The organism is Siphonobacter sp. BAB-5385, from assembly GCF_002261125.1.
Lineage (GTDB): Bacteria > Bacteroidota > Bacteroidia > Cytophagales > Spirosomataceae > Siphonobacter.
On record NZ_NMPS01000252.1, the window covers coordinates 57672 to 101173 of the forward strand.

Genomic DNA, 43502 nt, shown 5'->3' on the forward strand with positions numbered 1-43502 from the left:
TCTTTTTCATGGGAGCAATCACCAGAATATCATCTTTAACTCCCGTGAAAAACAGGATAATAATACCGGCAATGGCTAAGTGATGCAGATGTGTCTCACCGTCGGGCTGCCAGAGAAAGTAGCCGATCATGGTACCGGCAAAAATGGCAATACCACCCAGCGTGGGCGTTCTGTTGGAGTGAGCACTCCGGGCTTCGGGTTCCTTCATCAGGTTACGGAGCCGGGAAATGTTTATAATGACTGGAATTGCTTCAACCGTAAGCCAACATGCGGCAAGGAGGGAAATGATGACCTGAACAAATGCTTCGTTCAGGAATTGACGTAACGCTGTTATCATACCGTTTGACTCAATACAGTTGGTTCGATCAAGTATGGCGGGTGGGCTCTGCCAGGTACTTCTACTAGGGACTTCACCAAAAATCTGTTAAAACTACTAATCAAAACGTAGCCTTTCACCATTTGTCTAGATTTATAACGTATAAAGTTGATAAAAGCTGACAAAGGGCTGCCCATCGGTAACAAACCTACCAAAGATATACCGAGCGGCAATACATACGTCTGGACACTTACTCAATGACCCGGGTGCGTACTTTTGCGGCTGGATTTCCCCGATAAATCCCATACGCTTCCAGATTAGTCGTTGCTACCGAGCCTACCGCTAACATGGCATGGGAAAAACAGGTGACTCCCGGGCATACAATCGACTTGGCACCAATCCACACGCCAGCTTCGAGGGTGATGGGGGCGGTCATCAGGTCAAAGCGGGAGGATTTGTAATTATGATTGCCACAAAGTAACATGGCTCCCTGCGACAGACAGGCATTGGAACCGATGCGAACCTGTACCAGATTGTCGATCCATACTTCTTCGCCAATCCAGACGTAATCGCCTACTTCCAAAAGCCAGGGGAACTTAATATTCACACTGGGTTTGATCATAACCCCGGTACCAATCGTTGCACCAAACTTACGTAAGATCCAGATTTTCAGACTTACCGGTATGGGCCAGTTACTGGCGAATAGCAAGGCATTGATTACAAACCAGAGACGATTCCGCCAGCTTTTGCTGGAATACTGCGGCAGTTGCTGGTAACGGGACAGATCAACGCTTCCCGAGTACGTCTTTTCCATATTCGGTTAGAAAAAATTGAGCGATGCCTTCCTTCGAGGTCCCCGCCCGGTGATATACTTCAAAAATTTTGGCGTCGACCAGAAATCGGTACCAGAAGCCCTGTAAAAAGTGCCAGACGATTCCACGTTTGCCGTCCAGAAATCCCATCTTGAAGAAGTACCGAAACAGGAAGTACAGGAAGGGTCGTGTAAACAGGGGCAGACTGGCGTATTTGATCTTCAGGTAACGTTTCCGCTGTTCCTGCGTACCAAAGAGTTTAGGAGTGACGATTTCGACGTTTCCGAAATCATACTTTACATTGAGCAGATCAATGGCTTCCCGAATGGCGTACAGGTTATGTTTCTGCGTCCACCAGGTCAGGTTATTCAGGTTATGATCGACGAGGTCGTGATCCATCCGGGCCGTTTCTCCTTCGGAAAGCTTAATGTGTTCGTCCATCCATAGTTCTTCGCAGTGACCTTTTCCACTCCGCCAGATTCGCAGGAGCCAGGTTGGATAATAGCCGCCGTAACGAATCCACTGATCCATAAACATGACCCGCCTTTTGATGTACAGACCCGAAACCGAGGCGGGAAGCGTCGGCAGGGTTTGCCGGATTTCCTGAGCAAGTTCGGGCAAAATGTATTCGTCGGCATCCATCCGCATCAGCCACTGCGTCTGATATGGGCAGTGCTGAATACCAAAGTTGAACTGGTTGGCATAATTAACCCAGGGATTCTGAATCACCCGTGCACCCAGCGAAGTCGCCAGAGCAACGGTACGATCCGTCGATCCGGAGTCGACGATGAAAATTTTATCCGTGACGAGCAACAGGCTTTTCAAACAACGTTCAATGTGTTTTTCTTCATTGAATGTCAGTAATATGACCGTCAGATCCGGAACGGTAGGAGACAGGGGTGACGGAGTAGGGGTCATGGAAAAAAGGATACAACTACAGAATAGATTCGAAGGCCCGATATAACCGGGTAGCAACCTTTTTAATGTCGGCTACGTCACGGGCAAAAGTCTGACCTTTAGCGGCCAGTTGCAAACGATACACCGGATCGTCGATCAGGCGTCGCAGGCCGCGTTCTACATCGCTTACGTCGTGCGTGACCAGCTCAGCAGCGTGGTTTTGTTTGAGTAAATGACCAAAGCCAATCCGGTCGGTAGTCAGTACTGCCGTGCCGCAAACCATTGCTTCCAGAGCCGCCAGTGAAAAACTTTCCGAATACGTGGGCAGAGCAAAAACGTCAGCGTCTACAATAGCTTCGAGTTTATCGGTACCCGTCAGCATGCCGGTCAGAATGATTTGCTGGCTCAGTTGATGTTTTTGAATAAAATCAGTAACGTAGGACAGGTAGCCATCATCCGGACCCGTAATGCACAAACGGGCTTCGGGATAGGTTTTAAGCAGATTTTGGAAGGCCGGTAGTAGTAGATTCAGTCCCTTCTTGACATTGATGCGGCTCAGAAAAAGTATGAGCGGTGCCTGCTCGGCAATGCCAAATTTCTTCCGAAAAATACCTTTTGCCGGTAACTGATCATAATCGGAAAGAAGCATCCCGTTGTTAATCATCACCACATGCGGGTGCGTATGCCCAAGGTAACGCTTCAGATCTTCCTCTTCATCGGGATTATGTACCTGAATCAGATCGCACTGAGCCACGTATTTTCGCTGAAAAAGAGCGGAAATGAGCTGTTTCTTCCAGCCCGATTTTTGCATCGCCCAGCGGTCAAGCGTACCGTGGACGGTGAATACTTTCTTCGCTTTCGACCGTACCCAGAAAGGCACCCAACCCGCAAAGTGAAAGGGGCCGTGGATGTGAACAATGTCGTATTCGTGGGCATGTTGCCGGTAGTAGCGGTACAATTCAGGCGAAAACTCGGGAATAAACCGGGCCAGCCAATGCCGTTTGGTTGTAACGACTTTCGCTCCTTCGGGAATGATATAGAGCCGTTCTCCTTCCGACAAAGGCGTAAGAATGGTGACTTCGGCTCCCAACTGAATCTGTACGTTGGTATGATCATAAATCACTTTCGCCGGTCCACCAATTTCCCAGGAATACCCACACAGATTTAATATTTTCATGAATTCGCTGCTGATAAAATTCGTTGGTAACCCTGCCAGATTTCCTTGGCTACCCGCGTGATGTTAAACGGTGCAATCAGTTGCAGGGAGTGTTGACCCATGCGGGTCCGGTCGGCATCGTTTTGCTGAACGAAAGACTGCATCAGAGAGGCTAGTTCGCGTTCGTTGCGGGGGTCAAACGTATAACCGTTTTTCCCTTCCTGCACCAGATCATTCACACAACCGCATTGGGACGAAACCAGAACGGGAAGCCCGCAAACCATTGCTTCGTTCACAACCAGTCCCCAGGGTTCAAAGTAACTGGGTAAAATCAGGGCATCCGCTAAAGCCAGGTACGCTGGAATCCGGTCCCACGGTTGTCCACCCATCCAGCGAACGCCCGCCTGATTTTCTACCTCAGATCGCATTGGGCCATCACCCACAATGAGTAATTCCCACTCGTGAGCCTGCGGTTCATTCGCCTTCAGCCACGCAAAGGCCTTCAGCAAGGTGGGAAGATTTTTCTCCTCGGCCAACCGGCCTACGAAAACAAACTGATGCGGGGCCAGTCCCTGCGTTTGACGTAAGTCTTCCCGCTGGGCGTAGGCCTGCGTATAAACCGATTGAATCACCGCCTCGTTTACTACGGCTGCGTGTTGCGTTAGCAGTTGCCGGGGCTGAGCTCCCAGACGCATTACGTACTGAGCGGAAGAAGAGCCAAAATTGATGAAGCCGTCGAACTGACGAATGATGTACTCCTTGATTTGTTCTTTGATACCCGCCCGGGAGCCATCTTTTTCGCTGGATTCATTGCTTAAAACCAGAGCAATTCCCCGTAGTCGGCAGTACATCATGACAACCCAGTACGCAGGGTCGTAATAGCCGGATAAATTGACCACATCAGGTTTGAAACGGCGAATGGACCGTACTAACCCCTGCACTTTTTTAGCCAGGGTGAGCGTATGCAAGGGACCTTCGTGGAGCAATTCGTAGGGGTAGTCATGGATAATGGCACCGGCTTTACCCAGCTGCTGGTATTTGCTTTCCGACTCGGCCAGTTGCACGACCAGAAACGCCGATTGGGACGGGCACTGACGAGCCAATTCTGAAAACAAAGCTGCCTTGTAATGAGACCACAAAATGTTATGAACTACAAGTACTCGCATACGTTAAGCAACAGGAGCCAGTTTCTGGGCTTTGGGTACGGGCTTCGCGTCCGCGACATCTTTTTCAAAGTTCATGAAGCGGGCCATTAATAAGAATGGATAAATGAAAGTAGTATCATTCGGTTGTCCCTGTGAGAATACCGAAACCGTAATGGGAATGAATACAAAGCCTAAGAAAGTCGAAAAAGGACTGATAACCGATCGTATACTTTTGTAACACTCCTTGACAATTTCGATGACAGATTTACCGAAGAAATAAATACCGGCGAGTCCGTAATTGTACATCGATTCAAGAATGGGGAAGTCCATATAAATAGCCCGGTAGCCATTGCCCAGAATTAATGAAAGCGGATTATAGAATAACGTATTCTTGAATGTATTAAACGAAATAACCCGTTGTAAAGCGGAATAATCGGCTACTTCATCCGCATCCGCACCCTGCACACTGGTTTCAAAAACGTCCAGAAATTTCTGGAAAAACGTTTCCGATATACCAATCAGCAGGTTTATAAAATCCATCCGGCTGATTTTGTAAATGACGTAATAAACGACAACCAGCAGGATGATCAGGTTGCCGGGCTTAAAGACAGTACTGGCAATTCGCTTTAAATTACTGAGCTTGAAGTGAAAAAAAAGCAGTACGCCCAGCGACAATAGAACGGAGAGTAGCGTAGAACGACTTTGCGTCAAGATTACCGTTACCAGCGAAGCGAAAAAGTTAACCAGAGCCAGTAATTTGTAAAGAATATTCTCTTTCGTAAGGAATAATAAGATGGCCGAGCCAATAACGCCAAAGAACCCATTACGGGCAAACACGTGCGGATTGCCGCCGTATTCATCATCAAAATAAATGGAAGCCCGGGCTCCCACAACGTAAAAGGGGTTGGTAAGCAGGGAATAAAAGAGCCCTAGGTTTCCCAGAAATATAAATAAAATAAAGACGGGCAAGGCGTGATCTTTTACTTCATCCGGCGTACTAATGAGCAGGAAACAAAAAGCAAAAGACATCGCGTAGTTAATCAACTCGCGGGAGAGCGAACTACCACCCGGGTTGATGATAAACAGATAAAAAATACAAAGACCAATCCAGCCCAGAACGGGTACCGCAATCTTTTGATTAAGACTATAATACTTTCTGAAAAGGGTCTTGGGAATCATCAGCAACAGGCCCAACGCCAGACAGATGGCCGTAAAAACGGACGACTGGGGAGCTAATTTGAGTCCATCCCGTAGGAAGAAAATGATGGGATAGCCCATGGAGAATAAGGCAATCCCCAAAGCCATCCTCTTGTATTGGAAACCTTCAAACAGGCTTTTAAACATTGCTTCTTACGCTTTAGGGGTAAACCGGAGTCTATAAAAGAAATAGCCTAAATCACCACTGGTCAGAAATAAAAAGAATTTACGGAATCGGATGACTTTTTGTAGCATACGCTCGGGAAACGAAGGCCGTATCGTCTGGGAATATTTATGTTTGATTTGCTCGTGTTCGGATAAGCCAACCGTAAAAATGGTTGAACTTTTAGCTAATTCATGTTGACGAAAACAGCCCCAGAAATCATTAACCAAACGGAATTTAATTTCCGAATGCGTACCCCAGCGGGTACAAATTTCGTAATCAAAAGCAAAGCGGTAATTTTCGTCAAAGTAGCCGTACTTCGTTAATAAGTCCCGCTTGAAAATCATGCACTGGTTAAAGACCTGCATCCCCTCGTACACCTGAGCCTGCATCCAGAAGGGAATCTGCTTTTTGTGTTCAAAAACCCGGTCTTCGCCATCAATCATCAACAGATGACCATAGAATACTGAATCTTCGGGATGATTTCGGATCGCTTTGGCTACGTTCAATAACGCATTGGGAGCAAAAACGTCATCGGAATTCTGGAAAGTAACCCAATCGCCGGTTGCTTTTTTAAAGCCGGCGTTAATGGCTGCGGTTTGTCCGCCATCCTTTGCACTAACCCAATGGGCAATGTACTTTTCGTATTTCTTGATTACTTCAACACTGCCATCCGTGGAACCACCATCCATGATGATGAATTCCAGATTGGGATAGTTCTGATTGAGTATACTTAAAATGGTTTTTTCCAGGAACTCCGCCTGATTATACGAAGGCGTAATGACACTTATTTTCGGATAATTCTGATCTTTATTCAGGAGAACCTGCTCATCAAAGGAAGCTTTGCTGACAAATTCTTTTATAGCATTCTCTTTAAAAAATCCCATATACTCGGTTGATCATAAGGTTAAATCGTATACCCTTCCTGCTGAAAAAACGGCCGCCAGAAGTTGAGATCGTATTTCTCCCAGGCATGGCAGCCAAAGGGTAACTGTGATTGAGTTAATTCGTACCCGTAGTCCGGAAATTGCTCGAAAGCAAAGGAGATGGCCTGTCGGGGTGTGGGTAAATGCATGAGTGGTCTGAAAACAACTAGGCGAGTCGAATGCAGCGAAAAAAGCATGTCTTCATTGCCGGGCCACTGACCGTACAGACGTTGGTACGCCTTGATTAATTGTATCGAAGCCTGCACCTTCCGTAAGGAAAGCCCTCCGTTCAACAAGGGCTTCTTCAGGTCCGTCAGCGAACGCGGAGCGGCATGCGGTGCCAGCAAGGGAGCTCCTACGTAATCGTAACCTTTCTGACACCAGCTGGCCAGTTCATCACTGAATACGAAGGCATCGAGCTGATAGATGAGTATGTATTCGTAGGCGGCGAAAGCCTGATAAAAATCCGTTTGGGTCAATAGTAAATTATAAGCGTCAATTCCTTTGAAATAAGCGTCCGCAAACGACACAAAATGAAAGTCCGAATACCACTCGTTCAGGTACGTCAAATCCAGCGATTCGGGCTTTACAATAACGATGGGATACTGACTTAATTTCCTCAGGCATTGTTGTAAAGCTATTTTTTCGTATGCGTTCAGGTCAGAACGATACATGGGAATAACAACGGCTACCGATGCGGACATACCTACCAATTAGATTACTCAAACAGGTCGCCTAAAAAGGGCAACCACCAATCTTTACTACTGTACCGATACCGGCCCTGAATACACTCGCCAAGCACCCTAGGCAGGCGTTTCAGCCGCGACTGGGGCAGGGTAGCCCGTACCTTAAAATGTTTTTGCCGTTCAATCAGCTGAGCCAGCTTTTCGCGGGGGATGTCGTTTCGGGCCTGTAGCAAGCCATACAGCGTCTGATAGTTGGCTGCTTTTTCCCGGAGTGGAGCCAGTTTAAGGGTACGGTCTCTGGAAAAACGGCTTTTCAAGGTGACTTTCTTCTTCTTTTGCCCGAAGCCAACCTGTTGGGTGGAATGTTTTCGGTAGAAGAGCAGTTCGTCGGCAATGAAGCCGATTTTATCCTGCAGCGACAGCACCAGAGCGATCCAGGCATCGTGGATTAATTCCTTGTACGCCACCGGGAACGGTGAAACCCGGGCCAGGATGGAACGGCGAATCGCTAGGGTCGCTCCGGTCACCACATAACCTCCAAACAAAATATCATAAGCCTGACCCGTGGACCAGCGTTGCTGAGCGTCGGCATCAAATTCAATCTCAGCCCAGATGGTTCTATCGACGGGCTGTGAATCATCGTCGATAATCTGGGCATTCGTAAATACGGCGTCCATTTCCGGATGCTGCTCCAGATACGCTACCTGCCGGGCTACTTTGGTTTCGTGCCAAAGGTCATCCTGATCACAACAGAAAATGACGTCGCCCGTGCATAAATTCATACACTTTTCGAAATTCTTCGTTGACCCTAAATTGCTGGGATTAACGTGAATATGTACGGGAAAAGAAACGGTAGCCGCAAAGGTTTCCAGCAGTTGAATAGTAGTATCCTGCGACCGATCATCGCACACTACCAGTTCATGAATGGGAAGTGTCTGACGCCGGATACTTTCCAATTGTTCGGGTAAATACCGGGAACCATTGTAAGTACACATCGCCACTGAAACTTTCATACAGACAAATAAGGGCCTTTACAGGAATTCGGTATACAGATACATCCTTCCCAGGGGTTGAACTCAAAGAAAAAGTATTCAAAGTTAGCCGTTTCTTGGGGAACTACGAAGGAGTACTCCAGGAACTTACTGCGGCTGCGATTGACGGAACATGAAATCGGGTTGGTAGGTATTAATGGTTTTGATCCATTTCTGTACCCAGGCCGCCCAGTGTTGGCGTTGCAGACTGACGGGTTCCGGCGGGTCGGGAAGACCGAAGGCCGGTTGCCGGGACTGCGTTTGCGTATATACGGGTTGCCTGGTCACCAGGGTTTTATATCGCTTACTGGCTTCCTTGAAATAAACAGGCATGGGTCGGTTGGTTAGATAAGATGCATACTGACCGCTTGGGTAGGAAAGTCCCCCGTGGTGTAAGGTAACCGGTTCAGCAATCGTACGCTCAAACGCGTTACCGGCGTGAATACCGTAGGCCGCGTTTCGTAAGGGAAGCACCCCTTCAAACAGGGCCGGAGCCATGTCCAGCCAGAGTTGGTCGGAACCCTGACCTTCGCACAAACGATAACCGCCCCGGGTTTCCAGATTCTGGCACCACCACGCCAGAAACGAATCCGTTATCGCATCCGGACGAATGGCCCAGATGCCGGAAAAATACGTTCCGTAGTTCAGAAAATATTTACTATCCGGAAATTGCGTATCCGGATGGGGCTGGAGCCATTGCGAAAACAGCACGGCTGGTCGTTGCTCAAGAGCTATGACTAGTTCGGTTAGCGGGCGGAGTACCTGCGTTTCGGGTTCCAGAAAAATCAGGGCATCCTGGTGTAAGAGATGCCGTCCCAGCCAGACCCGACTGATATGCAGAAATTCGGTTTTCGTATAGCGTTGAGCCAGGGGTAATAAACCGGGAATATCTCCGACCTGAATCATCCGTACATTAGCCGGAGCCGCTACGTCGAAGGGCTGATCCATCCATCCCACCCACAATAGAGAATCGGGATGATGCTGGGCCAGTTGATCGGCTAAGAAAAAGACCTGGGCTAGCTGCCGACTCCAGCACGCGGTAAAAAAATGAACAGACATACGTTTAGACAATCCGTTTGGTAAAGAGTTCCGTCATGCGGCGACCCGCCAGGTATTCCTGAATGGGCTGCCAGACCTCTTCAAAGGAGAGGGATGACGCCGGACCTTTCCGCTTCCAGATCACCCGGGCGTTGGTACCTTCTCCGTAACCTCCCGTGTACAAATTGAAATCTTCAAAATGGCCTAATTGGCCAATGAGCAGAAACCCGTACGTTCCTACCGCATTCGCCAGGTGAGCCGGGCCACTATCAACGCCCACAAAAAACTAGCCCGACGAATCACTTCGGCCGTTTCCAGGATACTCAGCTGGCCGCATAAATCGCGGAATTCGGGCGAGGAACTTTGAATTTGTCCCTTTAGCCCTACTTCCACAACGGGGCCAAAATCCTCCAGCACGCGAGCCGTTAACTGATTCCAGTGTTGGGGTTGCCAGTCTTTGACGGGCTGATGGGAGAACGTATGGAAAACAGCGAAACGGGTCGGAAGTTTGAGCGAGTCGATTTTCGTCCGTACCGTATCGGGAATGTACAGGCGAGGAGCTTCTGTACGGTCTGGTAGTGGCAATCCACCCGCCGCCGCAAACACTTCGGCCAGTCGGCCAAAATGCAGGTAATTGTGAATGGTTAGATTTTGCTGATCTGCGTGGGTATTGACCAGTCTTCTGTTGAGGGGAAAATACACCCGGTTTGATAAGTGCAGATTGTACAGTTGATCAAAGGGATTTTTCTCCAGCAACAGGCAGGAAAATAACACGTTTGGTTCTTCAATGCGATACGTAATGGCGGGATTATATTCAACCAGCTCCCGGAATGATTTCTTGACAATCCAGAAAATCTGGGCATCCGGATGCCGCTCCCGAATGGTACGTGCCAGCGGCTCACAGGCCACAATGTCGCCCAGGTGCTCGGCCATGAGTACACCAATGGTGGGTTTACCACTGGTGATTTTTACCCACTTAATCCAAACGCAGGCTTTCCAGAATTGAAGATACGTCCGCAGGATCTCGGAGTATTTTCGGTATCGATGTTGCCAGAGGGCAATGAATTTTTCCATACAAGCGAATCGCGTAGCCGCAGTACTTAGGCCTGCGGGTTTAACCAGTGAGCGACTTTTTCAAAAGGCATCCGCAGGGCTTTTCGAACCCGTAGTAATCGAATGAGTTTCTTGGGACGCACGTATACGCAGGGAAAAAGCCGGTAGTACGCGTTAAAATTCGCATTCATCCGTTCCGCGTAGTAGTCAAATAAAGGCCTTACGTCGGGTCGATTTTCGAAAGTAAACCGGTTCTGGTACCGTGAAATGGAATCGGGTGAAGTGGGCGAATAGCCAGAAAAATGAAAAAACTGTAAGGGCCAGGTATCGTTGATGAGCCATTGTCCATCGCGATACGTGAACTGCCTTTCGTGGAGATTCCAGTACGCTACGTTATGACCGGGATGCCGACTAATATACACGCCATCGAAATAGTGAGGTACATAATTAATCCACTTCTGATCGGTAAACAGCCCATTACAAATGTCATTATAGGCCTGATACGCCAGCTTTTCCGCCCACCAGTTAATAAATTGCTGCGTTTGATCGGTTTTCCGCAAAGCAATAAAACCCAGATTGAACGTACCCGTATTGAGCAGATCGCACTCGTTAGGCATACACGTGTCCGGAAACGGACTAAGGGTATGCGGCGTCAGTACAAACTGATGCTCCTGCAAGCGGTCGAGTAAGTACGTTAAGCGGGTAAAAACAATAATGTCCGGATCGAAGTAAATAAAATTCTGATAATCAGGATACTGTTTGTAGAAATGCTGAAAGAACAGGGGCTTTACCGCCGTATTCAGCTCCGTAATATCGTAATTCTTCTCCATCCACTCCCGGTTTGGAATGTGGATGCGATGGAGTTCCAGTAATTCAAAGGAAGGAATTTTGTCCGATTCGAAAGCTACTCCTTCGAGTCGGTCTACCAAACCAATGACGTAATGAATGTCGGGATTGGTAACCGCCAGCGATTCGCCCAGCGTACGAGCCTGGGCCAGGTAGTTAATCGAACAAATGGTAAAAGCAAGCGTTTTCAAGGGGTTGAAGCGTTAAGGGGCTCTTCCGCTTTGAGCGATGTAAAATCTAATTTTAATTAAAACGGCCAACCAGGCAGTCGTGTTTTTAACCGGCGGATTTCACCCGAACGTCTCAGGAATACGTTGCCCGCGTAGGCTTCGAGCCACGGGTTTCAGCCAGACTCTTTTCCAGCAGTTGCACAAACACCTGCATGGCATGGTCGTCCTGATGGCGGGTAAACACTTTTTCCCGAGCCTTGTTCCCCATGGCTTCCCGTAAGGCAGGGTCGCCGAGTAATTGGGTAATTTGCTGACTCATCATCTGCGTATCCAGGTAGTCGGCTACAAAGCCCGCATCGCTTTCCACGAAATCCGGAGCTCCACCCGACTGAGCAAAGCAAACGATGGGTTTGGCCAATAGGGCGGCTTCCAGCACCACCAGCGGATACGGTTCTTCCCGGGACGTCAGCACGAATACATCAAAGGTAGCCATGAAGTCGAAGGGCCGGTCGGAGTGCGGAATCAGATGGACCCGATCGCTGAGTCCCAGCCGACGCAGGTCTTCCGTAATCATGTGATACTCGACCTGATGCTCATGGCCGCCTACCCACACAAAATGCGTATTAGGCGTCGATTGCCGGGCGAGTTGCACGAAAACATCAATTCCCTTACGCCAGTCAAAGGTACCTACAGCTCCTACCAGCAGAGCCTGTTCCGGTAAATCCAGCAGTTGCCGGATTTGCTGGGTAGCTTCTGCGGAAGGCTGCAAATCCCAGGCTCCATCGGGAAGGAGCGAGGGTAGTACCGCAATGGACTCGGGTGAAATACCGAAACGTTCGATATACACCAGACGTTGAGCCTGCGAACAAGCCCAGTATTGACTAGTATGCCGAAGGGTCTGATTAAAACTCGAAGGGTCCGTATACATCGAAATACCCATGGGCATTTCGTGGGCATAAGTCACGATGGGGCAGGATACCAGGGGACGTAGCAGATTCAGTAGGTCGCCATTGGTAATGGTATTCGAGACAATCAGGTCGAAACCTTCATTCTGAATCTCCTGAAGCACCTGATCGTGAAAGGTTTTACGGTTCAATAAACGCGAAACCTTACTCCGCTGCTGGGTATCGCGGTGATACCAGTGGTAGACGGGAGCTACTCTTTCAAAATCCCGGATGAGCGTACCGCCGTGTTTGAGTAAAACTTTAAACTGATACTCAGGAAGTTGTTTAAGCTTCTTCAGAAAACGAAGCAACAAAATCTGTGCACCTGCCCGGTTGGCGTCGTGACTGATGAACAGAATTTTCTTCATAAGGGGATTAAGGGTTTATCGCTCAAACAAGGGGGCAAAAATACGACTCTTTCTCAGAAAGAAAGCCTTTTTCGTGGATCAAAGCTGTTGCATGATGGTTTCCCAGCGGGAAATAATCACGGAAACATCAAATTGTTGGGCTCGATTTTTCGCTTGTTCAGCATTGAAAATCAACTTTTTATTCATTACTTTCTGTAGGACAGTGACTACATCCCGTACGTTCCAGGAATCGACAACTTCGCCCATTCCTTCCTGCACAAACTCAGCCACACCACCCGAATTAAACGCGACGATGGGTTTTGCCAGAGCTGCCGCTTCAATCATTACCAAGGGAAACGGGTCCTCCCGGGAAGTCAGCAGAAAGCCGTTGGCGAGGGATAGATAGTGATAATAATCCTCCCGTTGCACGCCCAGTACATCAACTCGGACGCCCGAATTATGTTTTAATTTTTCCTGTGTATACGTTACGAATCCGTCATCAATAACCTGTCCCAACCAAATGATACGAGCAGGAGAGCCCTTTAACTGCTCCGCGAAATCGGGTAGGAGATCAAACCCCTTGCGGTACGTGCTTTGTCCGGACATTACCCATACGAACTCATGGGGCTGAATACCCAGTGATTGGCGAAGTTGCTGTACGCGGTCCGGCTGAATCTGAATGCGAGAATGATCGATGAGGGAATGGCAGAGTTCGATTCGCTGTCCACCAGCCTCACGGATACGCTGGCAAACAATTTCCGAGCAGCCAATGATGCGATCGCTTTCGGTAATTAATCGCCGGAATGCCTCTCCCTTCAAGGCCATGTATTCAAGGGGTAGTTCGTGAAAATGCGTCACTACCCGTACACCCAGCTCCTGAGCCAGCGGTAATAAGAAGGCCGGTACTAAGGTGTTCAGATACCAGATATCGGCTTTAAACTGTTTCTGTACGTTTCGCAGGTACCGGAAAATCGGGTTTTCGCCGAATTTATTTTGTAATTTCTGAACGACTGAAAAGTGGTGCGGAGCCGTAAACGTAGGAACATCCGGGGGAAGGTCATTCAGTAATTCACCGGGCTGCAGCGTACACAAGCCCAACTGAAAAAGATCCCGATTGAATCGATTCAGCAAATACCCCATCATCATTTCTGATCCGGTTCGACCTGCGTAGGGAGTGATAATCAGTATTTTACGAGTAGGCATAAGTGTACAGACTCAGGCAATGTTTTCTTCCGGTTTTATTTTGTAAAAACCCGGACGGTTGAATACCGTCGGCCAAAAATATCGTAATAACATTTGAAATCGCCGGGCAAAGCGACGTTGATTTTCCATTTCACTGCCCAAGGGTCGCCGATTCTTCAGATTCACAAAGGCTTTCCAGCCCGTAAAAATCGGAATCAATACCGCATAATTCAGCATGACGACCAGGTACGCCCCCACGCCGTATTGCTTACGTAACCAGAGGAGATTTGAGACCTGCATCTGTACGTTGAACCGATTGACGTAAGAAACATCCGTCCGGCGGAAGGGGGAGTCACTGGTGAGATGCAGGAAACCTAAATCCTTGTAGTACAACAGCTTCCCAACTTTACCGAGCCGGTACGACCATTCCACATCTTCACCGTACATAAAGAAACTCTCATCCAGAGCACCGACTTTTTGTACGGCTTCCCGACGTACCACCAGAAAGGCTCCTACGAGCCAGTCGTGCTGACGGGGATCGGTATATACCGTAGCGGGCAACATACGCTCCACCCAGGCCTGTAGGCGGATAGGAACGATGTAAAAAATGCGGCGAAACTCGGCAAAACTCTCAAAATAGGGTTGAGGGCTGCCATTCCCGTACAGTTGCATGGGAGCTGACGCAGCAACGTCCGGTTCAGCATCCATGCGTTCCACGCACACATCAATCGCATCCGTGTTTTGCAGCGTATCCGCATTCAGCAGCAGATAGTACCGACCCTGAGCCGCCTGAATGGCCCGGTTGTTGGCCCGGGCAAAGCCCGCATTGTAGCCCATATCGATCCACTGAATGTCGGGGTGTTGCTCCAGTACCTGAGCTTTACTCTGATCCTGTGAATCGTTATCCACCACAATCACTTCGTAACTGACCCGTTTGGTCCAGTCTTTAACGGACTGAATGGCCGCAATCGTCAGATCCGCACATTTATAATTAATAATCAGAATGGAAACATCAACCATACAAAAGGGCCGCTTCAAATCCGGCGTTTGATATACGATCACTCCAGTACGTACGCTTTTAACAGCTCATTCACTTGTTCTTTGGTGTTGAACATCAGCACATCTACGATACTCAACCAGGGGACAAAGTCTCCGCCCAACTGGGGATATTCTGCTTTTTCGGAACGAATAAAATTTAACCGAATCTGGTGTTCGGCAAACCGCTCGTGGCTGTACAGTTCTTTCCCACCAATGGGATTGATGTAATGATCCGCTTTTTCCTGCAAGCAGATGTCAAGAATGCGTTCCTGAGCCTTTAAATCCTGGTTCTCGTAAATCGTCGAACTGGGTACCAGCTTCGTCGTAATGCCCAGATACGTATTGATTTGTACCAGACTATTCAAGATATAGGTACTGATGTTTTCCTCCGGGAATTGTAAAATTTCCTCCAATACTGGATACACCGTCGCGTACTGCGGGGCTTTCCGGTACGTTTGCTGAATGGTCTTCAGCAATTTATCCCGCCATTTCTGCTGTGTATCGATGGAAATTTCCCGAATCAGTTTGTTCTGACTGGCATCTTTCAGTGGAATCGTAAACAGTTGGGCTTTGCCGTTATTGAGCAGGTTATTCCGATTGATCCAACCCCGGTTAATGAAGGCGACATCATCGTAAAGGACAAACGTATCCACCGCTTTCATTAGCTGAAAATAGCCAATGTACGGAAACAGATAGGGTTGCATGATGGCTAAAGTCATATCGGCTGGGTTCAAGGTAAAAGAAGGTTGATTGCTCTCTACGAATGAGAGAATGTACGAAGGATACTGAAGCGGGAAAGAGCAGAGCGTTCAATGTCTGCTCCTTCCCGGCTGTTTATTTCAATTTCCGGAGCCAGTAATCTTCCGCCGGAACGATCATCTTCGCTCGGGTAGCGGCTGTTGTATCCGTTCCGAGCCGGATGTCGCCGGGCTGGGGTTTGATCACGCTGGCCGCAAAAAACAGATATTCCGCTTCTTTGGGAATGGGCTGCAATCCACGTTCAAAAGGATTGATGGGAATGAGTTTCCGCGTCAGGTCTTTGCCGAACAGAGGATATTCGTAATCGTCGTTGATGTCCGCCAGAGCAACGGTCGCATGTTCAGGCACGATTCGATCAAAATTCTTGTACGCTGGTGTAATATCCTCACGGGCGTAAGACATACGTTCAATCCGACCTTCGTCAAACGCCGAAGGATGGCCGTTGTGAGCTACTGGCAGGCAACGTTCGTTCCACAATACGGCAAAAAATGCGGAAGCACAGGCGAGAGCAACAATGAATAAAATATAACTTTTCAGGACGAGTTCCCGCGAACCTAGTAAGGAATGCCGTTTGGTAAACAGGACCGTCAGGAAAGGAATCACGTAAATGCTTGTACTGATGAAGTACCGACCTTTGAACGGATCGTAGGGAGCCGAGTATGACAACGCAGCCGCGTGCAACAAAGCCGCTCCGGCCAGGAAAAGCAAGGGTTTGGAGCGAATAACCCCAAACAGCACCAGAAATACTAGCGGCCACAACAAAGCAAAACCCATGATGCCCCAGTAGGGTAGGCCATTCATGAAAATGTAATCCCGGTTGTAGCTGAACGGTCGGATCGTAAAATCCGTCTCTTCCCGAAGGCGTGCGTGTACCTTTCCTTCCAGCCATACAAACGGAGCTTTAAACCATTGATTAGGCCCTTCAATCACGCCGGGCAGGTTGGTAAGACCGTCCAGGTTCATGAAATCAAAACCGTACCGCAGGAAATTCCGGGTGCCTTGTTCGTAAAGATTTGGGCTAAAAATACCGCCGGCTCGTTCCACCGATTGGTGACGCGTAGCCGTTGGGGGGCCAATGGGGTGGTTGTACCGCTGAAGGTTAGACAGATAACCCGTAGGCAACGTAAACAGCAACACGCCGATAACCGCCGAGGTAAAGAAGTGCTTCAGCTGACCCAGGGAATATTTGACATTGGGCACACCGAATACAAAAACGTACAACGCCACCATGAATAACGAGGGGAATTGCAGAACCAGCGTGATCTTGTGACCCAGGCCAATACCAAAAATGAGTCCGGCCAGGTACAGATACCGGCGGCGGTGCGTCTGGTGGTAGGCAAACAGGAAGTACACCAGACAACTAACGTAACCCATCAGCACGATGTCGGTATCGGTCGTTGTAGACTGCAGGAGTACGTTCGGTAGCAAACCCATCGCCAGGGCACTGAATACACTGGCTGTGGTATTTCGGCTGATGGATTGAGCAATGCCGTAAGCCGCCAGTACGGAGATCCAGTAGCTGAGGTAATTGATGAGCTTGAAAGCATTCTCGATTTTTCCCGTAATCAGGTAGCTGTAAATCTGAATGCCGCAAACGCTACGGGGATAGGTGTCAATATTCCAGTTCGTACCGTAGAACGGAGCCATCGTACCCCGCTGAATGAAGTACATGACACGTACCAAATGGCCCGTCATACTGTCCCATTCATTCGGAACGGTGAACAGCACCAGCAGTAAACTAATCAGAGACACCGTAGCCAGTGTCGTGATCATTAAGCCGAAAACCACTTTCAGGTACAGCGACAGCTCTTTATACCAGATCCAGGTCTTTTGAAGCGTACTGCCCAGAAGACTGATCACAGAAAAATCCTCGTACTCCCGAATGAATACTTTCGAGAATAAGAGGTAAAAAATGAAAGGCGGAATGAATACAAAGCCCGCCCAGAAGCGTACATCCGCCGTTTTATGCAAAAACGATAAAATGAACCCGGAGACAATGATACTACCGGCAAAGACCGTAAATGCCGTGATGATTACATCTACTAAAGACTTTCGTGAGACCTGGGCGGCTACCCGGAAGCAGAAGCCCACGAACATCAGAAAGAGTAGGCGGTACAACCAATCCCACATGTTTGGTACTATTACAGGTTTTCGTTGATGATCGAAATAATTCGTTCGACGTCGTGATCCGGCAGATCCGGATACAGCGGCAGACTTAGGGCACGCACCGCCATATACTCCGAAACCGGGCATGACTGATGAGCGTGCAAAAAGCTCAACGTGTTTAAGGAAGGATAAAAATACCGACGAACGAAGATGTTCTGAGCGGCTAAGGCATCGCGTACCTTCAGCAAATCAGCTTCCGTTTCGAAGAAAACGGGATAGTACGCGTGATTCCACTCCACATCTGCCGGTATGGCAGGTTTTGTAAGCCTGTCCCAGTTCAGGTGCTGATCGTAGCTTTCCGTAACCCGACGGCGGCCTGCAATGATTTCATCCACCCGGGGCAGGTTACACAAACCCATCGCGGCATGAAACTCCGAGTTCTTGGCGTTAATGCCAATGTCGAAATAGTCATCCCCTACATGACCGAAGCTACGGTAGAGTTTTAACTGCTCGGAGAGTTCAGCATTAGGCGTTGTAATCATGCCACCTTCCACCGTATGGAATACTTTCGTCGCGTGAAAACTACAGGTCGAAACGTCGCCGTAACTCAGCAATGATTTACCTTTGTACTGAACGCCGAAGGTATGGGCAGCATCGTAAATGACGTACAGGCCATGTTGCTTGGCAATGGCTTCGATTCGTTCAATCTGGCAGGGAATTCCGTACACGTGCGTAGCCAAAATAGCCTGCGTTTTTGGCGTAATCAGGGCCTCAATGCAGTCCGGATCGATGCACAAATCTTCTTTCCGTATATCAGCGAAAATGGGTGTGGCATTTTCCCAGGCAATGGCGTGGGAGGTCGCACAGTAGGAAAAAGGCGTTGTAATCACTTCGCCCGTAATCCGGAGGGCCTTCAAAGCCATTTGCAGCACAATGGTACCATTGGAGCTGAAATGCAGGTGCTCAAGACCGAGGTATTGTCGCAATTTTTGTTCTAATTCCAGAACGAGCGGCCCCTGGTTGGTCAAATGATAGCGTTCCCAGATGCCGTTTAAGTACGCGATATATTCTTCTTGAGGAGGAAGGTAAGACTTGGTTACAAATATTTTCTCGCTCATACATTAACCTCCTCTGCCTGTTCGATAGTGAAGGGGAAATAGGGACGAACGGAACCCGGCCATTTACCGTACCAGGCCACTTCGCCGCGATAATCGTCAATTTCAAAAAGAATGGATTCCTGTAAGTGATAGAGTACCGTCGCGGCATCTTTCACAATCATCATCGTAATGGTATAGGTACCATCGTTGAGGAAGTTGCCGGGAAGTTCTACTTCACCCGTAATCAATCCGGGATTGGCATCGAGTTGGGGAGAGGCCAGATTAAAAATGGTTTCACCCGTCATCGAATTGAAGTGCATACTCAGGTTGAGTTTGGCATTCTTAACGAAATTCCAGAACTCGAACCGAACTCGAATCGGCGTACGTACGTCAATGCGGGTCTGAGTACCGGCGAGCGTAGGCATCAGTTCAATCTTCTTGATCCGTACCTGATCATTACCGGGAGCTGATTCGGGCGTAGTCCATTCCCGTACCAGACTGGTCTGGTTGATCTTGGACATGTAATCGGTAATGATCTGCCCCGTTTCACCGACGGCCACCATTTGGCCGCGGTTCATGAATACGGCTTTATTACACAGACTTTGTACGGCCGTGAGGTTATGACTGACGAACAAAATCGTTCGGCCGCTGTCTGATACATCCTTCATTTTGCCGAGACACTTCCGCTGGAATTCAGCGTCACCTACGGCGAGTACTTCATCGATGATCAGAATTTCGGGTTCGAGGTGAGCGGCAATCGCAAAACCCAGCCGCACAAACATCCCCGAAGAGTAACGTTTCACGGGGGTGTCCAGAAATTTCTCGATACCGGCGAAGGCTACGATTTCATCAAAGTGCTGCTTGATCTCGGACTGCTTCATGCCAAGAATAGCACCGTTGAGAAAGATGTTCTCGCGACCCGTAAGCTCCTGGTGAAAGCCCGTACCGACTTCCAGCAAGCTGGCGATACGGCCCCGAACCGTTACCCGGCCTTCGGTAGGCTCGGTAATCCGGCTGAGTACTTTCAGGAGGGTAGACTTACCAGCTCCGTTGTGACCAACGATTCCGATTCGGTCGCCCTGAGCTACGTCGAAACTTACATTTTTAAGAGCCCAGAATTCTTCTTTAACGGAAGTTTCCTGTGGCTTGGAACCGAAGAGCGATTGAAGGCTATTAACAACGGTTTCTTTCAACCCCGCCGGGCCACCATATTTTTTCTGGTGGTCGATGAAGTAGCGTTTACCTATATTTTCAACCTGGATGGCATTCATAACAGGGAAGGTTAACGGAGGGCTCCAGCCAACCTGTTGGTTGAGAAAAAGCTTTGAAGACTAAATATAGTCAACAAAACCGTTTTCGCGTTTACGGAAAAAAGCAACAGAACTAAGCACAACTACTAAAATGATAATCAGACTGGGGATAAAACTTTCCCAGTTGAACGGAGCAGTGCCCCCTAAAAGGGTCCAGCGAAAACCATCAATAATACCTACGATGGGATTCATATTGTAGAGCGGGTACCACCACTGATCGGCGTACTGCCGAATGTTCATGGAAGAGTACGCGACCGGACACGCGTAGAAGCCAAACTGGATAATGAAAGGCGTCAGTTGCGTAAAGTCACGGTACTTCACATTCATAACGGCCAGAAATAAACCGAAACCGAACGAAGCCAGGTACGCCATTCCTAAAAACAAAGGCAAAAAGATTAGTTGCCAGGAGGGCATAAAATCCTGCTTGAAATAGTACCAGAGGTACATGGGAATAATCAGGGCAAAGCCAACCAGGAAATCAACGAAGCCAACCATAACCGAACTGGTCGGTAGGATCAATCGGGGGAAGTAGACTTTCGAAACCAGGTTGGAGTTACTTAAAATACTGTGACTGACCTGCGAGAGTGAATTGGCAAAGAAGTTCCAGATCAGTACGCCCGCAAAAATAGCCAGCTTGGGCGGAACACCCGGTTCAAACTGCAAACCTGCTACTTTACCAAAGGCAAAAAAGAGGACTGCCGTCGTAAGTACGGGGCGAACGACACTCCAGACAATGCCCAGCACCGTCTGTTTGTAGCGAACGGTAATATCGCGTTTGGCAAGGATCCAGAATAATTCAGTAGATTTCCAAAACTCAGACCAGTAATTCTTCTGCGACCTGCCGTGTTCTATAATCGTTTCCTGGGTCATGAATTCTGCAATTTTTTCATCATGTTTTGATAGGTATGAATCAGGAACATGGCCGCCAACGACAGCACAATGCCCAGAGCAATCCCAATTTTAATGGCTTTTCCTTTAGGGTAGGGAGTAACCGGCAGCGGAAAAGTCGGCTCATCGATAATCATCACTAAGGGACTTTCCCGAATGAGCGAAGTACGCAAGGCGTCAATGTTCCGGATGGACTCCATGTATAAGCCCTGCAGATAAGTCGTATTCTGCGACAGACGCTGTTCGTTCACCCGACCCGAAGGCATAATCATGTATTGACTATAATCTTGAGATGAGGCTAATCTGCGTTCAGCTCCGGTTAGTTTCGTCAGTACCGAATCGCGACGGTGAACGTTCAAATCAAGCAGTTCCAGCGTTTTCTGACTTTGCGTTTCTTTGTAGAAATCAGTCATTCGGGCCAGCCAGGTTTCCACCATCAGCTTTGATAAGGTATCGGATTCAGTCTTGATGGATAACTCCATGAAGCTGGATTTCCGGTCTACGTTCTCAATCTGCAAATCCTGCGAGGCGTAATCACGGAACATATCCAGATAGGACATTTGAGCATTCGTGTACTCTTTGATGGGCTTATCCGGGAACTCGAATTTCTTACCCAGAAACTCTTCGTTTTTCGTACGACGCAGGGCTCCCGAGCGGTTTTTGTAAAAGTTAGCGAGCAGGTCCGTTTTGTTCCCAATCGTAACTTTCGTCAACATAACCCGGTTTCCAATTTTTTTGGAACGGAACAGCGAAACGAAGTTCGGTCCCGAGAACATATTCGCACTGGAGCCACCTCCCGACATACCGAGAGCACTCGCGAAGTTCGACAATTCTGAATTCCCTGAACCGCTTTCCAGGTTAAAAATCAGAGAGGCTTCGTACTGATCAGGTACTTCATTAACCTGGTCATAAATCCAGCCACCCAGACCGCCGAGCAGCACGCATATCAACAACAACCACCAATACTTAAGGATTGTTTTGAATACGGTATTGACATTATTAACCAGTTTCCGGGGGTCAAATGGGGGTGCCTGCTCTACGACAGCCACCTCTCCATTGGGCGTAAGTACGGGTTTATGAGATTCTTCTGTTGCCATAATGATTATGAAAGGCTGGAGTTACGATTATAACGTTCGGAGAATAGCGTAGATACCCAGGAGGCCTGACAGCGAGCCACCAATGGTACCAATCACACCCATCACCTGAGCGGCTGTAATGTCGGCCTGCGTCCGTACGGGTACGATGATGCGAGAACCAGGGCGTACTTCCGGATACGAATTGAAGAACAGGAATCGCTTCGTTTTCTTGGCATACCCATTCGCGTAGATTACGTACGTACGTTTCTTCACACTACGGGAAGTGAAACCACCGGCCCGTGAGATGTACTCACCAACGCCCACATTCTTCGTATAACGGGTGGTCGTAGGCAACTGTACTTCACCTTCAATTTTAATCGTTGGGTTAAATTTCGGAACCGTCAGTAAATCACCATCCTGAAGAATCAAGTCAATATCCGTATGCGGTTTTTCCAGGATTTTCTTCAGATCAATACCGATGGCTTCTTCTTTATTTTCGGCTACTACATCGGCTTGCAGAGCGGATTTCCGGCCATCGTTACTGATGGTATTCAAGGTCTTCTGCTGCTGGTCAATTTCTGCTTTCGTAAGCTTGGTTCTCCGAATCAGTGAAGCCCCTTCCACGTAGGCATAGGCGGTTAAACCACCGGAGCGTTTGATCAGATCCGAAATACGTTCGTCGCGATCGACCAGACCGTAATCACCCGGCGTGCGTACCTGACCTTCGACTCTCGCTGCCTGGTTGTTTTCGAAGTTGGGAGAAGCCCGCACATATACCACGTCATAGGGTTTCAGCTGAAACTTGGAAGCTTCTTCCGTCAGACGCAGGTCACGGCTAATTGCCAGGGTAAAGGTTTCCGCCAGCGTCGAGTTGATGAGTTTTGGATCATCGGAATCCAGGCGTTTGGGACGAATTACCTCAATGTGATTCGGAGAGGCAGAAGCCCGTAAGTTACCTGCCGTAATGATAAGATCTTCAACGGTCATGCCTTCAAACCAGGGATAGTAACCGTTATTTTCCAGCGAGTCACCTTTAGGGGTATTCACTTCACCTAAAATCCGTACCGTCATACCTTCCCGCAGCTGGGTTACGCTGGATACTTCCAGGCGATCCAGTGGTTTAAGTACCACGTTGGTATCTTTTCCGTTGAGAATGCGGGTCAGGTTTACGGGGATCAGTTCTTCCGTCAAATCATCTTTCTGACGGTGGATGGCCGCACGACCCAGGAATGCATCACGTCTGGGGCCTTCAGCCCGGCTAATCAGGTCTTTCACCGTTGGGTTACGGTCCAGCGGATAAGATCCGGGCATATACACGGCTCCATTAACTACTACCATGTTTTCTTCGCGTTCGGGCACACGATTGATGCCTACACGGTCACCATTCATTACTACGAACGTATTCATTTCTTCTTCGCGTACATCGATAAACTTACGGCCATTGGGCGTAATGCGTTGAATCGTAATCGTAGGACGGTATGCGTCTTCGACCAGACCACCGGCATACGCAATCAAATCGCCGAGTTTTTCGCCGGGTAACAATTCGAAATAACCCGTCTTCTTTACCCCTGTAGTAAGTTCTATGCGTGAACGGTAGGGGGGGATTTGAATGACATCGTCATCTTTCAGACTGATGTCGCTCATCCGCAAACCTTTCGTCAGGTATTTGTACAAATCGATGGTCCGGAATACGGTATCCTGACCGGAACGGTTACGGCGAATCAGATTGATGGTACGGAAAGAACCCGAAGCCGTTGGGCCACCCGAGAAATACAGGGCGTTCATAACCGTAGCCAGCGAAGGAAGATTATACGTGCCCGGATTCACGACTTCTCCGATGAAGTTAACCCGAATACTACGGATGTTACCAATACGGATACTCATGTCCATACCGCGGCCAATCGGATAAATGCGGGCAAGCTTCGTCCGAATCCGCTCCGTGGCGGCTTCAATCGTCAGACCATTTACGAAGATAGGTCCTACCTGTTCCAGTTGTAAAATCCCTTCGGGGGTAATGGTTTTCTGAATATTGATATCGCGGTACAGATCACCGTACACATTGATGATCAACTGATCACCGGCACCTAAGATGTAACCTTTGGGCGTCGGAATGTTGGTAATGGGAGCAATATCCAGACTTTTATTTGAGAAAATATCGGCACCAAAAATTTTGATTTTTTGTTCTTTCGTACCAGGCTCTTCGGTATTGGCTCGTAACAGACGCACGGAGTCCTCACGAGCTTTTGCTCGCTGGTCCTGGATGTACTGCCGTTGCTGGGCATTGTCTACCTGATTGGTATTCCCTGGATTAACCAGCGTAGGCTGTTGCTGCTGCTGTATGGGAAAATTAGCAGGTAAGCTGGACGGGGGATATGGTAACTGGGGGAACTGAGCCCACGCAAGCTGAGTGAACAGCAAAAAGCCAGAAAAAAGCGTTAGTTTCAGAGTCGATAGAGATTGAAGGAGTGGGACAAAAAGAAAAGTTCTAAAGACGCTAGGCCGAACAAAGGGCAACATTTCGATTCTCTTTTGGTTAAAATTGATTTTTTCCCGGAAGGGCTGGACTCGGAAATTCACCTGATATCTAAACAGTTTACACTGAAGTAGTGATCAAAAATCACTTCAAGCCCACAAAGTAAAGCACTAAATTCCTAAATTCAGCTACCATTCATAGAATTAACATTTGCCTAAAATACGATTTTTCCTATGATGGAAATTGAACAAATCTTATTTTTGATGAACGATTGAATGGTTGAAAAATTGACTCATGGCAGAACAAAAATTAACAGATTACACCGAAGATAGTATCCGTTCGCTGGACTGGAAAGAGCATATTCGCCTGCGTCCGGGGATGTATATTGGGAAACTGGGCGACGGTTCTTCGGCGGATGACGGGATTTACGTACTTGTAAAAGAAGTCATTGACAACTGTATTGACGAACACGTCATGGGATTCGGCAAAACCATTGAAGTGAAAATTGCCGAACACCGTGTGGAAGTACGTGACTACGGTCGGGGCATTCCGTTGGGGAAAGTCATCGACGTAGTTTCCAAAATTAATACGGGTGGAAAATACGACTCCGGAGCTTTCCAGAAATCAGTAGGATTGAACGGGGTTGGTACAAAAGCAGTCAACGCCCTTTCGGCCTTTTTCCGGGTTCAGTCAGTACGGGATGGTCAGGCTAAGTGGGCTGAATTTTCGAAGGGCGAACTTGTGCGTCAGTCCAAAGGTACCATTGAAACCAAGGAACGGAACGGAACACACGTGGTGTTTGAACCGGATAATACGGTATTTAAAAATTACCACTTCATTCCGCAGTATCTGGAAAACCAGATCTGGAACTATGCGTACCTAAATGCTGGGCTTACGATTCAGTTTAACGGCCAAAAGTACATAGCCCAGCGGGGTCTGCTGGATTTGCTCGAACGTAAGACGGATCCCGATAGTATCCGTTATCCCATCATCCACCTGAAAGGAAATGATATTGAGATTGCCATGACGCACGGCAATCAGTATGGCGAGGAATACTACTCGTTCGTGAACGGTCAGAATACGACTATGGGGGGTACGCACCTGGCGGCTTTCAAAGAGGCCGTAGTCAAGACAGCCCGCGAATTTTTCAAGAAAGATTACGCACCCGAAGATATCCGGGCCAGTATCTCCGCGGCCGTCTCCCTGCGGGTACAGGAACCCGTATTCGAATCGCAGACGAAGACGAAACTAGGTTCGACGAATATGTCGCCAGATACTAGCTCGCCAACCGTACGCGGACATATCGTTGACTTTTTGAAAACGGAATTAGACAACTTCCTCCATAAAAATCCGGCGGTTGCTGAGGCGATGAAAAAACGCATCGAGCAGTCGGAACGGGAACGGAAGGAAATTGCCGGAATCAAAAAGCTGGCAAATGACCGGGCTAAAAAAGCCAGCGTTCATAACAAGAAACTACGCGACTGCCGCATTCACCTGCCGGATGCCAAAGCCGAAGATCGTCTGGAAACGACCCTGTTCATTACGGAGGGAGATTCAGCATCGGGTTCCATTACGAAGTCCCGAAATGTACAGACGCAGGCCGTATTCAGTCTTCGCGGAAAGCCGCTGAACTGCTTCGGACTGACCAAGAAGATTGTGTACGAAAACGAAGAGTTTAACCTGCTGCAACACGCGTTGGACATTGAAGCCGGTCTGGATACGCTTCGATTCAACCGAATCGTCATTGCTACCGATGCCGACGTGGATGGAATGCACATCCGTTTGTTGCTACTGACGTTCTTCCTGCAATTCTTCCCTGACATTGTACGGAATGGTCACCTGTACATTTTGGAAACGCCCCTGTTCCGGGTACGAAATCCGAAAAAGCACGAGGATACCATTTACTGTTACTCGGAAGAGGAGAAGCAGAAAGCGATAGCCCGGCTTTCTACGAATGGACGTAAAGTGGAGATCACCCGATTTAAAGGCCTGGGTGAAATTTCTCCCGATGAATTTGGAAAGTTCATTGGTGAAGACATGCGTTTGGAACCGGTGATCCTGGAAAAAGAATCGACGATTCCGAAGTTGTTAAGCTATTACATGGGCAAAAACACGCCCGACCGTCAGCGGTTTATCATTGACAACCTCATTATCGAAAAAGATGATGTTGAGGAAATATTGGAAGTAGCCTAACCGACGTTCAACGCCTGATGAGAACCTCCTCATCAGCGTTTTTGTTTTTCCAAAACAAACCGCATTCCATTCCAGTTTAGTAGCCAGCATGAACGAGCTAAAATTCGCGGAGATTGGTACCAGGAACGGGCCGAAGCAGAGTCTTTATACTCAGCAGGTCATTAAAAAACTGATAATTATTTTTTAATGGGATGACTTTGTGGCACCCCTCCAACAATTGATCCCGTTTATCTTTGCGAAAACCAAATCCAATCTGTCATGGACAATGCATTAGCTACAGAACCCAAGCTTATGGACCTGGACACCTTTCGGTCAGAAATGGACACCAAGGGCTGGGTGATTTTTAATGAAGTACTGGAAGATGACTTCCGTGAAGAACTCATCAAGGCTCAGGATATAGCGACGGAAGAGTGCCGTCAGATTCAGATTAAAAATGGCGTTGTAAACCGCACGGCCGGAACCTCGCACCACTTGGTAGTTTTTGAAGGTGCGTTCATGAAGTTCCTCGAGCAGATGCCTCTGCACGAGTACATGACGGCCTATTTCGATAACGGTCCATACATCCTCAACTCGTTCGGGGGCGTTATGAACTTCAAGGCCGAAACCTCTTCCTACGTAGGAAATGTACACCGCGACATTCGTACCTGGAGCGGTGATTTGCATCTGATGCTGAATATGCTGGTGATGCTCGACGACTTTACGCCCGAAAACGGAGCGACCTGGTTCATGAGTGGTTCCCACAAATACGCCGAAAAGCCTTCGGACGAACAATTTTTCGCCGTAGCTGAACAGGCGGTAGCGAAAAAGGGTAGTATCGTTTTGTTCAACTCGAACGTATGGCACGCCGCTGGTACCAACCAGACCGATCAGATTCGTCGTGGTTTGACGCCGATGTTTACCAAGCCTTTCTTCAAACCTCAGTTTGACTACTCACGCTACTTCGGTTACGAGCGTACGGCTACTTTCTCACCGCTGGTGAAACAGTTGCTGGGCTATAACTCCCGCGTACCTGCCGACCTAGATGAGTGGTATCAGGTACCAGAAAAACGCTTATATATTCCGGGACAAGGTTAATTGCATTAAATTGCAGGCCAATTCAGAAGTGAATTATCCGTAAGCACCTTTTTTGAAAGGACCGACGGATCAACATACGGAAGTAAAATAAACCCAATCCCTTTCCAGCAACTGCTGGAAAGGGTTTCTCATTTAAACAATTCAACCAACGATTATGGATCAGACGCTGCAGGCTGAGTACGAAAACCTGAATAAAATCACTGCCGATTACGACGATTATGAATTTGACCGCCGGATGCGTCATTATATGATGCGTACCCTGGAACCATTCATGCGGGAAGGAAAGGCCTTGGAATTGGGTTGCATGTACGGCGAGTTTACCAGCATTCTTGCCAAGCGTTTCGATGATCTGACGGTAGTAGACGCCGCTGAGGAGTTTCTGGCAATTACCAAAGGTCGGGTAGGCGATAAAGTAAAGTTCATCAACGGACTTTTTGAAACGTTTGAATCGGACGAAAAGTACGATGCCATTTTTATTATGCACGTACTGGAACACCTGATTAATCCGGTTGAAATTATGGCTCGCGTACGTCAGTTCCTGACCCCAACGGGGCGTCTGTACCTGATTGTACCTAACGCCAACGCAGGCTCTCGCCAGATTGCCGTGAAAATGGGCTTTCTGACGCACAATGCCGCTCTGACGCCCGCTGACGTAAAGCACGGTCACCGCATTACGTATTCCCTCGATACCCTTGAAAAAGATGTACTGGAAGCGGGCTTGAGCGTCGTGCACCGGGGTGGTATCTTCTTCAAAGGTCTGGCAAACTTCCAATTGGATAAAGCCCTTGAAGCGGGTATCATCGACGATAAATACATGGAAGGCTGTTTCCAACTGGGTATGGTATATCCGGATCTGTGCAGCAGTGTGTACGTAGTGGCTGAAAATAAATAATGATTCAGTTCAGAGAAATCATCATCGAAGACGTTCCGTCCATCAATCGCTGGCGAAATGATCCGGAGGTAATGCAGTATCTAACAAACCAGTTTCGGTACATTGGCCTGGAGGCTGACCGGAACTGGTTTGCTTATTATCAGCAACACCGTGATCAGGCCGTGCGATTGGCCATTGTGGACGACGCCATGCTGATAGGTACCGTTCAGTTAACCCAAATAGACCGAGTTAACCAGCAGGCGGAGTATAGCATTATGATTGGTGAAAAAATCATCAGTCGAAAGGCATCGGACGCTTAGCTACGGAGGAGATCCTTCGTCATGGATTCAATGATTTGAATTTGCATCGGATCTATCTGACCGTACTCCCCGAGAATGATCGGGCCATTCGCTTGTACGAATCTTTCGGTTTTCAGCAGGAAGGTCTGTACCGCAAGGCCCTGTTCAAGAATGGTCAGTTTACGGATGTGATGGGTATGAGCCTTCTTCGCAATGAGTTTCAGAGTCGCTGATTCTGTTCACTCATGACTTTTTTTCTATGAAGCCCAAGCTTAGTGTTTATTGCATTACCTACAACCACGGCCCTTTTATTGCGGAGGCCCTGGATAGTTTTTTAGCTCAGAAAACCAACTTTGAGTTTGAAATCGTGGTGGGCGATGACGCCTCCAAAGACAATACACAGGAGGTATTAAAGGAATATCAGCAACGCTATCCGGATAAAATCCGGCTGTTACTGAATCAAACCAATCGCGGAGCGATCTACAATTTTATTGATACGTACGATGCCTGTCAGGGCGAATACCTGGCTTTGTGCGAAGGAGACGATTTCTGGATTAACCCACTGAAGCTACAGAAACAGGTAGATTTTCTGGATCAGCACCCGGAGTTTTCGATGAGTTTCCACAACGCGGAAGTTCGTTATCAGGATGGCAGTGCCCCGGCGTATCTGCTCAACGACCATACGCAGAAGAAAGTGGTAACGGTCGATGATCTCATCGGAAACAAGGAGACCTGGTTTATGGCTACGGCCAGTATCGTACTGCGGAAAACCTTTTTGCCCAAACTGCCCGCCTGGATGGTGGAATCGAAGAGTGGAGATATTCCACTGAATATTCTGATGACGCAACGCGGCCCGGCTGGTTATATGGATGAAGTGATGTCCGTATACCGCAAGCATAGCGGAGGGCAAAGCAATACCGATCACCGTTGGGAAGCCCACTTTTTGTTGAACCGGATTAATATGTATGAACATCTGGACCGCGAAACCGGCTACCAGTTTTCGGAACGGTTTAAGAAAACGATGGCCGAATTTTACTGGTTATTGCCCGATACCGTAGATTTCGAGTCAAAGTTCTGGCCGCGGTTACGCTATACGATGCGAGCGGTAAAGTACGATCCGGCAACGTATCGGAAACCATGGACGAATTTGTTCAAGGAAAAAATCCTAACGAAACGGCAGCTCGACATTTCCCGGAAGCTACGTGGCTTGAAGTAAGACCGAATAAACCCTCATGTACTGTGACTTTAGAAGAATTACGGAATCAGATTGATGCCATCGACAATCAGTTGCTGGTTCTGATGAATGCCCGGATGAACGTTGTGCAGCAGGTTGGTGAACTCAAACGATCATCGCAGGCCCTGATTTACCGCCCCGAGCGGGAGAAGGCTATTGTAGACCGGCTGGCCCATCAATCCGATGGCTTGCTGCGTTCGGATGCCATCGAAGCCATTTTTCAGGAAATTTTTGCCGTTGCTCGTAATATCGAATTGCCCGAGCGAATTGCGTACCTGGGGCCCGAAGGAAGTTTTACCCACCAGGCCGCCGAATCCCGGTTCGGGGCCATGAGTGAGTATGACGCTTTGCCCACAATTCGATCCGTATTCGAATCCGTAGAGACGGGACGGGCGAAATTTGGCATTGTTCCCATTGAAAACAACCAGGAAGGCTTAGTCTTCGAAACCGTTGATAACCTCAACGAAAAAGACGTGCGTATTGCGGCGGAAATCGTTAAGCCGATTCACTTTGCATTCGCTACGAAGGCCGAAAAGCTGAGCGAAATTCAGCGGATTTATTCCAAGGATATTGGGTTCCGGCAGTGTAAGCGATTCCTGGATGACTATTTCAGCGGGTATTCAGTAGAGATTATCCCGGTGGAATCAACATCCAAAGCTGCCAAAATGGCATCGGAGGATCCTTACGCCGCTGCGATCTGCTCGGACATTGCCGGAAAGATTTATGGCGTACCCGTTTTGTTTAATAACATCCAGGATTCTATTGTTAACCGTACCCGTTTTTTGATTCTGGCCAAAGAATTCGATACCATGCCTTCGGGAAATGATAAAACGACGGTAATTGTACAGTTTCCGAATTCGGATAAATCGGGTACGCTTTCGCGATTCCTGCGGGAGTTTGAGGTGTACGACATCAACCTAACGAAACTGGCGAGTCATCCCAGTCGGCAGGGTGATCGGTTTGGCTTCTGGTTCCTGATGGAATTTGAAGGACACGCGAAAGACGACAAAGTGCAAAAGATTTTTCGGCAGATTCAATCCGAAATCAAGTGGCTGGGTAGCTACGTAAAGCTGGTAGATTAGCAGACCCAAGCCATTCAATAATAACAAAAAAGCAAATCGCCCGAACGTTCCTAACGTTCGGGCGATTTGCTTTGAAATCTGAATGTAAAGACAGCGGTAAGACGTCGTCTTTTAACCCTTACTTGGTATAGGAATGGCTGTGCAAAATCGCCAGCGAATCAACCTTATCCTGTCCGATTTGGGTGATAAGGGGTTCCAGGCCTTCGTATTTCACCTGCCCCCGTAACCAGGCTACGAATTCAAGCGTGAGCTTTTCCCCGTAAATTTCCTGATCAAAATCGAAGATATTCACCTCAATGGTTCGAATCGTTCCTTCTACGGTTGGATTCGTACCGATGCTGAGCATGCCGCCGTACCAGTCGTTTCGCCAGCGTACGCGAACGGCATATACGCCATCCGCGGGTACTAATTTGTAGGATTCAGGTAATTCCAGGTTGGCCGTAGGGTAGCCCAGTTGCCGACCCAGCTGCCGGCCTTTGACAACCGTACCACTCAGCGTATAGGGACGGCCCAGGAAGTTGGCGGCGGTACCTACGTCGCCCGAAAGTAAGGCCTGTCGAATGCGAGTTGAACTAACGGCCAGATGCTCCACATCCTGGCTAGGAATTTCTTCGACCGTAAATCCGTATTCATGAGCGTGAGCCTGTAAGTAGTCGAAACCCCCTTCGCGATTCCGCCCAAAACGGTGGTCGTACCCAATGACGAGGCGTTTGGTACCGATGGTAGCAATAAGGATGTTACGAATGAATTCGTCCGAGGTGAGTAGCGAAAAATCCCGATTAAAGGGAATCACGACTAAGTGATCGATACCCGATGCCGCCAGCGATTCAATCTTCTCTTCGAGCGTATTCAGCAATTTCAGATCGGCACTGTCGGCCGCAACGACCGTACGGGGATGGGGCCAAAACGTAAGGACCACCGATTCACCCTGCGACTGTCGGGCTGATTCAATCAACCGCTGTAATATTTTCTGATGGCCTAGATGCACGCCATCGAATGTCCCACTTGTCACTACGGCGTTCGAAAGTCTCCGAAAGTGCTCAATGCCATGATGTACTTGCATAGATTTTAAAGGGGTCTGATGCGGGGTTCGTACAGCGTGCTACCGGGGCGGTGTGTCTCCACGAACTGCTCGAGGGAGACCGCGTCCGCGACGTTGAAATCCCCAATGCGGGTACGACGCAGACTTTTTAAATACGCTCCAGACTGACAGCGTACGCCGAAATCCCGGACCAGACTACGGATATACGTGCCTTTGGAACAGACAATCCGAAAATCCAGTTCAGGAAATCGGCTCTGATCAATCTCAAAGGTCGATACAGTAATAATTTTGGATTTAATTTCTGCTTCCTGTCCGCTACGAGCCAGCTCATAGGCTCGCTTCCCATCCACCTTAACCGCTGAAAAAATTGGAGGGGTTTGGGAAATGGCTCCGGTCAATGCCTGCCGGGCCGATTCCAGGATCTGGGCTGTAATGTGTTCGATGGGATATTCCGCGTCGAATGGCGTTTCCAAATCCACCGAAGGCGTCGTTTTACCCAGCACAAACGTACCCGTATATTCTTTTTCGGCCGCCTGATAACTTTCAATCTGCTTGGTCATCTTTCCGGTACAGCAGATCAGCAGGCCCGTAGCCAGGGGATCGAGTGTACCGGCGTGACCAATTTTCTTGTATTGGGCTGCCCACTTCAGCTTCTTTACCACCGCAAAGGAAGTCCAGCCCAGAGGCTTATCAATCAATAGGACTTCGCCGGGATCAGCAACCGGTTCTGTTGTTTCATTCGTCATTGTTACACTACTTCCATTTGCATACCGCTCAGCAGTAAGCCAATGATGATTAATCCCATAATGATTCGGTACCAGCCGAAAACTTTAAAGCCGTACTTCGTTAAAAAGCTAATGAAAAAGCGAATGGCCAGCATGGCGACGATAAACGCAACCACATTTCCGATGGCAAATAGCTTCCATTGTTCGGTGGTCAGCGTGTTGCCATCCATAAAGTAATCCAGCATTTTCTTACCGGTGGCGGCAAACATGGTAGGTACTGCCAGAAAGAACGAAAATTCAGCGGCGGCTTTCCGACTAATGCCCTGACTCATACCGCCCACGATGGAAGCTCCTGAACGGGATACGCCGGGAATCATGGCGATACACTGGAAAAGACCAATTTTAAAGGCATTCCAAAGGTCAATATCTTCCGAATCATCGATGCGGGGCCGATCAAACCATTTGTCCACGAACAGCAGAATGATCCCACCAATGAGTAATGAAACGGCTACCCCCATGGCACTTTCCAGCAGACTGTCAATGACATCACTAAGTAAAAGTCCAAATACGGCTGCCGGAATAAAGGCGACGAAAAGCTTGATATAAAATTGAATACTCCGGAAAAAACGCTTGATATATAACACCAGTACCGATAAAATGGCCCCGAACTGAATGGCAACGGTAAAGAGTTTCACGAACGGTTCTGAAGCAATTCCGGCGAAGGAAGAGTACAGAATCATGTGTCCGGTTGAAGAAATGGGAAGAAATTCAGTAAGACCTTCAATAATGGCCAGAATAATGGCGTGAAGAATGGACATGAACAGGTTGATTGATGGGAAAGGGCGGAAAGATACTAAAGAAAAGTACTAGGAACACGGGGCTCCTAGTACCGAAAAGTTAATTCTAAGAAAAACTTAAGCTTTAGGTTTCTGCAGAATAGCGTAAAACTCAATGATATAACCCACCACTACGACCAGCGGTCCGAGGGTCAGGCCCATAAAACCAAAACCAAAAGGCTCTTTATCCATATTCATAATCAAAAAGCCGACCAGAATGGTCACTACGCCAATGATCATCCACAGGTAATTGCTCCGTTGAAAAGGCATGGCCTGAGCAGGAGCGGGGCTTACGGGCGTAGCGGGAGTCGTGTAAGGATTCACACTGGGAGCTACTTTCGTTTCTGTTGCCATAAGTTAAAATTAGTTATGAGCCACACGGGCCAGACGTATGAAAAATCACTCAATACAACCGATCTATGGAAGAACGTAAATACCGTTCCACCGATTGAAAGGTACTGATAAATCCAATGAGCATTCCTATGAAGGCTAGTGATACGGCTAAGGTAGCTAGCTTTTTCCAGTCACCCAGAAGTAAGTAAATGCCATCAATGTATTTGAAACCCAGATTGACGATGACCGCCAGTAAGCCGCAGGCAAAAAGGGCACTTAATAGCCCCTGAACAATACCCCGGTACAAAAAAGGCTTCCGAATAAATCCGTTTGTCGCCCCAACCAACTGCATACTGCGAATGGTAAATCGCTGGGAATACAGGGCTAATTTAATGGTATTATTCACTAGTACTACAATGATAATCAGCAATAAAACCACAAAAACGGAAAGTACGAGGTAGATTTTGGTGATGTTTTTATTCACATCTTCAACAAAGTTCTCTACGTACGTCGCTTCAAATACCCCCGGAATTTTCTGAAGGTCCTGCTTGATTTGTTTCAGTCCAGCTTCAGAAAAGTAATCTTCCTGGATTTTGATAAAAACGCCGTCCCGTAATGGGTTTTCACCGAGGAAATCTTTGAAGTTTTCACCCGTATCTTTAATAAACTTTTCGGCGGCTTCTTCCTTGGATACGTACGTTACCTGAGGTTTTCCCTCGCGGGTGGCTACGTAAGGCTTTGCTACGATGGTTCGCCGAATTTGTTCCGCCTGATCATTGGTCAGATCCTTGTTCAGGTATACCTGAACTTCGATATTCTGTTTGACTACCTCTGACAACTTTCGTCCCATCACCGTCAATAAACCACATAAACCCATTAGAAATAGGGCAATCGTGAGACTGACAGTAACGGTCAGATTGGGTAAGTATTTCTTTCGTCGTTGAGTAGTGGCCATACGAAACAATCAGTACAAAAATAGAGCTTTCCGAATACGAAGAGCAGCGAAACAGAGAATTTAAGGGATTTTAACGGAACCCGCGAAGCGTAAAGAACGAATACTTTACTGCTCTTAGTTACGCCGACTGATTTCATCCCGAATCTGAGCGGCTTTTTCGTACTCCTCATTGCTAAGAGCCTGATCAAGCATACGCTGCAAATCTTCCATGGAATTATCCTTCAGTTGATCGGGGAAGGGTTTGGATTTGCTGCTACCGGTACTGGAAGGAGCCGCTGATTCAGAAGAACGTTCGCTGCTACTGCCTTCGTTGGCCACAATGCCCGCTTCTGACAGTAAGTTCTCGAAGGTATAAATAGGAACGTTGAATCGCAGGCCAATGGCAATGGCATCCGAAGGGCGGGCGTCGATTACGCGTTCTTTCAGTCCATCGGTGCAAACAATCTGAGCAAAGAAAATACCTTCCCGCAAATCCGAAATGACAATTTCCGTGACTTTATAGTGAAAGCCCTGAGCAAACGACTTGAACAAATCGTGCGTCATGGGTCGGTTAGGCGTAATTTTCTCAATTTCTATGGCGATCGCCTGAGCTTCAAACATACCGATGATGATGGGTAATCGGCGGTTTCCGAATTCTTCGCCCAATATCAACGCAAATGATCCGGTCTGTGACTGACTCGGAGAAAGACCTAAAATCTCTAACTTGATTTTTTCCACTGGTATACGACCTCTATTTAGAAAGGTAGGCAAAAGTAAGAAGACCCGTCGAGTTTTGGAAACCGGACGAGCCTTATTACCCGACAAAGCCCTAAAAGGACTACCAGAATGCTAACGAAAAGACTATACCAATTGTTCTCGGGCCGCTTTTGTCAGGCGGGGGAGTATGTCAAAAACGTCACCCACGATGCCATAATCGGCAGCTTTGAAGAAAGGGGCTTCCGGATCCTTATTAATCACGACAATTACTTTCGAACCATTGACCCCGGCCAGGTGCTGAATGGCTCCGGAAATACCACAGGCAATGTAGACGTTCGGGCTGACTTTCAGGCCCGTTTGCCCAATATGCTCGTGGTGCGGTCGCCAGTCCAGGTCAGATACGGGTTTGGAACAGCCGGTTGCCGCGTGCAAAGCTTCGGCTAGTTCTTCGAGGGGTTTCCAATGCTCGGGTCCTTTCATCCCCCGACCGCCCGAAACAATAATGTCCGCATCCGAAAGCGAAATCTCGCCGGTCGCCTTTTCGGTTTGAATGACTTTAGCTACAAAATCAGTTTCCGGAATCGAAGGGCTAAAACTTTCGACGCTGGCCGTAGCCTGACTTAATTCGGGGGAAACGACATTTTTCTTAAGCGTCAGGATTTTTCGGCCCTCCCGCATTTCAGTAATAGCAAAAGCTTTCCCGGTGTAAATGCTATGTTTTACCCGGAATCCATTACTTGTGTCGGGCAATTCAGTAACGTTCGATACCAGGCCCGCTTTGAGTTTACCCGCCGAACGGGCCGCCAGCGTATCTCCTAACGACGATTTGGCAATGACAATGACGGCCGCCTGTTCGGCCTCGACGGCAGCGGCCAGTATACTGGCATACGCCAGGGCATTCGCTGCATTGAACTTTTCATCGCTGACGTGCAGCACTTTCGTGACGCCATACTGACCCAGCGAAGCTAAGTCTGCTGACGTGGTACCAATGACCAGAGCCGTAGCTGAGGTCTGGAGTTCTTGGGCTACGTTAGCCCCGTAGTATAACGCTTCCAGGGAGGCCACTTTAACCTCGCCCTGATCTAATTCAGCAAAAATGAGGACGGACATAGGGAGGAATGTTTAGCGTTTGGGAGTAGGTTTAGTTGATTGTTGTTGGTTTTTAGTTGTTGGTGGATAACTATTCGGGTATTAAGTTGTGGCGAGTAGGTTTTTCCTGGTCTTGCAACCCGTTCAACCTAACATCACTGATAAATACTAGCATCTGAACCAGACACTCCCAACAACCGATCAACCAACAACCAATAACAATCAACCCGAAAAACCATTACAGCACCTTCGCTTCCGTGCGAAGTAAGGTAATGAGCGTTTCGGCTTCTGCCGCCGGAATCATTTTTACGGCTCCTTTGGCTGGGGGCAGTTCGAAACGGGTGGCCTGCGTCAGGGAATCCTGACCCGTGGGTTCCACTACGTTGAGGGGTTTGGTACGGGCCGTCATAATGCCCCGCATATTGGGGATTTTCCACTCGGCAATGGGTTCCTGACAACCGAGTACTAGCGGCAGGGGGGCTTCCAGAAGTTCTTTACCGCCTTCAATCTCGCGGGTAAGCTGGACGGTATGGCCCGTGATCTCCAGTTTCATGACGGGCGAATAGGAGGGCAAACCCAGCATTTCGCCGACAATGCCGTGTACCTGACCACCGTTGAAATCAATGGATTCGCGACCCATGAGAATCAGGTCATAGGATTCACGCTGGGCGATGGCGGCAATTTGTTCGGCCACAAAATACGCGTCCCGGGGTTCGGCGTTTACGCGGATGGCATCGTCGGCTCCAACCGCGAGAGCCTTCCGAATGATGGGTTCGCCGTCGGCATCGCCTACGTTAAGTACGGTTACCGTACCGCCTAGTTGTTCTTTTAAATCAACGGCCCGGCTCAGAGCGTAATCGTCGTAAGGTCCGGCAATAAATTGAACGCCGGTTTTATTCAGCTTGGTGTCACCGTCGGTGAACGATATTTTCGCTGTCGTATCCGGAACGATACTGAGACAAACCAGAATTTTCATAGCTTATTTGTAATAAAAGAGGTTTTGATAGGAAACAAACACGATTCTATCGAATGCGAAGTTAAAATTGTTTTTGAATAAACGTATGCAAGCATACTAATTTATAAGAAAGATTGTATGAATAGACTCGAACAATTACTGGCGTTTTGTGAAGAAGAACCGAATGATCCCTTTAACTGGTATGCCTTAACGCTCGAATACCAGAAGTCCGATCCTCAGAAAGCAGGCGAGGGGTACGATAAATTAGTACAGGATTTCCCCGGATACGTGCCTACGTATTATCACGCGGGGCAATTCTGGGCCGAGGCGGGTGAGGAAGAGAAAGCCAAAGCGATTTATGAAGCAGGCATCCATCAGGCCGAGCAGGCGAAAGACTTTCACGCCTTACGCGAACTGAAAGGAGCCCTGCAACGCTGGATGGATGAGTGGGAAATGTGATTTTAGTTGTTGGTTGATGGTTTTTAGTTGTTGGTGAATGGTCTTGTACCGATAGGAATGGTTGGCTATTTGTAGGGGGGCTATTTAGGCTTGCAATGAATACTAACGCCTACCGACCTCTCCCTACAAACAACCAACACCTATAAACCATCAACTAAACCGAAGGATACTGCCACTGCCCCCGGTAATCGCGGCGGAGTAGTTTATTGGCTTCATCATCGTTGAGGACGAGTTCTTTCTGGCCGTCCCAATTGATACTGCGACCGAGTTTATAGGACAGCATACCGAGCAGGGCCATATTAGTGGAGCGATGCCCGATTTCGATGTCACAAACGGGGCGTTTACCCGTTGAAATACAATCAAGGAAATTACGCCAGAGTCCGGCGATATTCTGCTGATCGGGTAAATCGAGGGAAGGGTCCTGATGGATGACGGGTTTGTTTTTGTTCGATGGATAAAACGTCCACCCGTCCGTCCAGCCCATGTGGAAGGTACCTTCCGTTCCGTAGAAATAGCAGCCCACATTGGCTTTTTCGGCTTCGTTACCGGCAAACAGGCGGTGTTCCCATTCCACCGTAAAATCATCAAATTTCCAGACGGCTACCTGATGGTCGGGAGCATTGGTGTCGTCGCGACGAATGGCCCGGCCACCCGTCGAGTACACCTGTTTCGGAAAGGGATCTTCGCTCCACCACAGAATCTGGTCGAGCCAGTGGATACCCCAGTCGCCCAATTGCCCGTTGGCGTAATCGAGGTGTAACCGGAAACCTTTCGGATGCATACTGGCGTGATACTCGCCGAGCGGAGCGGGTCCGCACCAGAAATCCCAGTCGAGTTCTTTCGGCGGCTCCTGGGCGGGCGTTTTCTCGCCGGGGCCACCGCCGTAGTGGACGAAGGCCCGTACCATGCCCACCTTGCCGGCCTTACCGGATTTCAGAAAATCCATTCCGGAAACGTTGTGGGGCGAAACCCGCCGGTGCGTACCGACCTGTACGACGCGGTTGTGCTTGCGGGCGGCATTGACCATTGCCCGGCCCTCCATTAGCGTATGTCCGATGGGTTTCTCGACGTACACGTGAGCCCCGGATTCGATCGCCGCAATACAGCACAGCGGATGCCAGTGGTCAGGGGTGGCGACAATCACAATTTCTGGTTTTTCCTTGGCCAGCATTTCGCGGTAATCGCGGTAGACCTTGGGCTGATCGCTGGTCAGTTTGCTGAGTTCCTGCTGGGCGGATTTGATCTGACGTGTATCGACATCGCAAAGGGCTACCACTTTCGACTGCCCTGCCTGAACGGCACAACGCAGAATATTCATTCCCCACCAGCCCGAGCCGATCAGAGCGGTCTTGTACTTTTCGGTACGGATAAAGGACGAAAGCAGGGGCGTAGCCGAGAAGGCCAGGGAAGCTTTGGACGTGCTTTCCAGAAAAGTTCTTCGGTTCATAGAGGCTAGAGATATAAGACGAAAGCCCGAGGCTTTGAGTCAAATATACGCAGAGTGTTTGGATGAGGGAGTTCCTTGCTGCTTTTTAAGCCTCTATACGAGGTATTACCGTACCTTATATACAGCCGTTTTCTTGAAACCTTTGAAGTAAATAGATGAATCCGCAGGCAGATCCATCGAAATGAGCCATCGATGGAGACCTTGCTTTTGGCCGGTGATGGTGCCAGACTGAACCCGGTATCCATAGGGACCATTAAACCCACCATTCCAACCTGAAGTAACGTTGGCAGTTTTTAATTCACGGACGGTACTATAACGAAAGGACAGAAGACTCGGATCAAATTCAAAAGCAATAACCGGAGAACCACAATCGGGGCAATTTCTTAAGTCCCGATCGTCAGCGTTGTAATACGCTACGTAGGTAGAAGCTTTCTCAAGGATAAAAAACGAGCCACCCCGGAGGGTATCGGGCCCCCAAAGATCGATGTAATGATTAGAAAATATAGTATACGTTTCTTTAGGCAAATTCTCCTTGGATTGACAACCCAGAAACAGGATAGATGAGATCAGTAGTCCGAACCAGTTCTTCATACGTAAAAAGGTTTGTGTGGTTGAGTACATGAGTCTGGCTTAAAGTCTGTCCCTTTAAAAGCTTGCGTGAGCGTTTTTAACGTATAGGCGAGCTTCATGTATTACAGAACTTTTCCAGTCTACAAAAGACCCCATCCAAACCACTGGCGTTGGAATGACAAAACTTTAATTTCTGCAACTCAGTCCATCTGTTCAATCAACCGTTTGAAAAGCTGACTCAAATGCGGTTCCGCTTTCGCCGCGGCGGCCAGTATTTCGGAGAGTTTAGCTTCTTTCAACGTTTCAGGAATACACAAATCCGTGATTACGGAGCAGGCGAACACCCGCATGCCCATCTGTCGGGCCACCAGTACTTCGGGTACGGTACTCATGCCCACGGCGTCCGACCCCAGTTGACGCAACAGACGATACTCGGCTTTACTTTCCAGTTGCGGTCCCTGTACGCTGGTGTAGACGCCCGTATGCGGCGGCAGACCCAGTTCTTCGAGAATCGTTTTCGCCTGCTGAATCCACGCGGCATCGTAAGGAGCACTCATATCCGGGAAACGGGGACCGAACTCCGGTGGGTTGAAGCCCCGCAACGGACTCTCGGGTAGAAACAGAGCAACGTGGTCGTCGATGATCATCAGATCGCTGGTACGGAAGGCCGGGTTCAAGCCACCCGCCGCATTGGAAACGAACAAATGCCGAATGCCCAGGGCGTGCATCACACGAACCGGAAAGGTCACCTGCTGCATGGAATATCCTTCGTAGTAGTGAAAGCGTCCCTGTAAACAAATGACTGACTGGCCCGCCAGCGTACCCAATAAAAGCTTACCCGAATGAGACTCGACAGTGGATAAAGGAAAGTGCGGAATCTGATCATAAGGGATCGCTCCCAGAATCTGTACTTCACTGGCCAAATGACCCAGACCCGTGCCTAAAATGATTCCTATCGTAGGTTGAAAATCAGGGAATTGATTGCGGATGGCCTGACTGGCCTCCTGAATGGCTTTGAGCGTCATGGAATGGAGTAAAGGGTTTCTGCGAAGATACTACGAGGCCTGACTAAAAAAACTTGCCCGCATTTTATCTCTTATTTTTACTCGAACCCCATAAAATCAACTCATCTTTGCGTCGTTTTTAATTACACTTTTTACCCATTCATGATGCCACGTACCAGAGGGATGCGTAACAATCGCCTTGTTTTTCTTTTGTTTTTAATCGGAATCGGTCTGGTTCTGAGGTATTGTAATAAGCCGCATCCGCTCGAAATGATCAAGGCGGATTTATACGAGCTGGTCGGTATCAAGAAACCCAGACGTTCTGCTACGGCTGAGTCAAACGAAGAAAGAGCCGATCGTCGGAAACGCTCGTCGGATGAGTCGTATGATTCAGAAGCCAGCGACAGTCAGGAGAATACGGGTTCGGCTTCTACTTCTTTGGGAAGCCTGGAGGATTACCTGCCCGCTTACGACAAAAACGCCCAGATCATTCGCCGGAGAGGATACATTCTTGACTACGAGGAACCATACGAGCAAGCGGCGTGGGTGGTTCATTTTCTGTTGAATAAGAAAGGAAATGCCCGCCGGGCGGATAGTTTTCAGCCCGATCCGCTGGTAGAAACGAAAACGGCTTTACCAAACGATTACACCAATACGGGTTACGATCGCGGGCACCTGGCTCCGGCGGGTGATTTCAACTACGATCAAAAGCTGAAAAATGAAAGCTTCTACATGAGTAATATGTCGCCGCAGGCCCATGATTTCAATACGGGCATCTGGAGCCATATCGAGCAACGGGTACGCAGCTGGACCAAAAAACGCGGAGATCTGGTCATTGTAACGGGACCCGTACTACGCAAAGGATTGCCGACTATTGGCAAGAGTACCGACATCGCCGTACCCGAATATTACTACAAGCTCATTTATGACCCCAATCGACAGGAAGCTATTGCGTTTCTGATCGGGAATAAAGGTTGGGTAAATGTTAATATGCAGGATTTTACCACCTCTATTGATGAAGTGGAAAAGAAAACGGGGATCGATTTCTTCGCAAAATTACCCAAGGCACAACAGGCCAAATTCGAAGCCCAGCACGATGTGAAAGCCTGGTTTGGTCGGGAAAAATAGGAGGGAAGGAATGGAACAAAAAAAGGTACGGACTCGCATCCGTACCTTTTTTTGTGCCAGGCGACTAGGTTTTCATCTTTTTCTTCTTGGCTGCCGGGAACAGAATATTATTCAAAATGAGGCGATAGCCGGGTGAAGTCGGATGGAGGTTCAGGTCCGTGGGTTCTTCGCCCACTTCGTGCCGGTAATCTTCCGGATCGTGACCGCCGTAAAAGGTCCAGAAACCCTTGCCGTATGTACCGTGAATGTAGCGAGCTTCGCCAACCGAACGATTTTCACCCAGGACCTGTACTTCGGGTTTGATGAATTCTTTCTTGAAAGCCGTCGTCTGGCCCATGAATCCTTTGATGGTCGTTTCGTGGTTTTGCGTAAGCATGGTAGGTACGGCGTCCCATTTGGCGGAGAATTGAAACAACTGGAAGTAATCGTTCGATTCCATCAAACGCCGTTCATCGGGCTGACTGTCAATGGTCGAAAACTCAATCTGGTACGGGTCCAGGATCACTTTAAAATCCTTAAATGCGAACGTTTGAGAAAAATCCAGTTTCTGGTTGATGTTCGGATCCGCGGGCGTACCATCATAAAATGCATCCACAAAATCGACTCCATTAGCAGCCAGAGCCACATCGTAGGTATCCGTAGCGTTACACATGGCAAACATATAGCCCCCACCGGATACAAATTCCTGAATCTTTTTGGCAACGTTAAACTTTAGTTGAGGAATCGTTTGTAAGCCGTATTTGCTGGCGGTTTGCTGACCTTCCCGTTTCTGGGTTTGGTAGTAAGGATAGTTTCGGTGTTGCCAGAATTTGCCCATCTGGCCCGTAAAGTCTTCGTGGTGCAGGTGTAGCCAG

At 48.5% G+C, this 43502-nt stretch carries 43 protein-coding genes and 1 pseudogene (1 of these 44 only partly in view); 9 read left to right on the forward strand and 35 right to left on the reverse strand.

Going from position 1 to position 43502, the window contains the following annotated elements; genetic code table 11:
• The 23 genes from BWI93_RS26525 to BWI93_RS26635 all read right to left on the reverse strand — a co-directional run.
• On the reverse strand, window positions 1-337 hold the 5' portion of the coding sequence (locus BWI93_RS26525) for an MraY family glycosyltransferase (RefSeq protein ID WP_094816951.1). It extends 839 nt beyond the left edge of the window; only the first 337 of its 1176 coding nucleotides appear in the window; it begins with the start codon at window positions 335-337; its stop codon lies off the left edge, out of view.
• Window positions 338-566: 229 nt separating this feature from the next.
• Window positions 567-1130 carry a WcaF family extracellular polysaccharide biosynthesis acetyltransferase gene (locus tag BWI93_RS26530; protein ID WP_094816952.1) on the reverse strand — a complete coding sequence of 188 codons (564 nt, stop codon included), beginning with the start codon at window positions 1128-1130 and terminating at the stop codon, window positions 567-569.
• On the reverse strand, window positions 1102-2046 hold the full coding sequence (locus tag BWI93_RS26535) for a glycosyltransferase family 2 protein (protein ID WP_094816953.1): 945 nt from the start codon (window positions 2044-2046) through the stop codon (window positions 1102-1104). Before BWI93_RS26535 ends, BWI93_RS26530 begins: the two co-directional genes overlap by 29 nt.
• A gap of 16 nt (window positions 2047-2062) precedes the next feature.
• Window positions 2063-3202, reverse strand: a complete 1140-nt coding sequence (locus tag BWI93_RS26540; RefSeq protein ID WP_094816954.1) for a glycosyltransferase — start codon at window positions 3200-3202, stop codon at window positions 2063-2065.
• Window positions 3199-4347: a glycosyltransferase family 4 protein gene (locus BWI93_RS26545; RefSeq protein WP_094816955.1), complete on the reverse strand. Its 1149-nt coding sequence runs from the start codon at window positions 4345-4347 to the stop codon at window positions 3199-3201. Before BWI93_RS26545 ends, BWI93_RS26540 begins: the two co-directional genes overlap by 4 nt.
• 3 nt (window positions 4348-4350) lie before the next feature.
• Complete coding sequence (locus BWI93_RS26550; RefSeq protein WP_094816956.1) at window positions 4351-5670, reverse strand: hypothetical protein; 1320 nt, start codon at window positions 5668-5670, stop codon at window positions 4351-4353.
• Window positions 5671-5676: 6 nt separating this feature from the next.
• Window positions 5677-6573 carry a glycosyltransferase family 2 protein gene (locus BWI93_RS26555; protein ID WP_094816957.1) on the reverse strand — a complete coding sequence of 299 codons (897 nt, stop codon included), beginning with the start codon at window positions 6571-6573 and terminating at the stop codon, window positions 5677-5679.
• A gap of 20 nt (window positions 6574-6593) precedes the next feature.
• Entirely contained in the window at window positions 6594-7316 is a 723-nt protein-coding gene (locus BWI93_RS26560; RefSeq protein WP_094816958.1) for a DUF5672 family protein, read from the reverse strand.
• A 14-nt stretch (window positions 7317-7330) separates the two neighbouring features.
• Window positions 7331-8311 (reverse strand): glycosyltransferase family 2 protein, encoded by a 981-nt coding sequence (locus BWI93_RS26565; RefSeq protein WP_094816959.1) that lies wholly within the window; start codon window positions 8309-8311, stop codon window positions 7331-7333.
• A gap of 126 nt (window positions 8312-8437) precedes the next feature.
• On the reverse strand, window positions 8438-9388 hold the full coding sequence (locus tag BWI93_RS26570) for a hypothetical protein (RefSeq protein ID WP_094816960.1): 951 nt from the start codon (window positions 9386-9388) through the stop codon (window positions 8438-8440).
• Window positions 9389-9392: 4 nt separating this feature from the next.
• Window positions 9393-9647, reverse strand: coding sequence for a hypothetical protein (locus tag BWI93_RS26575; protein WP_094816961.1), 255 nt, complete (start codon window positions 9645-9647; stop codon window positions 9393-9395).
• A complete protein-coding gene (locus BWI93_RS26580; RefSeq protein WP_094816962.1) occupies window positions 9605-10441 on the reverse strand; it encodes a glycosyltransferase family 9 protein in 837 nt (278 codons plus the stop codon). Before BWI93_RS26580 ends, BWI93_RS26575 begins: the two co-directional genes overlap by 43 nt.
• Before the next feature lie 26 nt (window positions 10442-10467).
• A complete protein-coding gene (locus BWI93_RS26585; protein ID WP_094816963.1) occupies window positions 10468-11457 on the reverse strand; it encodes a glycosyl transferase in 990 nt (329 codons plus the stop codon).
• A gap of 112 nt (window positions 11458-11569) precedes the next feature.
• Window positions 11570-12748: a glycosyltransferase family 4 protein gene (locus BWI93_RS26590; RefSeq protein WP_094816964.1), complete on the reverse strand. Its 1179-nt coding sequence runs from the start codon at window positions 12746-12748 to the stop codon at window positions 11570-11572.
• Window positions 12749-12826: 78 nt separating this feature from the next.
• Window positions 12827-13930, reverse strand: coding sequence for a glycosyltransferase (locus BWI93_RS26595; protein ID WP_094816965.1), 1104 nt, complete (start codon window positions 13928-13930; stop codon window positions 12827-12829).
• A gap of 12 nt (window positions 13931-13942) precedes the next feature.
• Complete coding sequence (locus tag BWI93_RS26600; RefSeq protein WP_094816966.1) at window positions 13943-14929, reverse strand: glycosyltransferase family 2 protein; 987 nt, start codon at window positions 14927-14929, stop codon at window positions 13943-13945.
• Window positions 14930-14967: 38 nt separating this feature from the next.
• Window positions 14968-15666 (reverse strand): WbqC family protein, encoded by a 699-nt coding sequence (locus BWI93_RS26605; protein ID WP_094816967.1) that lies wholly within the window; start codon window positions 15664-15666, stop codon window positions 14968-14970.
• A gap of 115 nt (window positions 15667-15781) precedes the next feature.
• On the reverse strand, window positions 15782-17836 hold the full coding sequence (locus BWI93_RS26610) for a glycosyltransferase family 39 protein (protein WP_094816968.1): 2055 nt from the start codon (window positions 17834-17836) through the stop codon (window positions 15782-15784).
• A gap of 11 nt (window positions 17837-17847) precedes the next feature.
• A complete protein-coding gene (locus BWI93_RS26615; RefSeq protein WP_094816969.1) occupies window positions 17848-18930 on the reverse strand; it encodes a DegT/DnrJ/EryC1/StrS aminotransferase family protein in 1083 nt (360 codons plus the stop codon).
• Complete coding sequence (locus tag BWI93_RS26620) at window positions 18927-20180, reverse strand: ABC transporter ATP-binding protein (RefSeq protein ID WP_094816970.1); 1254 nt, start codon at window positions 20178-20180, stop codon at window positions 18927-18929. The genes BWI93_RS26615 and BWI93_RS26620 overlap by 4 nt, the downstream gene beginning before the upstream one ends.
• 60 nt (window positions 20181-20240) lie before the next feature.
• Window positions 20241-21089: an ABC transporter permease gene (locus tag BWI93_RS26625; protein WP_094816971.1), complete on the reverse strand. Its 849-nt coding sequence runs from the start codon at window positions 21087-21089 to the stop codon at window positions 20241-20243.
• Entirely contained in the window at window positions 21086-22204 is a 1119-nt protein-coding gene (locus tag BWI93_RS26630; protein WP_094816972.1) for a hypothetical protein, read from the reverse strand. Before BWI93_RS26630 ends, BWI93_RS26625 begins: the two co-directional genes overlap by 4 nt.
• 27 nt (window positions 22205-22231) lie before the next feature.
• Complete coding sequence (locus tag BWI93_RS26635) at window positions 22232-24601, reverse strand: SLBB domain-containing protein (protein ID WP_176454350.1); 2370 nt, start codon at window positions 24599-24601, stop codon at window positions 22232-22234.
• Window positions 24602-24950: 349 nt separating this feature from the next.
• On the opposite strand from BWI93_RS26635, the gene BWI93_RS26640 reads away from it, so the two are divergent.
• The 7 genes from BWI93_RS26640 to pheA all read left to right on the forward strand — a co-directional run bounded on the left by BWI93_RS26640 (window position 24951) and on the right by pheA (window position 31409).
• Entirely contained in the window at window positions 24951-26849 is a 1899-nt protein-coding gene (locus tag BWI93_RS26640; RefSeq protein WP_094816974.1) for a DNA topoisomerase IV subunit B, read from the forward strand.
• A gap of 258 nt (window positions 26850-27107) precedes the next feature.
• Complete coding sequence (locus BWI93_RS26645; protein ID WP_199182041.1) at window positions 27108-27923, forward strand: phytanoyl-CoA dioxygenase family protein; 816 nt, start codon at window positions 27108-27110, stop codon at window positions 27921-27923.
• A 154-nt stretch (window positions 27924-28077) separates the two neighbouring features.
• The gene (locus BWI93_RS26650) at window positions 28078-28815 is read left to right on the forward strand and encodes a bifunctional 2-polyprenyl-6-hydroxyphenol methylase/3-demethylubiquinol 3-O-methyltransferase UbiG (RefSeq protein WP_094816975.1); all 738 of its coding nucleotides are present in this window, start codon (window positions 28078-28080) and stop codon (window positions 28813-28815) included.
• On the forward strand, window positions 28815-29114 hold the full coding sequence (locus BWI93_RS26655) for a GNAT family N-acetyltransferase (protein ID WP_094816976.1): 300 nt from the start codon (window positions 28815-28817) through the stop codon (window positions 29112-29114). The genes BWI93_RS26650 and BWI93_RS26655 overlap by 1 nt, the downstream gene beginning before the upstream one ends.
• A gap of 11 nt (window positions 29115-29125) precedes the next feature.
• Window positions 29126-29326 (forward strand): GNAT family N-acetyltransferase, encoded by a 201-nt coding sequence (locus BWI93_RS26660; protein WP_255158088.1) that lies wholly within the window; start codon window positions 29126-29128, stop codon window positions 29324-29326.
• Between the two features lie 26 nt (window positions 29327-29352).
• The gene (locus tag BWI93_RS26665; protein ID WP_094816978.1) at window positions 29353-30309 is read left to right on the forward strand and encodes a glycosyltransferase; all 957 of its coding nucleotides are present in this window, start codon (window positions 29353-29355) and stop codon (window positions 30307-30309) included.
• Between the two features lie 23 nt (window positions 30310-30332).
• Window positions 30333-31409, forward strand: coding sequence for a chorismate mutase (gene pheA / locus BWI93_RS26670; protein WP_176454351.1), 1077 nt, complete (start codon window positions 30333-30335; stop codon window positions 31407-31409).
• A gap of 118 nt (window positions 31410-31527) precedes the next feature.
• Here pheA and BWI93_RS26675 read toward each other — a convergent pair whose 3' ends face one another.
• The 8 genes from BWI93_RS26675 to BWI93_RS26710 form a co-directional block, all read right to left on the reverse strand.
• On the reverse strand, window positions 31528-32472 hold the full coding sequence (locus BWI93_RS26675) for a bifunctional riboflavin kinase/FAD synthetase (protein WP_094816980.1): 945 nt from the start codon (window positions 32470-32472) through the stop codon (window positions 31528-31530).
• 5 nt (window positions 32473-32477) lie between these two features.
• Window positions 32478-33197, reverse strand: coding sequence for a tRNA pseudouridine(55) synthase TruB (gene truB, locus BWI93_RS26680; RefSeq protein ID WP_094816981.1), 720 nt, complete (start codon window positions 33195-33197; stop codon window positions 32478-32480).
• Window positions 33198-33199: 2 nt separating this feature from the next.
• Window positions 33200-33994 (reverse strand): undecaprenyl-diphosphate phosphatase, encoded by a 795-nt coding sequence (locus tag BWI93_RS26685; RefSeq protein ID WP_094816982.1) that lies wholly within the window; start codon window positions 33992-33994, stop codon window positions 33200-33202.
• 96 nt (window positions 33995-34090) lie between these two features.
• Window positions 34091-34366: a DUF3098 domain-containing protein gene (locus BWI93_RS26690; RefSeq protein WP_094816983.1), complete on the reverse strand. Its 276-nt coding sequence runs from the start codon at window positions 34364-34366 to the stop codon at window positions 34091-34093.
• A 49-nt stretch (window positions 34367-34415) separates the two neighbouring features.
• Complete coding sequence (locus BWI93_RS26695) at window positions 34416-35300, reverse strand: ABC transporter permease (protein ID WP_094816984.1); 885 nt, start codon at window positions 35298-35300, stop codon at window positions 34416-34418.
• A 114-nt stretch (window positions 35301-35414) separates the two neighbouring features.
• Window positions 35415-36017, reverse strand: a complete 603-nt coding sequence (locus BWI93_RS26700; RefSeq protein ID WP_094816985.1) for a bifunctional nuclease family protein — start codon at window positions 36015-36017, stop codon at window positions 35415-35417.
• A gap of 123 nt (window positions 36018-36140) precedes the next feature.
• Entirely contained in the window at window positions 36141-37106 is a 966-nt protein-coding gene (locus BWI93_RS26705; RefSeq protein ID WP_094816986.1) for an electron transfer flavoprotein subunit alpha/FixB family protein, read from the reverse strand.
• 217 nt (window positions 37107-37323) lie between these two features.
• Complete coding sequence (locus BWI93_RS26710; protein ID WP_094816987.1) at window positions 37324-38061, reverse strand: electron transfer flavoprotein subunit beta/FixA family protein; 738 nt, start codon at window positions 38059-38061, stop codon at window positions 37324-37326.
• A 117-nt stretch (window positions 38062-38178) separates the two neighbouring features.
• Between BWI93_RS26710 and BWI93_RS26715 the strand changes: the two genes are divergently transcribed.
• A complete protein-coding gene (locus BWI93_RS26715) occupies window positions 38179-38499 on the forward strand; it encodes a hypothetical protein (protein ID WP_094816988.1) in 321 nt (106 codons plus the stop codon).
• 154 nt (window positions 38500-38653) lie between these two features.
• Here BWI93_RS26715 and BWI93_RS26720 read toward each other — a convergent pair whose 3' ends face one another.
• From BWI93_RS26720 to BWI93_RS26730, 3 genes are all read right to left on the reverse strand, one after another.
• Window positions 38654-39946 carry a Gfo/Idh/MocA family protein gene (locus tag BWI93_RS26720; protein WP_094816989.1) on the reverse strand — a complete coding sequence of 431 codons (1293 nt, stop codon included), beginning with the start codon at window positions 39944-39946 and terminating at the stop codon, window positions 38654-38656.
• A 105-nt stretch (window positions 39947-40051) separates the two neighbouring features.
• Window positions 40052-40537 carry a hypothetical protein gene (locus BWI93_RS26725; RefSeq protein WP_094816990.1) on the reverse strand — a complete coding sequence of 162 codons (486 nt, stop codon included), beginning with the start codon at window positions 40535-40537 and terminating at the stop codon, window positions 40052-40054.
• A gap of 179 nt (window positions 40538-40716) precedes the next feature.
• Window positions 40717-41541, reverse strand: a complete 825-nt coding sequence (locus tag BWI93_RS26730; RefSeq protein WP_094816991.1) for a purine-nucleoside phosphorylase — start codon at window positions 41539-41541, stop codon at window positions 40717-40719.
• A 141-nt stretch (window positions 41542-41682) separates the two neighbouring features.
• Here BWI93_RS26730 and BWI93_RS26735 point away from each other — a divergent pair, with 141 nt between their 5' ends.
• On the forward strand, window positions 41683-42648 hold the full coding sequence (locus BWI93_RS26735) for a DNA/RNA non-specific endonuclease (RefSeq protein ID WP_094816992.1): 966 nt from the start codon (window positions 41683-41685) through the stop codon (window positions 42646-42648).
• A gap of 64 nt (window positions 42649-42712) precedes the next feature.
• Here BWI93_RS26735 and BWI93_RS26740 read toward each other — a convergent pair.
• Window positions 42713-43502 (reverse strand): annotated as a pseudogene (locus BWI93_RS26740) (asparagine synthetase B); the annotation flags it as partial.

Coding starts and splice junctions, on each gene's coding strand:
- BWI93_RS26530 (WP_094816952.1), bottom strand. CDS start 1,130: ATGGAAAAGACGTACTCGGGAAGCGTTGATCTGTCCCGTTACCAGCAA.
- BWI93_RS26535 (WP_094816953.1), bottom strand. CDS start 2,046: ATGACCCCTACTCCGTCACCCCTGTCTCCTACCGTTCCGGATCTGACG.
- BWI93_RS26540 (WP_094816954.1), bottom strand. CDS start 3,202: ATGAAAATATTAAATCTGTGTGGGTATTCCTGGGAAATTGGTGGACCG.
- BWI93_RS26545 (WP_094816955.1), bottom strand. CDS start 4,347: ATGCGAGTACTTGTAGTTCATAACATTTTGTGGTCTCATTACAAGGCA.
- BWI93_RS26550 (WP_094816956.1), bottom strand. CDS start 5,670: ATGTTTAAAAGCCTGTTTGAAGGTTTCCAATACAAGAGGATGGCTTTG.
- BWI93_RS26555 (WP_094816957.1), bottom strand. CDS start 6,573: ATGGGATTTTTTAAAGAGAATGCTATAAAAGAATTTGTCAGCAAAGCT.
- BWI93_RS26560 (WP_094816958.1), bottom strand. CDS start 7,316: ATGTCCGCATCGGTAGCCGTTGTTATTCCCATGTATCGTTCTGACCTG.
- BWI93_RS26565 (WP_094816959.1), bottom strand. CDS start 8,311: ATGAAAGTTTCAGTGGCGATGTGTACTTACAATGGTTCCCGGTATTTA.
- BWI93_RS26570 (WP_094816960.1), bottom strand. CDS start 9,388: ATGTCTGTTCATTTTTTTACCGCGTGCTGGAGTCGGCAGCTAGCCCAG.
- BWI93_RS26580 (WP_094816962.1), bottom strand. CDS start 10,441: ATGGAAAAATTCATTGCCCTCTGGCAACATCGATACCGAAAATACTCC.
- BWI93_RS26590 (WP_094816964.1), bottom strand. CDS start 12,748: ATGAAGAAAATTCTGTTCATCAGTCACGACGCCAACCGGGCAGGTGCA.
- BWI93_RS26595 (WP_094816965.1), bottom strand. CDS start 13,930: ATGCCTACTCGTAAAATACTGATTATCACTCCCTACGCAGGTCGAACC.
- BWI93_RS26600 (WP_094816966.1), bottom strand. CDS start 14,929: ATGGTTGATGTTTCCATTCTGATTATTAATTATAAATGTGCGGATCTG.
- BWI93_RS26605 (WP_094816967.1), bottom strand. CDS start 15,666: ATGACTTTAGCCATCATGCAACCCTATCTGTTTCCGTACATTGGCTAT.
- BWI93_RS26610 (WP_094816968.1), bottom strand. CDS start 17,836: ATGTGGGATTGGTTGTACCGCCTACTCTTTCTGATGTTCGTGGGCTTC.
- BWI93_RS26615 (WP_094816969.1), bottom strand. CDS start 18,930: ATGAGCGAGAAAATATTTGTAACCAAGTCTTACCTTCCTCCTCAAGAA.
- BWI93_RS26620 (WP_094816970.1), bottom strand. CDS start 20,180: ATGAATGCCATCCAGGTTGAAAATATAGGTAAACGCTACTTCATCGAC.
- BWI93_RS26625 (WP_094816971.1), bottom strand. CDS start 21,089: ATGACCCAGGAAACGATTATAGAACACGGCAGGTCGCAGAAGAATTAC.
- BWI93_RS26630 (WP_094816972.1), bottom strand. CDS start 22,204: ATGGCAACAGAAGAATCTCATAAACCCGTACTTACGCCCAATGGAGAG.
- BWI93_RS26640 (WP_094816974.1), top strand. CDS start 24,951: ATGGCAGAACAAAAATTAACAGATTACACCGAAGATAGTATCCGTTCG.
- BWI93_RS26645 (WP_199182041.1), top strand. CDS start 27,108: ATGGACAATGCATTAGCTACAGAACCCAAGCTTATGGACCTGGACACC.
- BWI93_RS26650 (WP_094816975.1), top strand. CDS start 28,078: ATGGATCAGACGCTGCAGGCTGAGTACGAAAACCTGAATAAAATCACT.
- BWI93_RS26655 (WP_094816976.1), top strand. CDS start 28,815: ATGATTCAGTTCAGAGAAATCATCATCGAAGACGTTCCGTCCATCAAT.
- BWI93_RS26665 (WP_094816978.1), top strand. CDS start 29,353: ATGAAGCCCAAGCTTAGTGTTTATTGCATTACCTACAACCACGGCCCT.
- BWI93_RS26675 (WP_094816980.1), bottom strand. CDS start 32,472: ATGCAAGTACATCATGGCATTGAGCACTTTCGGAGACTTTCGAACGCC.
- truB (WP_094816981.1), bottom strand. CDS start 33,197: ATGACGAATGAAACAACAGAACCGGTTGCTGATCCCGGCGAAGTCCTA.
- BWI93_RS26685 (WP_094816982.1), bottom strand. CDS start 33,994: ATGTCCATTCTTCACGCCATTATTCTGGCCATTATTGAAGGTCTTACT.
- BWI93_RS26690 (WP_094816983.1), bottom strand. CDS start 34,366: ATGGCAACAGAAACGAAAGTAGCTCCCAGTGTGAATCCTTACACGACT.
- BWI93_RS26695 (WP_094816984.1), bottom strand. CDS start 35,300: ATGGCCACTACTCAACGACGAAAGAAATACTTACCCAATCTGACCGTT.
- BWI93_RS26705 (WP_094816986.1), bottom strand. CDS start 37,106: ATGTCCGTCCTCATTTTTGCTGAATTAGATCAGGGCGAGGTTAAAGTG.
- BWI93_RS26710 (WP_094816987.1), bottom strand. CDS start 38,061: ATGAAAATTCTGGTTTGTCTCAGTATCGTTCCGGATACGACAGCGAAA.
- BWI93_RS26715 (WP_094816988.1), top strand. CDS start 38,179: ATGAATAGACTCGAACAATTACTGGCGTTTTGTGAAGAAGAACCGAAT.
- BWI93_RS26720 (WP_094816989.1), bottom strand. CDS start 39,946: ATGAACCGAAGAACTTTTCTGGAAAGCACGTCCAAAGCTTCCCTGGCC.
- BWI93_RS26725 (WP_094816990.1), bottom strand. CDS start 40,537: ATGAAGAACTGGTTCGGACTACTGATCTCATCTATCCTGTTTCTGGGT.
- BWI93_RS26730 (WP_094816991.1), bottom strand. CDS start 41,541: ATGACGCTCAAAGCCATTCAGGAGGCCAGTCAGGCCATCCGCAATCAA.
- BWI93_RS26735 (WP_094816992.1), top strand. CDS start 41,683: ATGATGCCACGTACCAGAGGGATGCGTAACAATCGCCTTGTTTTTCTT.